Source organism: Streptomyces sp. NPDC031132 (genome assembly GCF_055570595.1).
This window is the reverse complement of sequence record NZ_JBVIGX010000010.1, coordinates 149,247-204,462: the sequence shown is the minus strand read 5'-3', so window position 1 is coordinate 204,462 and position 55,216 is coordinate 149,247. Positions and strand designations below refer to the sequence as shown.

The window sequence follows — 55,216 nt, the reverse complement described above, 5'->3', positions numbered from 1 at the left end:
CGCCCCCTGGTCGCAGGCGTCGTGATCCACGGCCCGTGGCTCCCGGTTTGGCTTCCTGGAGCCAAACCGGGGCCATTGGGTAACCTTCTGACCTGCATAGACGCTCTTCTCGGACCTCGTCCGAGAGCCTTAGGGCCCGCTTGAGGAACCGCTAAGCGGGCCTACAGAAAGAGGGCCGGAGCAGCCGTTTTCACCTGAGGAGGGCGGTCAGACCGGTCGGCGCGAGGGCCTGGGCGGCCAGGGTGTCGAGGGCGCGGACGGCCTCGGCCGCCGCCTCGGGGTCGGTCTCCGTGAGCCCGCTCGCCGCGAACTCGTCCTCGTCCAGCCGCAGGACCGCGGAGCCGTCCGCCGACACCCACAGGTCCAGGTCCAGGTCCTCGACGAGGATCTCGCCGTCCTGCACCACCGCCGGGCGCGTGACGTCGCAGTACCAGCCCTTGAGGACGCCCTCGCCCGTCCGCACCTCCTTGACCGCGTACCAGCGCGTCCGCCAGAAGTGCTCGGTGAACACGTCGCCCGGTTCGAAGCGCACGAAGCCGAAGTCCCGTACGCCGTCGGCCGCCCAGGGGGCGCGTACGGAGATCCGGTCGCCCGTGTCCGCGACCAGGGCGGCGGGGTAGCGGATCTTGGTGCGGCCCGCCTTGGTGAGGGCGACGGTCAGCCCGGTGCTGCTCATGACTGCTGGGGTCCCTTCAGTTGCTTCGCGTAGCGCGTCTCGGTCGCGCAGATCTCGTATCCGAACCACTTGTTGATGGCGAGCATCGGCTCGTTCCCGGTGTCGTTGCCCGTGAAGGCCTCCGTGCAGCCGGCGGTGCGGGCCCGGTGCAGGGAGTCGGTCTTGGCGAGCTTGGCCAGGCCGCGGCCGCGGAAGGCGCGCAGGGTGCCCGTCATCGCCGAGCCGTAGCGGGTGGCCCCGTCCGTCCGGGCGGCGCAGAACGCGGCCACGACCCCGTCGACCAGGACGACCGTGGTCAGCTCCTTGTCGAGGTCGGGGTGGCGCCAGACGGTGGCGAGCCAGTCCTCGTAGTCGTCCAGCTCCGCCGGCACGTCGCCCGGTTCGTCGCCGGAGGCCTCCGCGTCGGCCTCGTACAGCGGTCGCGGGTCGGCGGCGAAAGCGCTGCCGGGGCGCAGCTCGACCCCCGCGGGCAGCGCGTCCGGGTACGGAGGCAGGGCGGCGGAGGCCAGGTCCAGGCGCAGGAAGTGCGCGGAACGGCTCGGGCGGTATCCGCGCCGCTCGGCGAAAGCACGGGGGGCGGGCTCGTCCAACACCCAGGCGTACGTGCTCGCGGCGCCCTCCGCGGCCAGGTATTCCTCGGCCGTCCGCAGCAGGGCGGTGCCCGCGCCGCCGCCGCGGTGCGCGGGGTCGACGTACGCGTTGACGAACGACAGGCCGGGCTCCGGGCCGTCGTACGCGAGACCGGCCTCGGCGGTGCCGACGATGCGGCCGTCCGCGGTCTCGGCGACGAGGAGGCGATGGCGCTTGGCCGGAGCGGCGGAGGACAGCTCGAAGGCGACGCCGTCGGCGGTGGCGATCAGGAAGGGCAGTGAGGAGCGGCGCACCCGTACAACGGACTCCGCGTCCGAGGGGTCGCCCGGGCGGAGGTCGCGGATCGAAACGGTCATGCCGTCGACCGTAGGTGCGGGCAGGGGGCGGATGCCTCCGAATTTTCCCCGGAGATGGGGGAGAATCGCCGGGTGACCTCGACGAACCTGAAGATCCGGATCGACGGCGCGGCCGGCGCGGCCGCCCCGTACGAGCAGCTGCGCGCCCAGATCTCGGAGGCGGCGCGGGCGGGAGACCTGCCGGTCGGGTACAAGCTGCCCACGGTGCGCGGGCTCGCGGAGGAGCTGGGGCTGGCGGCGAACACGGTCGCGAAGGCCTACCGGGCGCTCGAGGGCGACGGGGTGATCGAGACCCGCGGCCGGAACGGGACCTTCATCGCGGCGGCCGGCGACGGGGCCGCCCGGGAGGCGGCCACCGCCGCGCAGGCCTACGCGGAGCGCGCGAAGCGGCTGGGCCTGACCTTCGACGAGGCCACGTCGGCCGCCCTCGACGCCCTGCGCGCCCGGTACGGAAACTAGCGACACCAAGCCCCCGTACGACCCTGCACGAGGGGGCCCTACAGGTACAGGCCCGCTTCCGAACCGTGCTGGCCCTGCGGCGGCAGCAGCGCCGAGGGGCCCGTGCCCCGGCGCAGCGCGAACAGTTCGGCCAGCGTGGCGCCCTCGCGCGGAACCCCCTCGTCCGTGCCCAGCCAGTCCACCGCCTCGCCGTGCGTCAGGCGGCCCACCTCGATCCGCGCCAGGCAGCGGCCCGGCCGGACCACCGCCGGGTGGAGCCGTTCCAGGTCCTCGTTCGTGGTGACGCCGACCAGCACGTTGCGGCCCTGCCCCAGCAAACCGTCCGTCAGGTTCAGCAGCCGCGACAGTGCCTGGCCGGCCGTGTGCCGGGCCTCGCCGCGGATCAGCTCGTCGCAGTCCTCCAGCAGGAGCAGCCGCCACCGGCCCTTCGCCGTGCCCTCGTCCTCGCCGATCGCGATGTCCATCAGGTAGCCGACGTCGTTGAACAGCCGCTCCGGGTCCAGGACGCAGTCCACCTGGCACCAGTCCCGCCACGACCGGGCCAGCGTCCGCAGCGCCGAGGTCTTGCCCGTCCCCGGCGGGCCGTGCAGCAGGAGCAGCCGCCCCGCGATGTCGTCCGGGGTCACCTTCATCAGCCGGTCCATCGCCCCGGCCACCGGCGCCGTGTAGTTGGGCCGCACCTCCGCCCAGGTCCCGGCCGCGATCTGGCGGGTCGTCCGGTACGGGCCGCGGCGCGGGGAGACGTACCAGAAGCCCATCGTGACGTTCTCCGGCTGCGGTTCTGGCTCGTCCTGCACCCCCTCCGTGGCCTCGCCGAGCACGCTGGAGGCGAGTTCGTCGCTGACCGCCGTCACCGTCACGTCCGCGCCCCGGCTCCAGCGCGAGACGAGCATCGTCCAGCCCTCGCCCTCCGCGAGGGTGGCGCTGCGGTCGGAGTCGCGGGCCGAGCGCAGCACGGTGGCCTCGGGCGGCAGCAGGGTCGCCTCCGCCTTCACCCGCTCGATCGTCACGCTGTGCGAGTACGGCTGCTCGCCGGACGCGAACCGGCCGAGGAACAGCGCGTCCACGACATCAGACGGTGAATCGCTGTCGTCGACGTTGAGCCGGATCGGCAGCGCGTCATGCGGGTTGGCTGGCATGGCGCCCATGATCCGGCACGAAGTGGCCGCGTGCACCCGTGTTTCGCTGGATCGGGTGCCCAAGTTCCCTCTTCAAACGCACCGGTGGTGAAGGTTCGGCTGGCAACTCTGCCCTGAACATTCTTGGCATGGACACTTCCAGCCATCCCCGGCTCCTTGTACCACGGACTCAGGAGTAACCCCCACAAGGAGCCGCACACATGAGCATGAAGATGTCGCGCTTCGCCGCCCTGACCTCCTCCCTGTTACTCGCCGCGGGCGCCGCCCTGTTCGGCGCGGGACAGGCGGCCGCCGCCACGGCCGATTTCGGTTACGTCGCCCTCGGCGACTCGTACTCCTCCGGCGTCGGCGCCGGCAACTACGACAGCGGGAGCGGCAACTGCAAGCGCACCTCCCGCGCCTACCCGGCCCTGTGGGCCGCCGCCCATTCCCCACAGACCTTCTCCTTCACCGCCTGCTCGGGCGCCCGTACGGGTGACGTCCTCTCCGGCCAGCTCGGCCCGCTGAACTCCGGCACCGACCTGGTCAGCATCACCATCGGTGGCAACGACGCCGGATTCTCCGACGTCATGACGACCTGTGTGCTCCAGTCGGAATCCACCTGCATCAACCGCGTCAACCAGGCCAAGGCGTACGTCGACTCCACCCTCCCCGGCCAGCTCGACCAGGTCTACACCGCCATCCACGGCCGGGCGCCCGGCGCGCACGTCGTCGTCCTCGGCTATCCCCGCTTCTACAAGCTGAACGGCACCTGCGCCACCGGACTCACGGAGGGCGAGCGCTCCGCCATCAACGGCGCGTCCGACTACCTGAACGCCGCCATCGCCAAACGCGCCGCCAACCACGGGTTCACCTTCGCCTCGGTCGCCGGCGCCTTCACCGGCCACGAGATCTGCTCCGGCGACGCGTGGCTGCACAGCGTCAACTGGCTCAACATCGGCGAGTCGTACCACCCCACCGCCGCCGGACAGTCCGGCGGCTACCTGCCCGTCCTCACCAACGCCGCCTGACCCGGAGGGCTACGAAGCCGCGGCTTCGGGCTCCGGAGCGGCCTCCGGGTCCGAGGCTTGCGGCTCCGAGGCCTCCGGCTCCGCGGCGTCGGGCGTCGCCGGTCCCGCCGGTACGGGCCCTGCCGACACCGGGGCCGGCGTACCGCTCGGACCGGGGGAGGGGGAGGGCCCGCCCGTCGGGGTCTCCCCCTCCTCGCACGTCACGGAGAAGTCCACCCACTCCGAGGCCGTCGGGTCCGGCCCGCGCACCTCCAGCCGGACCGCGTCGTCGAAGGTCGCGCTCGGGTAGTACGTGAGCTCGGTGTGGTCCAGCTGCCGGCTCCGGGGGCCGTCCGCCGCGTACGTGACGGACTGCCAGCCGGGGCCGGAGGTCACCCCGCTGCGCGTCGCCCAGCGGTACTCCAGCACGGCGGGCGTACGGTCCGCATCGACGGTCGCCGTGAAGGCGGGCGCCTGCTCGGCGGGCGGCGGGCAGGCCCCGCGGTAGTCCGTCCGTACGGCGCGCACCGACACGGCGAAGTGCGGCGCGGGCGTGGCCGACGGCGAAGCGGACGGCGACGGCGACGGCGTGGGGGACGCGGAGGGCGACCCCGATCCGGAGGCGCTCGCGGTCGCCGCGGCCGAGGTGGTCGCAGGCCCCGTCGGGCCGGTGCCGCTCCCGCCCGGCTCCTCGCGCTCCCTGAGCAGCAGCCACCCCAGGGCGACCACCGCCAGCAGCAGCACCACGATCCCGGCGATCAGCACCAGCCCGGCCCGCCCCTCGCGCGGCGCCCCGCGGCCCGCCGGGGCAGCGCCCGGCATAGGAGCGGGCATCGGCACCGGCATCGGCGGGGTGGGCCCCTCGGCCCGTCCCTGCGCGTCCGGTGCGCCGAGCCGTTGGTGCGCCGTGGCCGTCGGCGAGTCCGGACCCGACACCGCCCCGCCGGAGCCCCGCAGGATCCCGCCCGCCCCGATGATCCGCAGCATCCGGGCCGCCTCCGCCGCGGGCAGCCGCTCCGCCGGGTCCTTGCGCAGCAGCCCCTCCAGCACCGGCGTCAGCGGGCCGGCCCGGCGCGGCGGCGGCAGCTCCTCGTCCACCACCGCCCGCAGCGTGGACAACGGGGTGTCCTGCCGGAAGGGTGAGACCCCCTCGACGGCGGAGTACAGCATCACCCCGAGCGACCACAGGTCCGACGCGGGACCCGGATCGCGCCCCAGCGCCCGCTCCGGCGCGAGGAACTCGGGGGAACCCACCACCTCGCCCGTCATCGTGATCGACGACGAGCCCTCCAGGCTGGCGATCCCGAAGTCGCTCAGCACCATCCGTCCGTCGTTGGCGATCAGCACGTTGGAGGGCTTGACGTCCCGGTGCAGCACCCCCGCCTCGTGCGCGGCGCGCAGCGCGGCCAGCACCTGCTCGCCGAGGTGAGCTGCCCGCTGCGGGGTCAGCGGCCCCTCGGCCTCCAGTACGTCGGCCAGCGAGAGCCCGCGCACCAGCTCCATCACGATCCAGGGCCGGCCGTCGTCGGTGGCCACGTCGTAGACCGTGACGACCCCGCGATGCGAGACCCGGGCCGCCGCCCAGGCCTCGCGCTCGAGCCGCCGGTACATCCGCCCGATCTCGGCGCCGTCCAGCCCGGCCGGAGGCCGTACCTCCTTGACGGCCACCTCGCGGCCCAGGACCTCGTCGCGGGCCCGCCACACGATGCCCATGCCGCCCCGGCCCAGCAGGTCGAGCAGCCGGTACCGGCCCGAGATGACACGGCCGGCCGCGGATTCCCCGCCCGCCCCACCGATGTTGTCACTCACGCGAGCCCCCAGGTCTGTCCGTGTGTCGGCGGGCGATCACTCCAAGTTAGCGCAGTGCACGCGTTGCGGCCCCGGTCCGCGCGGGACTCGCGCACGGACCCTTCAAACGGCCTCCTCCCCTGCGGAGAGTGACGGTCGACTCCGCTGAGTAATCGTCAACTCCCCGTCGCCATAGGGGTAATTCACACCACCGGGATACCCGAGCACGACGCAGGGGCGATAGGGTTAACCTGCCCGGGCCGGGTGCCCTCGTACGGGTGGGGAGAGAACATGGAACAGATAGCAATGCGCAGCAGGCCGCCACGCGTGCCTGCCATCACCTGCGGCAGCAGCGCGACCAGCTCGCGCCTCGACCGCCACCTCTCTGTGCTGGGCGGTCCCGCCGTCCCGCACCGCGAGACGGCCGAGGCGACCCTGCTGATGCGCGAACTCACCTCGCGCGACCACACGCACCGCCTGCGGAGCCGGAGCGCGCGCGTCTCGCTCTTCGCGCCGCTGCGCCGTCTGCGTCGCACGCTCTTCGGCAGCCGCCGCTCGTAACAACCGTCCCCGACCCCTTCTGGTTTCGCCCCCCGGCCCTACGCAACCACACCATCCCGGCGCAGTGTCGTGATCTGTGCGCCCGTCATCCCCAGGGCGCGCAGCAGGGCCTCGGTGTGTTCGCCGAGCGCGGGCACCGCACCCATGTGCGGTGCCGCGCCTCCCGGCAGTCCGATCGGCGGCAGCAGTGCCCGCAGCGGACCGGCCGGTGACCCCACCTCCCGCCAGCGGTCCCGTGCCGCCAGCTGCGGATGTCCCGCGAGCTGGGCCACCGAGTTCAGCCGTGCGCAGGCGATGCCCGCCGCTTCCAGCCGCCCGATCGCCTCCTCCGCGCCCAGCCGGCCCAGCGCCTCGGCGACCACGGCGTCGGTCTTCTCCCGGCCCCGGGTGCGTGCAGCGTTCGTCGCGTACGCCGGATCATCGGCCAACTCGGGCCGCTCCAGCACCTGTTCGGCGAGCCGACGCCATTCGCGGTCGTTCTGCACGGACAGCAGCACCCGGTCCCCGTCCGCCGTCGGGTAGGCGTCGTACGGGGCGATGACGGCGTGCGCGAGGCCCGTGCGCACGGGCTGCTCCCCGCCGTGCATCGTGTGGTGCAGCGGATGGCCCATCCACTCGGCCAGCGCGTCGAGCATCGAGACCTCCACCCGGCCCCCGCGCCCGGTGGCCCCGCGGCGCAGCAGGGCCGCCAGGACCCCGGAGAAGGCGTACATGGCCGCAGCGATGTCCGCGGCCGGGATGCCCGCCTTGACGGGCTGCTCCGGGGTGCCGGTCACCGAGACCAGCCCCGCCTCGCACTGCACGAGCATGTCGTAGGCGCGCTTGTGGGCGTACGGGCCCTCGGCCCCGTACCCGGAGATGTCGACGGCGACCAGCCGCGGGTAGCGCGCGCACAGCGCGGCCGAGTCGAGCCCGAGCCGGGCGGCGGCGCCCTGGGCGAGGTTCTGGACGAAGACGTCGGCCCCGTCGAGCAGCCCGTGCAGGACCTCCCGGCCGCGCGGGTCCTTCAGGTCGAGCGCGATCGACTCCTTGCCGCGGTTTGCCCAGACGAAGTGCGAGGCCAGTCCCTGCGCGGCGGTGTCGTAGGCACGCGCGAAGTCGCCGCCGTCGGGCCGCTCGACCTTGATCACCCGGGCGCCGAGGTCGGCGAGCTGGCGGGTGGCGAAGGGGGCCGAGACGGCCTGTTCGACGGCGACGACGGTGACGCCGTCGAGGGGCAGGGGTTCCACGGGGCGGGGTTGCGTGGGACGGGAGTGCGCAGGGCGCTCGGGCGCGGGCGAGTCGGCTGTCATGACAGCCTGCCTACCGGTTGGGACCCCCGGCTGTCACCACACGGGCGGTCGACATCGCACGCTGTGCGTGGTTCGTCCGCCTGTGGCGCCCGTCTCAGTCCCGGCCGCCCGCGAACCTGCGGGTGGCCGGCGGAGCGAAGAGGACCAGCAGGAGCAGGGACCATGCGACGGCCCCCGCGACCGGGTGCGCCGCCGGCCAGGCGGCGCCCGCCGCGGCCTCGCCACCGGCGTTTCCGCACAGGGCGCGCACCGCCGTGGCGACGGCGCTGATCGGGTTCCACTCGGCGACCGTGCGCAGCCACCCGGGCAGTCCGGCGGTCGGCAGGTACGCGCTGGACAGCATCGGCAGGACGAAGGTGGCGCTGCCGAGCTGGCCCGCCGCCTCCTCGCTCCGGCTCAGCAGCCCGAGGTACGTCCCCACCCACGCGGTGGCGAAGCGGAACAGCAGCAGCACGCCGAGCGCCCCCAGCGCGCCCGGGAGTCCGTTCTCGATCCGCCAGCCCATCGCGAGCCCGACCAGCATCACCGGCACCATGGAGGCCGCCGTGGTCAGCAGGTCGGCGGCGGTCTGCCCCAGCGGCACGGCCGCGCGGCTCATCGGCAGGGTGCGGAAACGGTCCGTCACCCCGCGGTGGGCGTCCTGCGCGGCCGTGAACATGCCGGTCATCAGGCCGTTCGCGGCGGTGGCGGCGAGCAGCCCGGGCACCAGGAACTCCCGGTACTCGGAGCCCGGCATGGCGAGCGCGCTGCCGAAGACGTAGCCGAAGAAGAGCAGCATCGTGATCGGCATGGTCTGGGTGAGGATCAGCAGCGCGGGCGCGTGCCGGGCCTTCTGCAGCTGGCGGGTGAGGACGGCGCCGCCGTCCGACAGCAGGGTGCTCATGACGCGTGCTCCGTCTCTGCCGGCTGCGCCGGCTGTGCCGCCTGTGCCAGCGGGCTCCGGGTGAGGCGCAGGAAGACCTCGTCGAGGGTGGGCGGGCGCAGGCTCGCGTCGGTGACCGGGACCCCGGCGTGGTCGAGCGCGCGGATGATCCGGGGCAGGGTGAGCCCTTGGTCCAGGACGGTCGCCCCGGCGGTGAGGCGCTCCCGGTCGAGTACGGGCAGGCCGCCGGTCAGCTGGTCGAGTACGACGGCCGCGCCGGGCAGCGCCTCGGCCGCGGTGACGGTCACCTCGGCGTACGCGCCGATCCGGGACTTGAGTTCGGCCGGGCTGCCCGTGGCGACGGCCCGGCCGCGGTCGACGACCACGATGTCGTCGGCGAGGCGGTCGGCCTCCTCGAGGTACTGGGTGGTGAGCAGGACGGTCGTGCCCTCGTCGGCGAGCGCTCGAACCGCCGTCCAGATGTGCTCGCGGGCCGCCGGATCGAGGCCCGTGGTGGGCTCGTCGAGGAAGAGCACCCGGGGGCGGGTGATGAGCCCGGCCGCCAGGTCGAGGCGGCGGCGCATCCCGCCGGACCAGGTGGAGGCCACCCGGTCCGCGGCCTCGCCCAGGCCGAAGCGCTCCAGCAGCTCGTCGGCGCGGGCCCGCCCGGCCGTCCCGCGCACTCCGGCGAGGCGGGCGAAGAGCCGCAGGTTCTCCCGGCCCGTCAGATCCCCGTCGACCGAGGCGTACTGGCCGGTGACCCCGATGGCGCGGCGGACGGCGGCCGGTTCGCGCGTGACGTCGTGGCCGGCGACGAGGGCGCGGCCGCCGGTGGGCCGGGTCAGCGTGGTGAGGATCCGCACGGCGGTGGTCTTGCCCGCGCCGTTGGGCCCGAGGAGGCCGCAGACCGCGCCCTCCGGCACGGCCAGGTCGAGGCCGCGCAAGGCGTGGACCTCGCCGAAACGCTTCTCCAGAGCTTCACTAAGTACAGCGTACGTAGTTGTCATGCAGTGGACCCTACCTCACTGCGTACGCTGTACGTAACTAGGATGAGGGCGAGGTGATGAGTGATGGCAGCCAGCGGGCGACCCGCCCAACCCGAAGTGATCTGGGCCCGCCCGGGGCGCGCCGGCCGCGGACCCCGGCCCGCGCACACCCGCGAGTCGATCGCGGCCGAGGCCGTGCGGATCGCCGACGCGGAGGGGATCGAGGCCGTCTCCATGCGGCGCGTGGCCGCCGGGATCGGCGCCGGGACGATGTCCCTGTACAACTACGTGCCGCGCAAGGAGGACCTGTACGAGCTGATGGTCGACGCGGTGGGCGGGGAGTACGAGCTGACCCCGCCGACCGGGGACTGGCGGGCCGACCTGCTCGGGCTCGCCCGCCAGGCCCGGGAGCTGATGCACCGCCACCCGTGGCTGCCCCGGCTGCTGTCCCCGGTCTACGGCTTCAGCCCGAACGCCCTGCGCTACCTGGAGCACAGCCTGGCCTGCCTGGTCCCGCTGGAGGCCTCCGGTGCGGAGAAGCTGGAGCTCGTCGCGGCGGTCAACGGCACGGTGGCCACGTTCGTGGCGAGCGAGCTGGCCCTGGCCGAGCGGGCCCGGTCGCTGCCGTGGAGCGAGGCCGCGGAGGAGGGCGTACGGACGGCCTGGCTGGGCTCGAGGCTGGCGACCGGGCAGTACCCGCTGCTGGCGGGCGCGCTGACCGGCGGTCACCCGGTGACGGAGGCGACCTCCGACCTGGGGGCGGTCTTCGACCGCTCGGTGTCCCGGCTCCTGGGGGCCTGGGGGGCGGCGGAGGGCTGACGCGCGGCTCTGCGCGGGGCCGACCCCGGGCCCCCGGGCCCGAGGCAGGCCGCGTGGGCCGGGCGGCTCCGTCAGAGCAGGGCGAACTGGCCGCCCGGGCCCTCCTCGTGGTGGTCCAGGACCGAGGCCGGGCGGCGGGCCCAGCGCGGCGGTGGCAGCACGCCCGCAGCCGCCAGCTCGGCGGCCGGCAGCGGCGGCCCGGGGGTGAACGCGGCCCGCTCCGGGGCCAGATCGGCCAGCAGCGCCAGGGTGGTCACCAGCGCCAGCAGCTCCGAGGTCCAGGCCTGCGGCCACTCGGCCGGTCCGAGCGCGTCCAGCCCGTCGGCCTTCGGGTCCCGGTGGGCCGTCCGGGCGGCGAACCAGGCCTCCAGCACCCGCGTACCGCCCTGCACCTCGTACTCCCAGGCGCCCGGCGGCACGGGGGAGACCGTCCCGGCCCCGAGGCTCAGCGTCTCGGTCTCCGGGTCGTACGCGAGCCCCTCCGGCCAGGCCTGGACCGCGGAGCGGACGTACGGGCGCCGCCCGCCCGGCAGCCGGGGCGGCTCGGCGCCGGGCCCGCCGCGCAGCTGGACGGTGAGCAACCGCTGCCCCAGCTCCAGCCCGGCCCGCCAGCGCCCGGGATCGCCGGTCAGCGGGACCTCGTACCCCCGGGGCCCGGGGCGGCCCGCCGCGAGGATCCAGCACAGCACGTCCTGCGGGGTGACCCGGCCGCCGTAGCGCTCGCCCAGTAGCGACAGCAGGCCCGGCGCGACATTGGGCTCCGCCCCGCCGGGGCGCCGGTGCAGCGGGCGGATCCGGCCCAGGCGACCGGCCGGGAGGTGTGCGGTGACCAGCAGCTCAGGGGTCTCGACGGCGAAGAGCTGGTGCTCGTCCAGGACCCGCCACAGCTCCGGGCGGGCCATGTCGATGAGCCGCTGGTCGGGCAGCAGCCACTGCTCGTCGAAGGGATCGCGCAGCACCCGTACGGGGTCGGGGCAGGGCCCCGGCGCATCGGCGAAACGGGCGGTCGACGGCGAGCGCCGGCCGGGTAGCGCGGCCGCGCCGGTGGTGGGCGTACGGGCCCGGGTCGGGCGGAACAGCCGGTCCCGCTCGGTCCCTTCGGCGCCGGTCACGGCCGCCCAGCGGGCGCGCAGCGCCGCGGGGTCGGGGGCCGCCACCCAGGCCCGGCCCAGGCGCAGGCCGCCCACGGCCCAGGGCATCAGATCGTCCAGCAGCGGTACGTCTTCGCTCACCCGCCAGATGGTAGCGACGGCAGGCGGCCGCCGGGGGTGCGGGCGGGGGCACGACCGCGGCGCGGCCGGGCTGCATCCAGGCCGACGAGCTACGCTCCCTATATACGGATATGTTCCGATGTCGAGGAGGCGGTCATGAGTCAGTACGACGAGTACTCGACTCCGTCGCAGGCCGAGGGCGAGCGGCTCGACGAGGACATGGACGAGAAGGAGAAGATGCAGCACCACCACCCGCAGACGATGCGGACCACGCCCTCGCAGGCGGAGGGCGAGCGCGGCAAGGACGACGAGGAGAAGTAGCCCCTGCGGGTTGGCGGAGCCCGGCAGGGGTCAGGTGGCGTCGACGGTCACCGTGAACGAGAACCGGTCCCCCCGGTACCGGATCCGCGCCACGTCCACGACCCGGCCGTCCTCGTCGTACGTCACGCCCGTGTAGTGCAGGATCGGGCTGAGCAGCGGCACCTGGAGCAGCTCGGCCGTCTCCGGGTCGGCCAGTCGCGCCTCGACCGTGTCCGTGATCCGGCTGATCTTCACGCCCACCACGTCACGCAGCACCTTGGTCATCGGCCAGCGCGCCAGATCGGCCAGGTCCACCGCCTCGGCGACCTCCGGGCGGACCGCGTTCTCCACCCAGTTGGTCGGCTCGCCGCTCTCGCCGTCGTGGCGCAGCCGGCGGTACGTGACCACCTCGGCGGTGTCCGGGAAGTGCTCCAGCAGCTCCCCGGACACCGCCGTCCGCTCTTGGCCGAGGATCGTCGTACGGTCGCCCGACTGCTGCGCCACGATCGCGTCGACCGAACCCAGCAGCCGCACCGGCGCCCCGCGCCGCGCACCCGGCTCGATGAACGTGCCGCGCCGCCGGTGCCGGCTGATCAGCCCCTCGCCCTCCAGCTCCTTGAGCGCCTGGCGCATGGTCAGCACGCTCACCCCGTAGTGCTCGGCGAGCTGCTCCTCGGTGGGCAGGCGCAGCGAGGCGTCCGGGGTGCGCCCCAGTATCGAGGCGCGCAGCGACTGTGACACCTGGTACCAGAGCGGCAGCTTCCGGTTGAGTACCAGCGAGTCGGGGGCGAAGGCGGTCACGGGTGGTTCTCCGTACGGACGGGGCGTGGGGCGCTTAGCGATACTAGGCGCGGAAGTGGCGCTGGAGCCCCTGCCAGACGTCGTCGTATCCGCGCTGGAGGTGATCGGCGCCGGCCGCCTGGGTGGTGGCGGTGATCGGCCAGCGGGTCTCGAACATGAAGGCCAGACCGTCGTCGATCTTCTGCGGCTTCAGCTCGGCGGCGCTCGCCTTGTCGAAGGTCTCCCGGTCCGGTCCGTGCGCGGACATCATGTTGTGCAGCGAGCCGCCGCCGGGGACGAAGCCTTCTGCCTTGGCGTCGTAGGCGCCCTCGATCAGGCCCATGTACTCGCTCATGACGTTCCGGTGGAAGTACGGCGGGCGGAAGGTGTCCTCGCCGACCAGCCAGCGCGGGGCGAAGACGACGAAGTCCACGCCCGCCAGCCCCGGGGTGTCGGAGGGCGAGGTCAGCACGGTGAAGATCGACGGGTCGGGGTGGTCGTAGCTGATGGAGCCCAGGACGTTGAAGCGGCGCAGGTCGTACACGTACGGGGTGTGCGTGCCGTACCAGGCGACCACGTCGAGCGGGGAGTGGTCGTAGGTGGCGGCCCAGAGGTTGCCGCAGAACTTGTTGACCACCTCGGTCGGGCGCTCGCTGTCCTCGTACGCGGCGACCGGGGCCCGGAAGTCGCGTGCGGCGGCGAGGCCGTTGGCGCCGATCGGGCCCAGGTCCGGCAGCTCGAACGGGCGGCCGTAGTTCTCGCAGACGTACCCGCGGGCGTCGTCGTCCAGGAGCTCGACGCGGAAGCGCACGCCGCGCGGGATCAGGGCGACCTCACCGGGGCCGGCGCTGAGCAGGCCGAGCTCGGTGCGCAGCAGCAGGCCGCCGCGCTCGGGGACGATCAGCAGCTCGCCGTCGGAGTCGCTGAAGACCCGGTCGGTCATGGAGGCGTTGGCGGAGTACAGGTGGATGGCCATGCCGGTGCGCTGGGTGGCGTCGCCGTTGCCGCCGAGGGTCCACAGGCCCGCCAGGAAGTCGGTGCCGGGCGCCGGGTCGGGGAGCGGGTTCCAGCGGAGCCGGTTGGGGTCCGCCGGGGCCTCGGTGAAGGGCGCGGAGCGCAGGGCGCCGTTGTCGATCCGGGCGAAGGGCGGGTGGGCCGCCGAGGGGCGGATCCGGTAGAGCCAGGAGCGGCGGTTGTGGCCCCGTGGCTCGGTGAAGGCGCTGCCGCTGAGCTGCTCCGCGTACAGGCCGAGGGGGGCGCGCTGGGGCGAGTTGCGGCCGGGCGGCAGGGCGCCGGGGACGGCCTCCGAGCTGTGCTCGTTGCCGAAGCCGGTGAGGTACTCCAGTGCCTCCGCCGTCTTCCTGGCCTGCTCGGCCTGCTCGCTCATGGGTGCTCCCGCTCTGTGGCAGTCGAAGGAATCCTATGGTCGACAGTAGGATTCCGTGGCCCGCGCGTCAATGGCCCGCTGCGATTCGCGAGGTCGCAGGGGATCCAAAAAGATGAACATTGCTCTACTCTCACGCGCATGTCGTGGACCCGCAGGTTCCCTGCCGTGCCGGCGGCGCTCCTCGCCGCCCTCCTCGCTCTCCTGTCCCTCCTCGCCGCCGCGCCCGCCGCCAGCGCGCACGAGGAGCGCCCCGTGACCCTCCCGGACGGCTCCGGATCCGTGCCGCAGTACCGGAAGGCCGAGCCCGACCTGCTGGTCTGCAAGACCGACCGGGCCGCCTTCGAACGCCGGACGTCCGCCTTCCCCGAGGAGCTGAAGCAGCGCAACCTCGCCCTGTACGAGCGGTGCGAGAAGAGCGGCTACCGGCACCTCCAGGAAGCCGTCGACGCCGTGGACCGGCCCGGCATGAACATCGCGATCCTCCCCGGCCTGTACGAGGAGGAGCCCTCGCTTCCGAAACCCACGGGGGAGTGCGCCGCGCTCAAGGCTCCCAACTCCTCGCTCGGCTACCAGATCCTGACGTACGAGCAGCAGGTGCAGTGCCGGCACAACCAGAACCTCGTCGCGATCCTCGGCAAGACGGACCTGCAGATCGAAGGCACGGGCGCGTCACGCCTCGACGTCGTCATCGACGCCAAGTACCAGAAGCTCAACGCCATCCGCGCCGACAAGTCGAACGGCATCTACTTCCGCAACTTCACCGCGCAGCGCACCACGTTCAACTCGCTGTACGTGCTGGCGGGCGACGGGTTCGTCATCGACGACGTACTGACCCGGTGGAACGACGAGTACGGCTTCCTGACCTTCGCCAGCGACCACGGGCTCTACAAGAACTGCGAGTCGTACGGCAACGGCGACTCCGGCATCTACCCGGGCAGCGCCTCGAACATCAACGACGGGCGCGGCTACGACGTCCCGCGCTACTCCATCGAGATCACCGGCTGCCACAGCCATCACAACATGGTCGGCTACTCCGGCACGGCGGGCGACTCCGTCTGGGTCCATGACAACGAGTTCGACCAGAACATGGGCGGCGCCTCGATGGACAGCGCCTTCCCCGGGCACCCCGGACTCCCGCAGAACCACGCCAAGTTCGAGCGGAACCTGATCCACGACAACAACGCCGACTACTACGGGTACGTCGCCGACGGCACCTGCGCCAAGCCGCCGATCGAGCGGGGCTACGAGCAGGGGGTGGTCTGCCCGCAGATCTCCATGCCGCCGGGCACCGGCATCATCACCGCCGGCGGCAACTGGAACGTCTACGAGAACAACTGGGTGTACGGGCACCGGCGCGCGGCCTTCTTCCTCTCGGCCGTCCCGGCGTTCATCCGCGGCGAGGAGGAGTGGTCGAAGCAGGCGGACACCTCCCACCACAACCGCTACGCCGCCAACATCCTCGGCAAGGACAAGGCGGGGGCGTCCCGCCCCAACGGCATGGACGTGTGGTGGGACGGCCAGGGCCGCGCGAACTGCTGGCAGTCCGGACCCGACGGCTCCACCCCGGGCACGCTCCCGCACTGCGGCGACCGCCGCGGCGAAGTGTCGGGCGCCTCGGCCCGCCTGGTCGGCGAACCGGTGAAACTCGCCCAGCTGCTGGTCTGCGCCGACTACAGCGTGCAGGCGCGCAAGCTCCCGGCCGGCTGCGACTGGTACGGGGCGCGCGGCCTGGAGCGGGTGGAGACCCAGATCGCGCTGGCCGTGGCGGCGGTGCTGCTGCTCGTGGGCGGGGTGCTGTGGTGGCGCCGCCTGCGCGGGTCCCGCCTGGGCACGGCGGCCTCGCTGCTCGGCTTGGCCGGGCTGGCCCTGGACGTCGCCGGCTCCACGATGCCGCTCGTGGGCACCTTCGTACCGGCCCTGGCCCTGCTCCTGCTGGGCCTGTGGTGGACGGGCGCGGGCATCGCGCTGCGCCCCGGCCGCCCCTGGCTGGCGCGGCTGACCCTGCTGCTGGCGACCCTCACCCTGCTCGACGCCTTCGACAAGGCCGTCCTGATGATCCCCTGGATCCCCCTCGGCCCCTCCTGGCTCCGCGCCCTCCTCACGATCCCCTGGGTCCTCTGGGCCACCATCGCCGCCTCCCGCCCGGACCCCGCCCCGGCCCGCCCCGCGGGCCCCGCCGGCCCGGGCGGCGATCCGGCGGGCGACCGCGCCCCGGTCCCGGCGGGCCCGGAACCGGCCCTCCACACCGAAGCCTCCCCGGACGCGGCATGACGGCCCCAGGCCCAGGCCCAGGCTCCGTGCACCGAGCCCGTTGCGGCCGCGGCCCAGGCCCAGACGTCGGCCCCGGCCCAGGCCCCGGCCCCGGCCCCGGCCCAGGTGCCGGCCCCGGCCCAGGTGCCGGCCCCGGCCCAGACGTCGGCCCCGGCCCCGGCCCAGGCCCCGGCCCCGGCCCAGGCCCAGGCCCCGGCCCAGGTGCCGGCCCCGGCCCCGGCCCAGGCGCCGGCCCAGGCCCAGGTTCCGGCTCCGTGGGTCGAGCCCGTTGCGGCCCCGGCCGCAGGACGCCCCGGCCGCGTCCCGCCGCGGCCGTCGAGGGCTTCCGCCCGGCCGGCTCGAGCCCCGCCCCGGCCCGCCCCATCGGACCGGACCGGTCCGATCCGGCCCAGGAGGGAGGACGACACGATCGACTCCGCGAAGACGCCCTGCGCGCCCTTGTGGACCAGGTGGGCCGCCAGCAGCGCACCGACCTCGTCGCCGCGGAGCATGCGCCACCCGGTCGCCGAAGCGACGTCCGGGACGGCCACCGCGCAGCGGTCCGCGTCCGGGTCATTCGCGATCACGATGTCCGGCTCGGCGGCCCCGCCCAAGCGGGCCACCGGCTGCCCGGGCCGACGGGTCGGGGTCCCAGGACCGGGATCACCGAGGGAGGAGTGCAGTGAGCGACGACCGGACCGGAGATCCCCTCAGGTGCGACGGCTGCGGGGTGCCGCCCGCCTGGGCGCGGACCCGGCGGGGTGCCCGAACCGCAGCCCTGCTGACGCTGGTGCTCCTGCTCGTCGGCGGCGCGGCGACGGGCTGCGGCGGGCGGGCCACCACCCACCACAAGCCCGGTACCAGCCACGAGCAGGCCACCGGCAGCGTCGGCACCCTGCTCGACACCCAGGACCCCACCGGCCACCGGCTCCGCGAGGTCCCGGCCGAGGGCGCGCCGGAGGTGCAGCTCGCCGCCCGCCCCGACTCCGAGGACGGCTGGAACCTCCAGCTGACGGTGAAGAACTTCCGCTTCACCCCCGACAGCACCGGCGGCGCCGCCCTCCCGGGCGCCGGCCACGCGCACCTGGAGCTCGACGGCCGCAAACTGGCCCGGCTGTACGGCCCCTGGTTCCACCTGCCCGCCGCGCAGGTCCCCGACGGCGCGCACACCCTGACCGTCCGTCTCTACGCGGACGACCACACCGCCTGGGCCGTCGCCGGCAAGCCGATCGACGGCACCGCCCAGCTCACGGCCGCCGCCCCGGGCCAGGCCGGCCACAGCCATACGCCGCCGCCGTCGGCGCCGCCGTCGCCGGAAGCGCAGGCCGACCGCACCGTCACCCTCACCGTCCGGGACGGCAAGGTCACCCCCGCCCCCGGCCGCACCGAGCTGCGGCGCGGCGAACGCATCGCCCTGCGCGTCACCAGCGACCGCGCGGACACCCTGCACGTCCACGGCTACGACAAGGAACTCGCCCTGCCGGCAGGCCAGGAGGCCACCCTGGTCCTGACGGCCGACCGTACGGGCCTCTTCGAGGTCGAGACCCACGAGTCCCGCCTCGTCCTGGCCCAGCTCCTCGTCCGGTGACCCGGCCCGCGCCGACCCGGCCCGCCCCGACCCCGCCGGCACCCACCCCGAGCGGGACCCACCCGGCCCCGTTCCCCTTCCGCGGCGGGGAACAAGGCCGCGCGGGCGGCCCGCGGTGACCCCGGTCGGGCCGGGTCCCCTACCCGCCGCGGGCGGCGGTGGCGGGGGCCAGGGCGTGGTCCTTCACCCGGCCGATCCGCTCACCGTGCTCGCGCACGGGATCGGGTCCCGGCACGATCTTCCGATCTCTCCCTTCTACGCATTCGCCGGTGCCTTCGCCGCGCTGTTCGTCTCCTTCCTCGCGCTCGGTCTGCTCTGGTCCTCCTCCCGTTTCCGCGGCGACCGCTCAGGCCTCGCCCTGCCCGCCGCCGTCGAGCGGATCGCCGACGCGCCGGCCACCCGTACCGCCCTGCGCGGCCTCGGCCTCGCCGCCGCGCTCGCCGTCCTCCTCTCCCTCCTCCTCGGTCCCGACGACCCCGCGCACAACCCCGCCCCCGGCGCCGTCTACGTCCTCCTCTGGGTCGGACTCGTCCCCGCCTCCCTCCTCCTCGGCCCCGTCTGGCGCCTGCTCAACCCGCTCCGTACCCTGTACCGCCTGCTGCCCCGCGCGCGGCGTCAGGCACATGCATCCGCGCCCCTCCCCGCCCGGCTCGGCCAATGGCCCGCCGCCGCCGGGCTGTTCGGCTTCACCTGGCTCGAACTCGCCGCTCCGGATCCCGCATCCACCACCACCCTCCTGACCGCCCTCTCCGTCTACACCGCCGCCCACCTCGCCCTCGCCGCCCGCTTCGGAGAGCGCTGGTTCGCCCACGCGGACGCCTTCGAGGTGTACTCCGCCCTCCTGGCCCGGCTCTCTCCCCTCGGCCGCCGCAGCGACGGCCGCCTGGTACTCCGTAACCCCTTCCACGGACTCGACGCGACACCCGAGCGGCCCGGACTCGTCGCCACCGTCTGCGTCCTGCTCGGCTCCACCGCCTACGACGGCTGCTCCGACAACCCGTCCTGGATCAACACCCTCCAGACCTCCCCCCTCGGCCGCACCCCCACGGCCACACTCGGACTGCTCGCCGCCATCGCCCTCGTCGCCACCCTGTACTGCCTCTGCGCGGCGGCCACCCGCCTCGTCTGCGGCCCGCACCCGGGCCCGCTGACCGCCTTCGCGCACTCACTCGTACCGATCGCACTCGGCTATCTCGTCGCCCACTACTTCTCCCTCCTGGTAACCGAAGGACCACGCACAGTAAGCATGGCACTCGGCGCTGACAACGCCCCAGAACCCTTGCCACCACTGGGTCCCGGCGCTCTCGCCGCCCTCCAGGTCGTCGCCGTCGTCACCGGCCACGTGCTCGGCGTGATCGCGGCCCACGACCGCTCCGTACGCCTCTTCCCGCCCGCCAGGGCCGTCGCGGGCCAGCTGCCGCTGCTCGCCCTCATGATCACTTACACGATCGGAGGGATCGGGCTCCTGCTGAACTGAGACTGCCGGTGTATCGAGAAGCCAGGAGCGGCATGATGGACCCCGTGCCCCCCGCCCACCCCCTGCGCCGTACGCCGATCCAGCAGCGCAGCGCCGACCGGCTCGCCCGGATCCTCGACGCCTGCGCCGAACTCCTGGACGAGACCGGGTACGAGAACCTCAGCACCCGGGCCGTCGCCCTGCGCGCCGGCGTGCCCATCGGCTCCGTCTACCGCTTCTTCGGCAACAAGCGCGCCATGGCCATCGCCCTCGCGCACCGGAACCTGGACCGGTACACCGAAGGCATCGCGGACCGACTCGCCGAACTTCCGGCCGGTGACTGGCGGCCCGTCGTGGACGCCGTGCTGGACGAGTACCTCGCCATGAAGCGCACCGTCCCCGGTTTCGCACTCGTCGATTTCGGCGTGCCCGCCCCTCCCGCGGAAGGCCCGGCCGCCGACCCCAACCGGCTGGTCGCCGTCCGCCTCACCGAACTCCTCGGCGCCCATCTCGGCCTGACCCCGGACGCCACCCTGGAACGGGCGGTCCTGGTCGCCGTCGAGGCCACGGACGCGCTGACGAAGCTGGCCTTCCGGGCGGACCCGGCGGGCGACCCCGGCATCGTGGCCGAGACCCGGACGATGATGCACGCGTACCTCGCCCACGCACTGGACTGACCCGCGCCCGCGTCCGTCCGGCGTCCGCCGTTCCGGCGCCCGCGTCCGTCCGGCGTCCGCCGTTCCGGCGCCCGCGTCCGTCCGGCGTCCGCCGTTCCGGCGCCCGCGTCCGTCCGGCGTCCGCCGTTCCGGCGCCCGCGTGGAACTCCGTCCCGCCCGCCCGGGGCGCACCCCTCCCCACCGTGCGTACCGGTCGGTATGCTCGGCGGTGCCCGTGTGTCCGTGCCGCAGTCCGCCGTCTCTGGAGGGCCCATGCCCCGCACCGCCCTGCGCATCTGCCCCCTCTGCGAAGCCACCTGCGGCCTCACCCTCACCATCGAGGGCACCGCCGTCACAAGCGCCCGCGGGGACCGCGAAGACGTCTTCAGCCGCGGCTTCATCTGCCCCAAGGGCGCGGCCTTCGGCGCGCTCGACGCCGACCCCGACCGTCTGCGCGCCCCCCTCGTCCGCCGCGACGGGCGGCTCCATGAGGCCACGTGGGAGGAGGCGTACGAGGCCATCGCCGCCGCGGTCCCGGCCCTCGTGCAGGAGTACGGAGCCCAGTCCGTCGGCGTGGTCCTCGGCAACCCGAACGTGCACACCATGGCGGGCGCCCTCTACCCGCCGCTCCTGCTCAAGGCCCTCGGCACCCGCAACCTCTTCACCGCCAGCACCCTCGACCAGATGCCCAAGCACGTCTCCAGCGGGCTCCTCTTCGGCGACCCCTTCGCCATCCCGGTCCCCGACCTCGACCGCACCGACTTCCTGCTGCTCCTCGGTGCCAACCCCGTCGAGTCCAACGGCTCCCTGTGCACCGCCCCCGACTTCCCCGGCCGGCTCAAGGCGCTGCGCGCCCGGGGCGGCACCCTGGTCGTCGTCGACCCGCGCCGCACCCGCACGGCCAAGCTCGCCGACCGGCACCTCGCGCCGCGCCCCGGCAGCGACGCCCTGCTGCTGGCCGCCCTCGCGCACACCCTCCTCGCGGAGAAACTCGCCGCCCCCGGCGCGCTGGAGGAACAGACCGACGGACTCGGGGAACTCGCCGAGGCGCTCGGTAGTTTCACTCCTGAGGCCGTGGCCCCCGCCTGCGACCTCACGGCCGCCGAGATCCGCGACCTCGCCCGCGAGCTCGCGGCCGCGCCCACCGCCGCCGTCTACGGGCGGATCGGCAGCTGCACCGTCGAGTACGGCACACTCGCCAGCTGGCTCGTCGACGTACTGAACATCCTCACCGGCAACCTCGACCGGCCCGGGGGAGTCCTCTTCCCGCTCCCGGCCGCCGGCCAGCGGCCGCGCCCCGCCGGGCCCGGCAAGGGCTTCACCCTCGGCCGCTGGCGCAGCCGGGTCAGCGGTCACCCCGAGGCCAAGGCCGAACTGCCCATCGCCGCCCTGGCCGAGGAGATCGAGACGCCGGGGGAGGGGCGGATCCGTGCCCTGGTCGCGATCGCCGCCAACCCGGTGCTGTCCGCCCCCGACGGACGGCGCCTCGACGCGGCCCTGGCCGGGCTCGACTTCATGGTGAGCATCGATCCCTACCTCAACGAGACCTCCCGCCACGCCCACGTCGTGCTGCCTCCGCCGCCGCCCTCGCAGAGCGCGCACCACGACTTCGCCTTCAACGGGTTCGCCATCCACAACCAGGCGCGCTACACCCGCCCTGCCGTCCCGCTCGAAGCAGGCCGGCTCGACGAGTGCGAGATCCATGCCCGCCTCGTCCTGGCCGTCTCCGGCATGCACGGCTCCGCCGAACCGAGCGCCGTCGACGACATGGTCATCCACGGCGCCCTCGCCAAGGAGACCGCCGACCCGCGCTCCCCGCTGCACGGGCAGGACCCGGCGCGCCTGGCCGGCCTGCTCACCGGGGAGAGCGGTCCCGAGCGGCGGCTCGACCTGATGCTCCGACTCGGGCCGTACGGCGACCAGTTCGGCGCCGGCTCCGCCCCGGACGCGGGAGCAGGCGCAGGCGCGGGCTCAGGGCTCAGCCTGGAGCGGCTGCTCGCGCACCCGCACGGCATCGACCTGGGCCCGCTGCGGCCCCGGCTCCCGGGCGTGCTGAGGACGCGCAGCGGCAGGATCGAGCTGCTCCCGGACCCGATCGCGGCCGAGCTCCCCAGGCTGCGCGCGGCGCTCGCCGACCGCCCCGCCGCCCTGGTGCTCGTGGGCCGCCGCCACCTGCGGTCCAACAACAGCTGGTTGCACAACGTCCCGGCCCTCACCGGAGGTTCCAACCGCTGCACCCTCCAGGTACATCCGGAGGACGCCGGCCGGCTCGGCCTCACGGCGGGCGGCCTGGCCCGGATCACCGCCGAGGGCGGCAGCCTGGAGGTTCCCGTCGAGGTCACCGACGCCGTCCGCACCGGCGTGGTGAGCCTGCCGCACGGCTGGGGCCACGACCGCGACGGGGCCCGGCTCTCGGTCGCCTCCGCCGCGCCCGGCGCCAACGTCAACCAGCTCCTCGACGGCTCCCGGCTCGACCCGCTGTCCGGCACGGCGGTGCTCAACGGTTTTCCCGTCGAACTGACACCCCTGCCCTGAGCTGGGGTTTTGCTCGTATTGCTCACGCGTCGACGTCTTGTTGGCGTAAGGAGGAGGCACCTACGTTCCCTGCATGCTGACCTTCCTCGGCTTCGCCATGATCGCCACCTTCCTGGTCCTGATCATGATGAAGAAAATGTCGCCCATCGCGGCGCTCGTCCTCATCCCCGCGCTGTTCTGCGTGTTCGCAGGAAAGGGCGCCCACCTCGGCGACTACGTCATCGACGGAGTCGGCAAACTCGCGCCGACCGCCGCGATGCTGATGTTCGCCATCGTCTACTTCGGCGTGATGATCGACGTCGGCCTGTTCGACCCGATCGTGCGCGGCATCCTGCGCTTCTGCAAGGCGGACCCGGTACGGATCGTGGTCGGCACGGCGGTCCTCGCCGCGATCGTCTCGCTCGACGGTGACGGCTCGACCACCTTCATGATCACCGTCTCGGCCATGTACCCGCTCTACAAGCGGCTCGGCCTCAGCCTGGTCGTCATGACGGGCGTCGCCGCCACCGCCAACGGCGTCATGAACACCCTGCCCTGGGGCGGCCCCACGGCCCGCGCCGCCACCGCCCTCAAGCTCGACGCCTCCGACGTCTTCGTCCCGATGATCCCGGCCCTCGCGGTCGGCCTGCTGTGCGTGTTCGTCCTCGCCTACGTCCTCGGGCTCAAGGAGCGCCGCCGGGTCGGCATGCTCGTCCTCCCCGGCGACGCGGAGCCCGCCGAGGAGCGGCTGCTCGTCGCGGCCACCGCGTCCGCCGAGGCCGGGACCGCGGCCCCGGCTAAGCCGTCCGCCACCTCCGCCGCCTCCGCCGCCGCCTCCGTCACCGCCACCTCCGGTGGTGCGGGCGCCGGGTCCGGTGCCGACTCCGGCCCGGAGCCCGACTCCGCCGCGCCTTCCGGCTCCGCCGCTCCGGAGGACGGCTTCCAGGGCCTCGATCCCCGCCGAGCGACCCTCCGCCCGCGCCTCTACTGGTTCAACGCCGGCCTCACCGTCGCCCTCCTCACCGCGATGATCATGGAGCTGCTGCCCATCCCGGTGCTCTTCCTCCTCGGCGCCGCCCTCGCCCTCACCGTCAACTTCCCGCACATGCCCGACCAGAAGGCCCGCATCGCCGCCCACGCCGACAACGTCCTCAACGTCGCCGGAATGGTCTTCGCCGCCGCCGTCTTCACCGGCGTCCTCAGCGGCACCGGCATGGTCAAGCACATGGCCGACTGGCTCGTCGGCGCCATCCCCGAGGGCATGGGCCCGCACATGGCCCTGGTCACCGGCCTGCTCAGCCTGCCGCTCACCTACTTCATGTCCAACGACGGCTTCTACTTCGGCGTCCTGCCGGTCCTGGCCGAGGCCGGCGCCGCGCACGGCGTCTCTCCGCTCGAGATCGCCCGCGCCTCCCTGGTCGGCCAGGCCCTGCACATGTCCAGCCCGCTGGTTCCCGCCGTCTACGTCCTCGTCGGCATGGCCAAGGTCGAGTTCGGCGACCACACCCGGTTCACCGTGAAGTGGGCGGTCCTCACCTCCCTCGTCGTCCTCGGGGCAGGGATGCTTTTCGGCATCATCTGACCCCGGACACCCCTGGCGCGCCGAAAACTACCGACGCTAGTTTGTAGGGTGGTCGAACGAGATCCGGTCTCTACGCGCTCGTGCGTGCTCGGGAGGAAAGCCATGAAGGCCCACGACGGGATGTACATCGACGGCGCATGGCGGCCCGCCGCCGGACGCGACCGGATCGAGGTGGTCAACCCGGCCGATGAGCAGGTCATCGGCGGGGTGCCGGCCGGCAACGCCGACGACGTGGACGCGGCCGTACGCGCGGCACGTGCCGCGTTCCCCGGCTGGGCGGCCACGGCTCCGGCCGAGCGGGCCGCCCTGATCGCGGCGCTGCGCGACGTGCTGATCGCCCGCAAGAGCGAGTTCGCCGAGATCATCACCGCCGAACTCGGCTCCCCGCGGGGCTTCTCGGAGATGGTCCACGTGGGCGCGCCGATCGCCGTGTCCTCCTCGTTCGCCGAGCTGGGGGCCTCGTACGCCTTCGAGGAGCGGATCGGCAACTCCACCGTTCTGCTGGAGCCGGTCGGTGTCGTCGGCGCCATCACGCCCTGGAACTACCCGCTGCACCAGATCGTTGCCAAGGTGGCGCCCGCTCTCGCCGCCGGCTGCACCCTCGTCCTCAAGCCGGCCGAGGACACCCCGCTGACCGCACAGCTCTTCGCCGAAGCCGTGCACGAGGCGGGCATCCCGGCGGGAGTGTTCAACCTGGTGACCGGGACCGGCCCGGTCGCCGGCCAGGCGCTGGCCGCGCACGAAGGGGTCGACCTCGTCTCCTTCACCGGCTCCACCGCGGTCGGCAAGCAGATCGGCGCCACGGCCGGCGCCGCCGTCAAGCGCGTCGCCCTCGAGCTCGGCGGGAAATCGGCCAATGTCATCCTGCCCGGGGCCGACCTCGCCAAGGCCGTCGCGACGGGCGTGGGCCACGTCATGAACAACTCCGGCCAGAGCTGCAACGCGCTCACGCGGATGCTCGTCCACCGCGACCAGTACGAGGAGGCCGTCGCGCTCGCGGCCGCCGCCGTCGCCTCGTACCCCTCCGGCGACCCCTGCGACCCGGGCACCCGCCTCGGCCCGGTCGTCAATGCCAAGCAGCGCGACCGCGTGCGCGGATACATCGCCAAGGGGGTCGAGGAGGGCGCGCGCCTCGTCGCCGGCGGCCCCGACGCGCCGCACGAGCAGGGGTACTTCATCGCCCCGACCGTGTTCGCCGACGTGACGCCCGAGATGACGATCGCGCAGGAGGAGATCTTCGGCCCGGTGCTGTCGATCCTCCCGTACGAGGACCAGGACGAGGCCCTGCGCATCGCCAACGGCACCGTGTACGGGCTGGGCGGCGCGGTGTGGGCGGCGGACGAGGAGACCGCCGTCGCCTTCGCCCGGCGCATGGACACGGGCCAGGTGGACATCAACGGCGGCCGCTTCAACCCGCTCGCGCCCTTCGGCGGCTACAAGCAGTCCGGCGTCGGCCGCGAGCTCGGCCCGCACGGTCTGGCCGAGTACCTCCAGACCAAGTCCTTGCAGTTCTGAGCAGCCCCGCAGTTCTGATCAGCCCTGCAGTCCTGAGCCCCGAGAGACGGAATCGACCATGGTCCGCGCCGCCATCCTGCCCGCCGTCGGAGCCCCGCTGGAGATACGGGAGGTGGTCCTGCCCGATCCCGGCCCCGGTCAGGTCCGGGTGCGGCTCGCCGCAGCCGGTGTCTGCCACTCCGATCTCTCCCTCACCGACGGCACCATGAGGGTGCCCGTCCCCGCCGTCCTCGGCCACGAGGGCTCGGGCACGGTCCTCGCCGTCGGCGCGGGCGTCACGCACGTCGCCCCCGGCGACGGCGTGGTGCTCAACTGGTCCCCGTCCTGCGGGGAGTGCCACCACTGCTCGATCGGCGAGGTCTGGCTCTGCGCCAACGCCCTCACCGGGGTCGGGGCGGTCTACGCCCACGACGCCGAGGGCACGCCGCTGCACCCCGGGCTGAACGTGGCCGCGTTCGCCGAGGAGACGGTCGTCGCGGCCAACTGCGTGCTGCCCGCGCCCGCCGGGATCCCGCTCGCCGAGGCCGCCCTGCTCGGCTGCGCGGTGCTCACCGGCTACGGCGCCGTCCACAACAGCGCCCGGGTCCGCCCCGGCGAGTCCGTCGCCGTCTTCGGCGTCGGCGGCGTAGGCCTCGCCGCCCTCCAGGCCGCGCGGATCGCCGAAGCGGGCCCGATCGTCGCCGTCGACGTGTCCCCGGCCAAGGAGGAGCTGGCCCGCGCGGCCGGGGCCACCGACTTCGTGCTCGCCTCCGACACCACCGCCAAGCAGATCCGGGCCCTCACCGGCGGCCAGGGCGCGGACGTCGCCGTCGAGTGCGTCGGCCGGGCGGCCTCCATCCGCGGAGCCTGGGACTCCACCCGCCGCGGCGGCCGCACCACGGTCGTCGGCATCGGCGGCAAGGAGCAGCAGGTCTCCTTCCACGCCCTGGAGATCTTCCACTTCGCCCGCACCCTCACCGGCTGTGTCTACGGGAACAGCGACCCCGCCCGCGACCTCCCGGTGATCGCGGACCACGTCCGAGCGGGTCGCCTGGACCTCGGGTCCCTGGTCACCGACCGCATCACCCTCGACGGCATCCCGGCCGCCTTCGACGCGATGCTCGCCGGCAAGGGCGGCCGCTCGCTGGTCGTCTTCCAGCCGTAGGACACAGCGGAGCCCAGGACACAGCGGAGCCCAGGACACCGCGGAGCTGCGCCGTGGAGCGCTCACCCGCCCTCCTTCGGGAGGGCGGGGTTTCGCGGCCGCCGGAGCCGTTCCCCCTTCTGGCAGCCCGGGGCGTACTCCCGCAGCTCGTCCTCGTCCATGGTCCTGCCCCTTGTCCGGTGGCCGGTCCTCGGTGGATCCGGCGATGGGGCAACAGTCGCGCCGGGCGCTCACCGCACGCTCACCGGCTCACCGGCTCACCAACTACGGCCGTTCAGGCCTTGGGCAGCGCCTCGTACTGGAGGGCCAGCCCGTCCAGCAAAGCGGCCAGGCCCGTCTCGAACGCGCCCTCGTCCACCTCGCGCTGGCGCTCGGCCAGCAGATGGGCCTGGCCCAGGTGGGGGTAGTCCGACGGGTCGTACGCCGCCTCGTCGTCCACGAAACCCCGGGCGAAGGAGCCCACCGCCGAGCCCAGGATGAAGTACCGCATCAGCGCGCCGATCCGGGTCGCCTGCGCCGGAGGCCACCCTGCGGCCGTCATCGCGCCGAACACCGCGTCCGCCAGCCGCAGTCCGGCCGGGCGCCGGCCCGGGCCGCGCGCCAGCACCGGCACGATGTTCGGATGGTCGGACAGTGCGTCCCGATACGAGTGCGCCCAGTCGTGCAGGGAGGCCCGCCAGTCCCGGCCCGCCCCCGGCTCGAACATCGACAAGTCGACCCGCGCGCTCACCGCGTCCGCGACCGCGTCCAGGATCTCGTCCTTGGTGCGGAAGTGGTTGTAGAGGGAGGGCCCGCTGACCCCCAGCGCGGCCGCCAGCCGGCGCGTCGACACCGCCTCCAGCCCCTCCGCGTCCACCAGCGCACCCGCCGCCTCCACGATGCGGTCTCGACTGAGGAGGGGCTTGCGCGGTCTGGCCATGCGCCACATAGTAGGGCCTGCCCGCCATAAACTACCGGTGCTAGTTAACGCGCACCGGTCCCCGCCGCCACACCCGGAGGTGCCCGGTGAACCTGGAGCTGAGCGAGGAGCAGGAGGCCGTTCGCCGGCTCGCCCGCGCGTTCACCGAGCGCGAGATCGTCCCGTACGCCGCCGAGTGGGACCGCGCCGAGAGCGTGGACCGGGCCATCGTGAAGAAGCTCGGCGACCTCGGCTTCCTCGGTCTGACCGTCCCCGAGGAATACGGCGGGTCTGGTGGCGACCACCTCGCCTACGTCCTCGTCACCGAGGAGCTCGGCCGCGGTGACTCGGCCGTGCGCGGCATCGTCTCCGTCTCCCTCGGCCTGGTCGCCAAGACGATCGCCGCCTGGGGGAGCGAGGAGCAGAAGCGCGCCTGGCTGCCCCGCCTCTGCTCCGGCGACGCGCTCGGCTGCTTCGGCCTGACCGAGCCCGGCACCGGCTCCGACGCCGGCAGCCTCACCACCCGCGCCGTGCGCGAGGGGGACGCGTACGTCATCAGCGGCAGCAAGATGTTCATCACCAACGGCACCTGGGCCGACGTGGTCCTCCTCTTCGCCCGCACCGGCGAAGAGCCCGGCCACCGCGGGGTCTCCGCGTTCCTCGTCCCCACCGACACCCCCGGCCTGACCCGCCGCGAGATACACGGCAAGCTCGGCCTGCGCGGCCAGGCCACCGCCGAACTCGCCCTCGACGGCGTCCGCGTCCCCGCCTCCGCGATGCTCGGCCCCGAGGGCAAGGGCTTCTCCGTGGCGATGTCTGCGCTCGCCAAGGGCCGGATGTCGGTCGCCGCCGGGTGCGTCGGCATCGCGCAGGCGGCGCTGGACGCGGCCGTCGCGTACGCCGCCCAGCGCGAGCAGTTCGGCAAGCCGATCGCCCACCACCAGCTGGTCCAGGAGCTCATCGCCGACATCTCGGTCGACGTGGACGCGGCCCGGCTGCTGACCTGGCGGGTCGCCGATCTCGTCGACCGCGGGCAGCCCTTCGCCACCGAGTCCTCCACCGCCAAGCTGTTCGCCTCCGAGGCCGCCGTACGCGCCGCGAGCAACGCCCTCCAGGTGCACGGCGGTTACGGCTACATCGACGAGTACCCGGCGGGCAAGCTGCTGCGGGACGCCCGCGTGATGACCCTGTACGAGGGCACCAGTCAGATCCAGAAGCTGCTCATAGGCCGCGCCCGCACCGGGGTCTCCGCCTTCTGAGTACGCATCTGAGTACGTGTGCGGAGGCGGCCCCTATCACGCCGTCCGATGCTGGGTCCATGAACGAGACACCGGTCAAGCAGCGCAACTCGACGGCGTACTACGGCCAGGCCGTCGCGTCCTTCGGCATCGCGATCTGCGCCGTGGCCCTGGGGATCTACCACCTCCAGGTGGACGGCTGGGTCCGCGCCTTCCTCGGCATCGCCGTCCTCTACCTCACCACCTCGGCCTTCACCCTCGCCAAGGTGATCCGCGACCGCCAGGAGCTCACCCAGATCGTCAGCCGGGTCGACCAGGCCCGGATGGAGAAGATCATGGCCGACTACGACCCCTTCCAGCCGAAGGCCTGAGCGCGGGCCGCTCTGTCGCCGAAGTCCGCTAAGCGCTTGCTCACCCTCCGGTAGGGTGTTCCTTCCACAGGACGAAGAGGGTGAGCGAGCGATGGACAGCGCGGAGGAGACGACCGGCGGCTACCGGCCGTGGTCGGAGGTCACCCCCGACGCCGCGCGGCGGCTGCTCGTCGCCGCCGTCGAAGCGTTCGCGGAGCGCGGGTACCACGCCACCACCACGCGTGACATCGCAGGGCGGGCCGGGATGAGTCCGGCCGCGCTGTACATCCACTACAAGACCAAGGAAGAGCTGCTCCACCGGATCAGCCGCATCGGCCACGACAAGGCGCTCGAGATCCTGGAGACCGCCGCTTCCGGCGCGGGCTCGGCGGCCGAAAGGCTCGACGCCGCCGTACGGTCCTTCGTGCTGTGGCACGCCGCGCACCACACCACCGCGCGGGTGGTCCAGTACGAGCTCGATGCTCTCGCTCCGGAGCACCGCTCCGAGATCGTGGCGCTGCGCCGGCAGAGCGATGCCGCCGTACGTCGCATCCTCGCCGACGGGGTCGCCGCGGGGGAGTTCGACGTCCCGGACGTCCCCGGCACCACCCTCGCCGTCCTGTCCCTGTGCATCGACGTGGCCCGCTGGTTCAGCGCGGCCGGCCGCCGTACGCCCGACGAGGTCGGCGCGCTCTACGCCGACCTCGTCCTGCGCATGGTGGGCGCGGCCCCTGACGGTCCCGCCCCGGCAACGCCTCAGAAGTAGTAGCGGGACACCGACTCCGCCACGCACACCGGCTTGTCGCCGTCCTCGCGCTCGACCGTGACCGTCGCCGCGACCTGGACGCCGCCGCCCGCCTCCGTGACCTCCGTGATCACGGCGGTGGCGCGCAGCCGCGAGCCGACCGGCACCGGCGCCGGGAAACGCACCTTGTTCGTGCCGTAGTTGATGCCCATCTTCATGCCCTCGACCCGCATCACCTGCGGCACCAGGCTCGGCAGCAGCGACAGGGTGAGGTAGCCGTGGGCGATGGTGGAGCCGAAGGGACCGCCCGCGGCCCGCTCCGGGTCCACGTGGATCCACTGGTGGTCACCGGTGGCATCGGCGAACAGGTCGATCCGCTTCTGGTCCACTTCCAGCCACCCGCTCGGGCCGAGCGGTTCCCCGATCCCTGCGTGCAGCTCCTCGGCGGACGTGAAGATCCTCGGCTCGGCCATGCCTCTCCCTCTCCCTGGCGAATAAGCGCTTGCTCAGCGCTGCTCAGCATGCTGGGGCCGCATGTATCTGTCAACGACACGTCTGTCAACGAATGTCGGCCCGGCCGACTACCCTCGGCGTCGTGCCGCAGATTCCCGAGAAAGTCCACGAGCTCACCGTCGGCCAGCTGTCCGCCCGCAGCGGCGCCGCCGTCTCCGCGCTGCACTTCTACGAGACCAAGGGCCTGATCAGCAGCCGTCGCACCGCCGGCAACCAGCGCCGCTACAGCCGCGACGCACTGCGCCGGGTGGCCTTCGTACGAGCCGCCCAGCGCGTCGGCATCCCGCTCGCCGCCATCCGCGACGCACTGGCCCAGCTGCCCGAGGAGCGCACCCCCAACCGTGAGGACTGGGCCCGGCTCTCGGAGGCCTGGAGCGCCGAGCTCGACCAGCGGATCACCCGGCTGTTGCGCCTGCGCGACCACTTGACCGACTGCATCGGCTGCGGCTGTCTTTCACTGAAGAACTGCGCCCTGTCCAACGCGGACGACAAGTTCGGCGACCAGCTCACCGGCTCCAGGCTGTAGCGGCGGTCTCCCCACCGAGCGCATCGAGGGCCGCCGCCACCAGCTCGGCATTCGAACGCGCCGGCCGCCCGTCCGGCAGGTGCAGTACGTCGCCCACGCCGATCCGCGCGCCCGCACCGCACCGCGCGGCCAGCCGCAGCACCGGCCAGGCGGCGGCCTCCCGCCCGAACAGCAGCAGCGGCACGGGCGGCAGCCACCGAAGCCCCGCCACCAGTGCCGGATCGGCCGCCGCCAGCTCCACCGCCAGCCGGATCCGCGCAGGGTCACGTACCGGCCAGGCCAGGAACCGCGCGAGCGCCCCCGACTCGACCACCCCCGACTCCGACTCGACCGCCCCCGGCCCGGCGCCCTCCCCGCCCAGCGGAACCACCGCGTCCACCGCCACGCCCCGCGCCAGCAGGGCCTCGGCCAGCTCCTCGGCCCCCGGCTCCGCGAAATGCACCACCACCCGGTCCGGCAGCACCGTCCACGACCGGACCCGTTCCAGCCGCCCCGCCGGATCAGGCTCGGCCGCGATGCCCGCCGACACCGAAAGCGGTACGGAGACCCCCGCGCCCCGCACCGCCTCCAGCAGAGGCCCGACGACCCGGGGCGAGAGGCTCTCCCGGCCGCACGGGGTCCGCGGATGGACCAGCACCTCCCCGGCCCCGGCGGCGACCGCTCCCAGGGCCGAATCCACCACGTCCGGCGGGGACAGGGGCACGGCGCCGCCGTCGGCGGCAGTGCGCCCGCCGTTCAGCGAAACCGACGCCGACGCCGACGCCGACGCCGACCCCGACCCCGACCCCGGCGCCGAGGCCAACCCCGACCCCGGCGCCGAGGCCAACCCCGACCCCGTCACCCGAAGCCCCGCAGGGTCATGCCGCCCCCGCCGAAGCCGGATCCGTGGCCGAGTCCGCCAGCGCCGGCCTCGGCACGACGATCCCGCAGCCGACGCACACCGGCCCGTCCCAGGCCCACGCCCCCTCCCAGTTGCCGTGCCCCGCGCGGGGCCCCCGTCTCTGCCCCGGCACGTGCGCGGGCCAGCGCAGCTCCTGTTCCCCGCAGACCGGGCACCCCGTCCCCGGCTCCGACTCCAGCGCCGCGACCAGCCGCCGCAGCACCTCGCCCAGCGTCCCGTCCGGCCGCACCCCCGGATCGGCGCACCGCACCACCGCGTCCCCGCTGCCGCCCCACGCCCACTCCGGGCGGCGCAGCCCGTGGTACTTCTCCCGCCGGCGCCGCTCCGCGAACTGGCGCTCGTACTCCAGCCAGACCGCCCGCGCCTCCTCGAGCTCCTCCAACGCCGCGACCAGTCGCTGCGGATCGGCCGCCCGGTCCTCGGGAGCGATCCCGTGCCGGTCGCACAGATGCCACCACGTCGCCCGGTGCCCGTACGGAGCGAACCGCTCCAGGCAGCGGCGCAGCGAATGGCGCCGCAGGGCACGGTCATTGCGTGCGTCCCGCACCTGGTACGCCAGACTTCGGAATCCCGCCATCACACCTTCACCTCCGTCGCGCCCACGCCCGCACCGGGGGGCGTCGTACTACGTCGAACGACGACGCACCGTGAGATGTGCCCAACATGCCCGGTCAGGTGCGGGCGCATGCGGGGGCGGTCGAGGCGTGCGGGTGGCACATGGCCGGAACTCAGCGCCCCATGCGCCCCGCAGCAACCACGAGCCGGGCCAGCTCCTCGTGGCAGATGTCGCTGTGCGCCCCCGAGGGCGGACCGCCGCGCCGCACCACGGACCCGGTGTCCACACTGACGCAACCGGCCTCCGGGACCCCCGCGCGCAGGGCCGCGTCGAGGCTGATCCGCGGAGCACCCGGCACTGCCTGCACCCCGTCGTGCCCGATCGCGCCCCACCGCTCGTCGAAGCCGAGCAGACCGGCCGAATCCCCTGCCATCCGGGAGGCCAGCGGATAGAAGACCTTGAGGGCCGAATCGTACGCGGAGTGGCAGGCGAGCACCGGGCCGTCGACCCTGCGCTGCATCCCGCGCAGCGCCCCGCCGCTGCGGTTGTCGTGGGGGAGCCGGTCGGCGAAGGCGTAGTGGGAGAAGGCCCCTTGGAACAGGGTCGCGGATTTCACGTACCGGGCCCCGTCCGGCACCGCCCGCAGCGAGAAGGACACCACCCGGGCCCCGAAGCTGTGGCCGATCAGATGGATCCGCAGGGCCGGGCGGTGGCCCGCCAGTTCGGCCAGCACCGGGCCGAGGCCGCGCTCGCCGACGACCCCGGCCCGCTTCTTCATCTGGTAGTACGTGGCCTGTCGCAGCAGCTCCTTGGCGCCGCTCCACAGCGAGCGCAGCCCGCCGCCGAGGGAGAAGCCGGGTTCGGTGGCGCCCCCGGGCAGGGCGCCCGCCTCGATGAGCCCTTCGGTGAAGGCCCGGCACACCTCCAGTACGTCGTACGTGAAGATGGCGGGCACGTCCCGCACGGCCGGGACGGCGACGGCCGTCACGCCTGCGACACCCGCGGTACCCGCGACAGCCACGGCACCCGCGTCGAAAGCCTCCGCCGGATCGGCTGCGTCCACCGCATCCACACCCGCCAGCTCCCGTATCAGCGCGCCGAACTCGGTGAACGCGGCCGCCGACTCCGGCCGGTCCTCCAGCAGTTCGGCGACCCGGTCCAGCTCCGCCGTCCGCCCCGGCCAGAACTCCCCGAGCGCCCGCAGCGTGGCGGGGTCCAGCGCCGTACCGTGGCTCGGCTCGGCGAGCGCGGCGTGGGGGTCGAAGTCCGGTATCGGCTCGTCCGAGAACCGGATCGAGGGCCATACGACACCCACGTACCCCAGCCGCACCCCCGGCCCCACCAGCCCCGGGAAGGGGGCGTAGAAGCGGTCGAAGAGCCGGGTCGACGTCGACCGGTCGCTGTTCCAGCCGTGCGCGAAGACCAGCAGATCGGTGGCCTCCAGCGCCGCCACCGCGTCCTGCGTGCTCCGGTCCACGTCCCCGTCGGAGTCGAAGGTCAGCTCCGCGTACGGACCGACCCCGATCCCGCCGCTCGACGCCCTTGCATCCGACATGAGGTCCCCCTCCGCGCCGTCTCACCGGTGCCGTCCAGCATCCTGCTGCTGCCCTTACCCGGCCAGACCCCTGTCGCCCACGGATTGACGCGGATTGACGCGGATTCACGGATACAGCAGGTACCGCCCCCGCACCGCCGCGAACCGCTCCAGCCCCGCCGCCCAGTCGGCCGCGATCTCCTCGACCCCGGCCCCCGCGTCCACCATCTTCCGAACCCGGTCCGAGCCGGTCAGCTGGTCGATCCAGTGGTCGGTGCGCCACGCGAAACCGCTCCACGTCCGCTTCGCGGTCACCAGCAGCCCGATCCCGGCCCGTACCGGATCGAAGGCCGCCCGGTCGTGCACGATCAGCCGGACCCCGCCGCACACCTTCCCGGCGTGCTTGGAGAAGGTCGGAGTGAAGTAGGCCTCCCGGAACCACACCCCGGGCAGCCCCAGCGCCTGCGCCGCCTCCGCCCACCGCCGGTCCACGCCCTCCGCGCCGACCACCTCGAACGGCGTGGTCGTCCCGCGCCCCTCCGACAGGTTGGTGCCCTCGAACAGGCAGGTGCCGGCGTACGCGAGGGCCGTGTCCGGCGTCGGCACGTTCGGGCTCGGCGGCACCCAGGGCAGCCCGGTCGCCCCGAAGAAGGAGTCCCGCCGCCAGCCGGTCATCCGCACCGTGCTCAGCCTGACCGGCTGCGCGGCCAGGAACTCCCCGTTGAACAGCAGGGCCAGCTCGGCCACCGTCATCCCGTGGGCGAGCGCGATCGGCTCCCGGCCGACGCCGCTCGCGTACGCGCGCTCCAGCACGGGGCCGGCGGCCCGCCGGCCGCCCACCGGGTTCGGCCGGTCCAGTACGACCACCGCCTTGCCGGCCAGTGCGGCCGCGCGCATGCAGTCGTACAGCGTCCAGATGTAGGTGTAGAAGCGCGCCCCGACGTCCTGGATGTCGAAGACGACCGTGTCGATCCCGGCCGCCGTGAACACGTCCGCGAGCTTCTGCCCGCTCTTGCCGTACGTGTCGTACACCGGCAGCCCGGTGGCCGGATCACGCCCGGCCGCCTCCGAGTCGCCCGCCTGCGCCGTCCCGCGGAACCCGTGTTCCGGACCGAACACCGCCACCAGGTCCACCCGGGCGTCCGCGTGCAGTACGTCGACCAGGTGGCGGGCGTCGGCGGTGATCCCGGTGGGGTTGGTGACCACGCCGACCCGCTGCCCGGCGAGCACCGCGTAGCCGTCCGCGGCGAGCTGCTCGAAGCCCGTGCGCACCCGGTCGGTGGCTCCCGCCGCCGGGTCCGGTGGCCGTACGGGCGCCGCGCCCGCCGCCCCGAGAGTCCCCAAGGCCCCCGTCGTCCCCGCCAGCCCCAGCAGCCCCCGTCGTGACAGCGTCATCCGGCCACGCTAGGGGTCGACCCCCTTCCACCCCGACATACCGACCGGTTAGTCTGCCGGGCATCCGGCCATGAAAGGTGATCCCCGTGAGCGCGTACCAGGACCAGCGAGTCGTCGTCACCGGCGCGGGCGGCGGCATCGGCGCCGCCCTCGCCCACCGCTTCGCCGCCGAGGGGGCCACGGTCGTGGTCAACGACCTCGACGCCGCCAGGGCCGCCGCCGTGGCGGGCGAGATCGGCGCCCGGGCGATCGCGGTCCCGGGCGATGCCTCGGCCGTCGTGGCGCAGGCCCGCGAGGCCCTCGGCGGACGGGTGGACGTCTACTGCGCGAACGCCGGACTCGCCTCGGGCGGCGACGCGTTCGCCGACGAGGCCGTGTGGGAGGCGGCCTGGGACACCAACGTCATGGCGCACGTCCGCGCCGCCCGGGCGCTGCTGCCCGACTGGCTGGAGCGCGGGAGCGGGCGCTTCGTGTCCACCGTCTCGGCCGCAGGGCTGCTGACCATGATCGGGGCGGCGCCGTACAGTGTCACCAAGCACGGTGCGCTCGCCTTCGCGGAGTGGCTCTCGCTGACCTACCGCCACCGCGGGGTGCAGGTCCATGCCATCTGCCCGCAGGGGGTCCGCACCGACATGCTGACGGCCGCGGGCTCGGCGGGCGAACTCGTCCTCGCGCCGACCGCGATCGAGCCGGAAGCGGTTGCGGACGCACTGTTCGACGGCATGGAGAAGGGCCGGTTCTTGATCCTCCCGCACCCCGAGGTCGCGGACTACTACGCCGCGCGCGCCACCGAACCCGACCGCTGGCTCGGCAGCATGAACTACCTCCAGCAGAAGTGGGAGACCAGGTGACCCGGCCCTCCGGCTATGCCGCCAAGCCCTGGCTCGGGCTGCTCAGCCCGGCCCAGCGCGCCCCCGTCTCCCCGTCGCCCAGCGTGCTGCACGCCTTCCGCGACGCCGTCGCCCGGGCCCCGGAGCGCACCGCGCTGGCCTACTTCGACGGCCGCATCGGCTACGCGGAGACCGACGCGCTCTCCGACTCCGTCGCCGGCCACCTCGCGGTGCGCGGCATCCGCCGCGGGGACCGCGTCGCCGTCATGCTGCAGAACACCCCGCACTTCGTGCTCGCCGTCCTGGCCGCCTGGAAGGCCGGGGCGGTGGTCGTCCCGCTCAACCCCATGTACAAATCAGGCGAGATCGGGCACATCCTGCGCGACTCGGGGGCTTCCGCGCTGATCTGTGACGGCCGCGCGTGGACGGCGTACGTGGCCGAGGCCGTCCGCGGCACGGCCGTACGGGTGGCCCTGACCGCCTCGGACCGGGACTTCCAGACCCGCAACGACCCGCGCGTCTTCGCCCCGGCGCAGCCGGCCTCCGCCACCGCGCCGGCCTCCGCCACCGCGCCGGCCCCGACCGCGCCGGGCGCTGCCCCGGCGTCGGCAGGCGTCGTCGGATGGGTCCCGCAGCCACGGCGGCCACAGGCCGGACCCTCCGAGGCCGCGCCCCTGCAGCCCGGACCCGGCCCCGAAACCGCCGGCCCCGGCGTCCCGGCCCCGGCCGGCGCAGTGGTCCCGGCCGACCTCACCGCCGTGGCCCGCCAGGGCCACCCCGCCCCGCCCGACCCCGGCCTCACCGCCGCCGACACCGCGCTCATCAGCTACACCTCCGGCACCAGCGGCACCCCCAAGGGCGCCATGAACCCGCACGGCGCGCTCACCCACAACGCCGTCCGGCAGGTCACCGGGCACCCGCTCCCCGAGGGCGCCGCGTACTTCGCCCTCGCGCCCCTGTTCCACATCACCGGCATGGTCTGCGAGCTCGGCGCGTGCTTCGCCAACGCCGGCACCCTCGTCCTCGCCCACCGCTTCGACGCCGGCGTCGTCCTCGACGCCTTCCTCGAGCACCGCCCCGCCTACACCGTCGGCCCGGCCACCGCCTTCATGGCCCTCGCCGCCCACCCCGAGGCCACCCCGGACCACTTCGCCTCGTTCCGGGTGATCTCCTCCGGCGGCGCCCCGCTCCCGCCCGCCCTCGTCGAACGCCTCCGCGCGTCCTTCGGCTTCTACCTGCGCAACGGCTACGGCCTCACCGAGTGCACCGCCCCCTGCGCCTCCGTGCCCGTGCACCTCGAAGCCCCGGTGGACCCCGCCTCCGGCACCCTTTCCGTGGGCCTGCCCGGCGCCGACACGCTCGTACGGATCCTGGACGAGCACGGCGGCGAGGTGCCCTTCGGCGAGACCGGCGAGATAGCCGTCCGCGGCCCCCAGGTCGTCCCCGGCTACTGGGGGCTGCCGGCGGACACCGCCAAGGCCTTCCCGGACGGGGAACTGCGCACCGGCGACGTCGGGTTCATGGACGCGGACGGCTGGCTCTACGTCGTCGACCGCAAGAAGGACATGATCAACGCCTCAGGGTTCAAGGTCTGGCCCCGCGAGGTCGAGGACGTGCTCTACACCCACCCCGCCGTGCGCGAGGCGGCCGTGGTCGGCGTCCCGGACCCGTACCGCGGCGAGAGCGTGAAGGCCTACGTGAGCCTGCGCCCCGGCACATCGGCTCAGCCGGAGGAGCTGTCCGCGTACTGCGCCGCCCGCATCGCCGCCTACAAATACCCGCGGCAAGTCGAGATCCTGCCTGTCCTGCCGAAGACGACGAGTGGCAAGATCCTGCGACGGGAACTGCGCGACCGCGGCTGAAAACAGTCGTACGGTCGTACAGCCGGTCGTACGGCTGGTCCGTACGGCCCGTCGTACGGACCAGAGATCAGGGAAGGGAAGGTCAGCGATGGCTGCCAGGACCACGGAGCCCGAAGGCACGCACGAAGCCCCGGTGCCGCAGCGGCTGCTGGCCGTCGCCACCCGGCTGTTCGCCGAGCGCGGTTACGACCGCACCTCCGTACAGGAGATCGTCGAGGCGGCCGGGGTCACCAAGGGTGCGCTCTACCACTACTTCGGATCCAAGGACGATCTGCTGCACGAGGTGTACGCGCGGATGCTGCGCCTCCAGCAGCAGCGCCTGGACGCGGTGGCCGATTCCGATGCCCCGGTCGAGGAGCGGCTGCGCGCCGCGGCCGCCGACGTGGTGGTCACCACCATCGAGAACCTCGACGACGCGGCGATCTTCTTCCGGTCGATGCACCAGCTCAGCCCGGAGAAGTTCAAGCAGGTGCGGGCGGAGCGCCGGCGCTACCACGAGCGCTTCCGGGCGCTGGTCGAGGAAGGCCAGCGCACCGGAGTGTTCTCCACCGCAACGCCCGCGGACCTGGTGGTGGACTACCACTTCGGCTCCGTCCACCACCTGTCCACCTGGTACCGCACGGACGGCCCGCTCACGCCGCAGCAGGTCGCCGATCACCTCGCCGACCTGCTGCTGCGCGCGCTGCGACCGTAGGAGGACGGTCAGTGCGTCCGGTCTCCCGTTACGGGGCGACCTTCAGCAGCTTGTTCGCCGTGCCCGGCGACGGGTTGCTCACCGCGCCCGCCGTGGCCGCGCCCGTCAGCGCCGCGGCCGTCTGCGCCGGGGTCGAGGACGGGTGGGCGGCCAGGTAGACCGCCGCGGCGCCCACCACGTGCGGGGTGGCCATGGAAGTGCCGGAGATGGTCTTCGTGCCGGTGTCGCTGTCGTTCCAGGCGGACGTGATGTCCGAACCCGGTGCGTACAGGTCCACCACGGAGCCGAAGTTGGAGAACGAGGACTGCTGGTCGTCGATGGTGCTCGACGCCACGGTGATCGCCTCCGGAACCCGCGCGGGGGAGCCCTTGCCGGCGTCGGCCGACTCGTTGCCCGCCGCCACGGCGAAGGTGACGCCCGAGGCGATGGCCCGGCGCACCGCCTCGTCCAGCGCCTCGTCCGCGCCGCCGCCCAGGCTCATGTTGGCCACCGAGGGCCCCGAGTGGTGCTGGGTGACCCAGTCGATGCCGGCGACGACCTGCTCGGTGGTGCCGGAGCCGTTGTCGTCCAGCACCCGCACCGCGACCAGCTTCGCCTTCTTGGCGACGCCGTGCGCGGTCCCCGCTATGGTGCCCGCCACGTGCGTGCCGTGGCCGTTTCCGTCGTCGGCGCTGTCGTCGTTGTCCACCGCGTCGAAGCCGGACGTCGCGCGGCCGCCGAAGTCCTTGTGCGTCGTGCGTATGCCGGTGTCGATGACGTACGCCGTCACGCCCTCGCCGGCCCCGTCGGGATAGCTGTACTTCTTGTCGCCCGCCTTGGCCGTCTGGTCGATCCGGTCCAGACCCCATGAAGGCGGGTTGTCCTGAGTGGCGTTGATGGTGAACTTCTTGTTCTGCACGACCTTTCCGACCGCCGGGTCCGCGGCGAGCCGCTTGGCCTCGGTCTCGCTCAGGCCCGCGGCCGAGAAGCCGTTGACCCCGGAGCTGTAGGAGCGCTTCAGCTCGCCGCCGTACTTCTTGGCCAGCTGTTCCTTGTTCGCGGATGCGTCGAGTATGACGACGTAGCTTCCGCTGATCGCGCCGGGCGCGCCCAGTCCGTAGACCGTGCCCTCGGCCGGTGCCGCCGCCCCCGCGAAGGGGGTGGCGAACAGGGTCACGGCGGCCGCTGTGGCGGCTCCCGCGCCGACTGCTGCGTACCGGAAACCGCGCGAACGCTTGTGAGTTGCCATCTGGAGGGTTCTCCTCATGTTGACGTGTGGGGCGTCAAACCTTCTGGAGAACCCTGATCCGATTGACAGGCGCAAATCAAGAACGCCTCGGCGTGGCGGGGTTGTTCAACAAGGTTTCTTAAAAGGCCTCCCGCATCGCCTTCACTTCGCACATGGGTTCATGCGAACTCCCGCACGATTCCCACACGTTCACGGGCGACCCGCGTACTTCTTCAACTCCCGGTGCGCCAGCGAACGCTGGTGCACCTCGTCCGGTCCGTCCGCCAGCCGCAGCGTCCGCGCCGCCGCCCACAGTTCGGCGAGCGGGAAGTCCTGGCTCACCCCGCCCGCGCCGTGCAACTGCACAGCGTCGTCCAGGATCCGCACCACCGCCCGCGGGGTCGCGATCTTGATGGCCTGGATCTCGGTGTGCGCACCCCGGTTGCCGACCGTGTCCATCAGCCAGGCCGTCTTCAGGACCAGCAGGCGCAGCTGCTCCACCGTGACCCGGGCATCCGCGATCCAGTTCTGCACGACGCCCTGCGCGGCCAGCTCCTTGCCGAAGGCCGTACGGCCCACCGCGCGCCGGCACATCAGCTCGATGGCCCGCTCCGCCATGCCGATCAGCCGCATGCAGTGGTGGATCCGGCCCGGGCCGAGCCTGGCCTGGGCGATCGCGAAGCCGGAGCCCTCCTCGCCGATCAGGTTCGCGGCCGGCACCCGGGCCCCGTCGAAGACCACCTCGGCGTGGCCGCCGTGGTCGTGGTCCTCGTACCCGTAGACCGTCATCGCCCGGCGCACCTCGACGCCCGGGGTGTCCCGCGGGACCAGGATCATCGACTGCTGGCGGCGCGGATCGGCGCCTTCCGGGTCCGTCTTGCCCATGACGATGAAGATCTTGCAGTCCGGGTTCATGGCCCCGGAGATGAACCACTTGCGACCGGTGACCGTGTACTCGTCGGCCCCGCCACCACTCGCCGAACGCTCGATCCGGGTCTCGATGTTCGTCGCGTCCGAGGAAGCCACGTCGGGCTCCGTCATCGCGAAGGCGGACCGGATCTCGCCGGCCAGCAGCGGCTCGAGCCACTGCTTCTTCTGCTCCTCGTTGCCGAACTGCGCGAGCAGCTCCATGTTCCCGGTGTCCGGGGCCGCGCAGTTGGTGGCCATCGGCGCCAGGTGCGGGCTGCGGCCGGTGATCTCGGCGAGGGGGGCGTACTGCAGGTTGGTCAGCCCGGCGCCGTGCGAGGCATCCGGAAGGCCGTGCTGGTCCACGAAGAAGAGGTTCCACAGGCCCTGACGGCGTGCCTCGGCCTTCAGTTCACCGAAGACGGCCGGGGTGTCCCAGGGCGAGGCCAGTCGCGCGCGCTGCTCGGCGGCGACGGGCTCCGCCGGGTACACGTACTCGTCCATGAACGCGAAGAGCCGTGCGCGGAGTTCCTCGGTCCGGGCGTCGAATGCGAAGTCCATGGTGTGTCTCAGCCTTCCTGGAGGGTGGTCAGACCGTGCTCGATGAAGACCGGGACCAGCTCGCCGATCCGGTCGAAGCCCGCGCCCACCGTCTGCCCGAGCGTGTAGCGGTAGTGGATGCCCTCGAGGATCACCGCGAGCTTGAACCAGGCGAAGGCCGTGTACCAGGCGATCGCACCGGTGTCCCGGCCGGAGCGGGCGGCGTACCGCTCGATCAGCTCGGCCGGCGCCGGATGGCCGGGCGCCCCGCTCGTCGTGCTGACCGGGGAGTCGCTGAGCCCCAGGTCCGAGCTGTACATCACCAGCAGCCCGAGGTCGGTCAGCGGATCGCCGAGCGTGGACATCTCCCAGTCGAGCACCGCCCTGATCGTGTCGTCCGGACCGCCGATCAGCACGTTGTCCAGCCGGAAGTCGCCGTGCACGACGGTCGGGGCGGGGGAGTCGGGCAGGGCGCGGCCGAGCGCGCCGTGCAGCTCGTCGATGCCCGCGAGCTCGCGCCCCCGGGAGGCCGCGAGCTGCTTGCCCCAGCGGCGCAGCTGCCGGTCGAGGAAGCCCTCGGGCCGGCCGAAGTCGCCCAGGCCCACCGCCTCCGGGTCCACCGCGTGCAGGTCGACCAGCGTGTCGACGAGGCCCAGGACCGCCCGGCGGGTGCGCTCGGGGCCGATCGCGGCCAGCTGCCCGGCCGTCCGGTACGGCACCCCGTCCACGTACTCCATGACGTAGAACGGCGCTCCGAGGACCGACTCGTCCTCGCACAGCAGCAGCGGCTCGGGCACCGGCACGGCCGTACCGTGCAGCGCCCGGATCACCCGGTGCTCGCGCCGCATGTCGTGCGCCGTCGCCAGGACGTGGCCGAGCGGCGGGCGGCGCACCACCCAGCGGGCGGTCCCGTCGGTGATCTCGTACGTGAGGTTCGAGCGGCCGCCTTCGATCAGCCGGCCGCGCAGCTCCCCGGACACGAGCCCCGGCCGCTCCCGGTCGAGATGACCGCGCAGCCGCTCCAGATCGAGGCCGCGGGGGCCGGCTGAAGCGGACGCTGACGCTGAGGTCATGGTGCGCACCTCCGTGCGGAGTGGACGAGGACGAGACGAACGAGAGACATCATGCCGACCAGTCGGTATGTCGTCCAGTGTGCAGCGTCCACGAGTACGGGCCGGAGGGATCCTCCGGCCCGTACGGGTGGCTCACGCGTGGCAGAGGATCGGCGTCCCGCCGTTCATCACCGTCATGTCCTGGAGCACCGCCAGTATGTTCAGCGGCGCCCCTTCCGGCTCGCCGGCCAGCTCCGCGTACGCCCGGTGCAGGTTCGCCACCAGCCGCTCGCTCTCCCGCCACGCCCCGAACTCGCCGAGCTCGGCCTCGCGCGCCACCTCCAGCGGGGTCAGCCCCTTCGCCCTGCCCTCCCGGGCGAGTTCGGCCACGTACTGCAGATACCGCTCGGTGGCCTCGTACGCGGACGGGTCCGTCAGCGGCCCGTGGCCCGGTACGACGGTCTCCGCGCCGAGCGAGCGCAGCAGCTCCAGCGCCCGCAGCGAACCGGCCAGCGAGCCCATCGCCAGGAAGGGCGTGCCCTCGGCGAAGACCAGGTCGCCGGTGAAGACGGTCCGCTGCCGGGGCAGCCACACGATCGAGTCCCCGGTGGTGTGCGCGACGCCCGGGTGGACGACCTGGACCTCCGTCTCGCCGAGGTGGAAGGTCATCCGGTCGCTGTACGTGAGGTCCGGCGCGGTGATCTCGATCGCGCCGAAGTCGGTCGCCGGCCAGATCATCTCCAGCTGGTGCCCGGCGGCGAGCTGCTCGGTGCGCGCGTTGTCGTGCCCGAGGACCAGGGCCTCGGGGGCGAAGACGCCGTTGCCGTACGTGTGGTCGCCGTGGTGGTGGGTGTTGACCACCGTGCGCGGCAACGGCACACCGGCCGCCACGACCGCCTCGCGCAGGGCCAGCGCCCGCCGCTCGGTGGCCGCGGTGTCGATGAGCAGGGTCCGGCCGCCGTCGCTCACGAAGCCGGCGTTGTTGAGGCACCAGCCGCCGTCCGGCTGGACGTAGGCGTACACCCCGCCCGCGGGCTGGACGAGGTACGGATCTTCGGCGGTCATCTGCTCTCCCCGGGTCGCTCTGACAAGCGGTCAGCATCCTGCCAGTCGCGGCGGCCTCGGGGGAGGGCGGGGGCCCGCCGGTACGGCCGTTTCGGCGGCCGTACCGGCGTTCCGTCAGTGGTCGTCGTAGTGCCCGTCGTGCTCGGCGTGCCGGTGCCCGTCGTGCACGTAGTCCACGTGATCGCCGTGCTGCACGGCGTCGTGCCCGCAGGCCGGCCCGTGGGCGTGGTCGTGGGCCTCGTGTGCGGTGTGCCCCGCGGGCTCGCATTCGTCCCAGTGCCCGGAATGCTCGCGGTGCAGATGGCCGTCGTGCGCGTAGTCGACGTGGTCGCCGTGGGACACCTCGGTGTGGCCGCAGGCGGGGCCGTGGATGTGCTCGTGGGTGGCGTGTTCCCGGTGCAGGGTCGTCATGCCGCCGAGGCTAATGCGAAACGCCCCTTATCGCCCGTTGTGTCCCAAGCGACGCGGACAAGCCGGATCATCCGATCAGCCGCTCAGAAGATGACCGCCACCGCGAAGACCGACAGCGCCACCGTGCACGCCACCGCCGCCAGCGCCGACCGCGGTGCGAGCCCCGGCGGCCGGGCCGCCGCCAGCTGCCGCATCCGCACGTGCGCGACCCCCAGGAACGCCAGCCAGATCAGCGCGATCACCGCCGCCCCGACCACCTCCACCGGCGAGCCCGACCCGCGCAGCGCCTGCCGCAGCGCCAGCACCGCCGTCACCGAGCACGCCAGCGTCGTACGCCGCCACGCGAGCCGGGTCCGCTCGGGCTGCAGGCCCGCGTCGCGCCCCGCCGCACCGGAGGACGTCACTGCCCGCCCGTCCAGCCCAGCAGCACCACCAGCACCATCGACACCGCGACCAGGCCCACCCCCAGGCTCAACACCACCGGGAACCGGGACAGCGGCAGGTCCTCGCCCCGCCGCATCGCCCGCTCGCACTTCACCCAGTGGTTCACCGCCCGCAGCGCGCAGGCCGCACCCACCACGAGCAGCGCGAGGGACATCCCGACCCGCACGCCCCAGCGCAGGTCCGGCAGGAACTGGTCCACCGCGAAACCGCCGCCCACCAGCGCGAGGGCGGTCCGGATCCAGGCCAGGAAGGTCCGCTCGTTGGCCAGCGAGAAGCGGTAGTCGGGAGTCTCGCCCTCGTCCCTCACCCGCTGCGGCGCGAACCAGAGGCGCACGTCCTTGACGAAGTCGATCACCTGATCAATCTACTGGCCGGACTCCCGGTGCGCGCGCAGTCGCCGGTACGCCTCCAGCCCGTCCGGCACCCACTCCCACCCGCCGTCCGCGACCCGCTCCGCCAGCTCCTCCTCGGAGAGCCACGCGTGCCAGGCGACCTCCGTCTCCTGCGGCCGCACCGGCAGATCACAGCGCACCTCGTGCACGTACGACCACCAGGCGCCGCCCGGACCCTCGTACAGGAACTTGAACAGCGGCACCGGCTGCGCCAGCCCCTGCACGCCCAGCTCCTCCTCGGCCTCCCGCAGGGCGGCCTGCGCGTAGCTCTCGCCGGCGCCCACCACCCCGCCCACGAACATGTCGTGGGCGGAGGGGAAGACCAGCTTCGAGGCCGTCCGCCGGTGCACGAAGATCCGCCCCCGCGCATCCCTGGCCTGTACGAACACACACCGGTGGAGCAGCCCGCCCGCGTACACCTCGCCCCGCGGCGCCTGCCCCGTCACCCGGTCGTCCCGGTCCACCACGTCCAGTACTTCGTCAGCAGCACTCACACGGCTCATCCAACCACCGCTGTTGACTGGTTACCGCTCCGTAGCCAAGGATCTGCCCCACCATCGACCGGAGGACGGGTTCGCCATGACGTGCGACGCAGACGTGATCGTGATCGGGGCCGGGCTCGCGGGCCTGGCGGCCACCGCCGAGCTCGTCGACGCGGGCCGCAAGGTCATCCTGCTCGACCAGGAACCCGAGCAGTCGATCGGCGGTCAGGCGCACTGGTCCTTCGGCGGGCTGTTCTTCGTCGACTCGCCCGAACAGCGGCGGATGCGGATCAAGGACAGCCACGAACTCGCCCTCCAGGACTGGCAGGGCACCGCCGGCTTCGACCGCGAGGAGGACGCCTGGCCGCGCCGCTGGGCCGAGGCGTACGTCGACTTCGCGGCCGGCGAGAAGCGGCCCTGGCTGCACGCCCAGGGCGTGCGCTTCTTCCCGGTGGTCGGCTGGGCCGAACGCGGCGGCTACGACGCGAACGGCCACGGCAACTCCGTCCCCCGCTTCCACATCACCTGGGGCACCGGCCCCGGCCTGGTCGAACCCTTCGAGCGGCGGGTCCGCGCCGGAGTGGCCCGCGGCATGGTCCAGTTCCGGTTCCGCCACCGGGTCACCGGGCTCGCCCGGACGGCCGGCGCCCTCGACACCGTCACGGGCGAGATCCTGGAGCCCTCCGACGCCGTACGGGGCACCGCGAGCGGCCGCGAGAGCACCGGGGCCTTCTCCCTGCGGGCCCAGGCGGTGATCGTGACCAGCGGCGGGATCGGCGGCAACCACGACCTCGTGCGCGAGCAGTGGCCGGCCCGGCTCGGCACCCCGCCGCAGCGGATGCTCTCCGGGGTCCCGGCGCACGTGGACGGCCTGATGCTGGGCATCGCCGAGGAGGCCGGCGCCAGCCACATCAACAAGGACCGGATGTGGCACTACACCGAGGGCATCGAGAACTGGAGCCCGATCTGGGCCAAGCACGGCATCCGCATCCTGCCCGGCCCGTCCTCGCTCTGGCTGGACGCCACCGGCAAGCGGCTGCCCGTACCGCTCTTCCCGGGCTTCGACACCCTCGGCACCCTCGACCACATCATGAAGACCGGCCACGACCACACCTGGTTCGTCCTCAACGAGCGCATCATCGGCAAGGAGTTCGCCCTCTCCGGCTCCGAGCAGAACCCCGACCTCACCGGCAGGTCGGTCCGCGACGTCGTCAACCGCGCGCGGCTTGCCGTCCCCGGCCCGGTCCGGGCCTTCATGGACCACGGCGCGGACTTCGTCGTCGAACGCGACCTCGGCGCGCTGGTGCGCGGCATGAACGCGGTCACCAAGGAGGACCTGCTCGACGAGGAGACCGTCCGCCGGGAGATCGTGGCGCGCGACCGGGAGATCGCCAACCCGTTCACCAAGGACCTCCAGGTCACGGCCATCCACGGCGCCCGCAAGTACCTCGGCGACAAGCTGATCCGCACCGCCGCCCCGCACCGGATCCTGGACCCGAAGGCGGGCCCGCTGATCGCCGTACGGCTCTCCATCCTGACCCGCAAGTCCCTGGGCGGGCTGGAGACCGACCTGTCCTCCCGGGTCCTCACCGCAACCGGCGATCCGCTGCCGGGCCTGTACGCGGCCGGCGAGGCAGCCGGCTTCGGCGGCGGCGGGGTCCACGGCTACCGCGCCCTGGAGGGCACCTTCCTCGGCGGCTGCCTCTTCTCGGGCCGCGCGGCCGGTCGCGCCGCAGCCAGGGCGGTGGGCTGAGGCGGTGGGCTGGGGCCGACACCGGCCCGGGACTCGGCCGCGGCCCGGGCCGCGGCTCCCGCTGGACGGGCGCGGGCGGACGTGCGGGTGCCGGTGGCGTGCTCGAGCGTCGGAAGGGGGAGGGGGACTGCCCCGCGAGCCGGCCGCCACCGGAGTGCCCGCTGCGCGCCGCCCCCGCCCGTGGTCCGGCGCACCCGCGGATCGCGTGACCGACCGAGAGAGCAGAGGGATCCGCATGGGTCCGTCGGCCCGTATCCCCAGCATCCTGGCCGGCCTGGTCCTCGCCGTCGGCGGCGCCTTCATCGCCGCCCCGGCCGCCACCGCCGCCCCCTCCGGCATCCAGGACTGCGAGCAGTACATCGTGCAGCACGGCAAGCAGGTCACGGACGCCGCCGGGCAGGCCTGTTAGGAGGGCACGGTCGGCAACCAGACCAGCTGCGCCGCGACCTGCAGGAGGCCGGTATGTCCGCGAGCGTTGCGGACGGGGCCTGCCGCGCGGCCCGCTAGGACGACACCCCCCAGGGCTGTCAGGGCCGTCAGGGCGTCTGCAGGCGTTCGACGACCCGGAAGCGTTCCGCGACGACCATCGTGTCGTCGGCCACCGTGAACTCCGGGTCGCCGAGCACCTCGCGGATCTCCGGCCCGTTCCAGAACCGCTCGTGGGAAACGCGCCATTCGGCCACGGACGCGTACCCCTCGCCCTCGTCCAGGGCGTGCCGCAGGTCCACCTCCGCGAGCGGCAGAACGCGTACGTCCGTCACTTCCAGGACGGCCACCGGACGTTCCGCGGAGTCCATGACCGCCCTCCGCCCGCCCACCGCCGGCAGGGGTTCGCCCGTGACCTCGTATTCGGTCAGCAATCCGGTCGTCGAGGTCTTCGCGCCGCTCAGCACCGCTGCCACCAGGCTGTCGCGCAGCGGCCCGGGGAAGGCGAACAGGGCCGGCGGGAGATCGTCGTACGTCGTCATGGGCCCACCCTACGGCCAGGCCCGCGGCCGTCGCGAACACGTTGTTCCGCCCCAACTAGGGTCATGTACATACCAGTTGAAACGCGCCACGCAGTGGACTGGACCTTGACGCGGAGCTGTGCCTACCGCTTTGCTGTGCGTGATCATCCAGCCAACCGTCCGCCCGCGCCCGTGCCCTGGAGGGAATCCCGCGGATGTCCCCGCCTCCGCCGCCCCTCGGCCGCGCCCGCAAGCGGGACGCCCAGCTCTTCGACCCGGCCCTCTGCGACACCGAGCTGGTCGACGTACGCGCCCAGTTCAGCCAGGGCCGCTGGGCCAAGGCCCGCTCCCTCCTCGTCGGCACCGGCGACGACTGGGACCGCCGCGGCCACCGCGTCGTCGTACTCGCCGAAACCCCGGCGGCCACCGCCTGGGCCCGCGAATGGCTGCTCGCCGAACCCGACAGCGCCGACGCCGCCACCCTGCTCGCCTGCGCCGCCGTCTTCACGGCGCTGCGCCGCAAGGGCACGCCCGAGGCCGCCGAACAGGCCTGCCGCCGGGCCGCCGCCCTGCTCCCGGCCGACCCCACCCCCTGGCTGGGGCTGCTCATGCTCTCCCGCGCCTTCGGCACCGAGGAGGAGTTCAGCCGCCACTTCGACCAGGTCCGCGCCCGCCACCGCGAGCACCACCACGCCCACCACCTGATGGTCGCCAGGCTGGCCGAGCACACCCCCGGCGCCGGCCACGACCCGCTCCACGAGGTCTACGACTTCGCCGCCTGGGCCGCCGAGGAGTCCCCGGCCGACTCCCCGCTCGCCGTCCTCCCGGTCATCGCCCACGCCGAGCGCTACCGCGTGCTCGCCGCCACCGAGGGCCGCACCCCCGACGGGGCCGCCGCCCACTGGTCGAACCGCCGCGCCCGCCAGGTGCTGCGCTCCGCCTTCGACTGGTGGCTCGAATGGGAACGCGAGGACCACCCCCGCAACCGGGTCGACCTCAACTTCCTGGCCCACGCCAAGCTCTGCGAGGGCCGCCCGGCCGAGGCCGCCGCCCTCTTCCACCGCATCGGCAGCCACGCCACGCCCGCCCCCTGGTCCTATCCGGACCTCGACCCGCACAAGGCCTTCCTCGCCGCCCGCAGCGCCGCACTCGGCACGGCCTGACGCGCACCCCGCTCGACCGCACCCCGCTCGACCGCACCCCGCTCGACCGAACGCTGCTCCACCGCACCGCACCCCGCTCCGCTCGACCCTCCCCCGAAAGGACACCCCGCCATGGCGACGGGCAGATCCACCACGCTCAGCACCGCGCCCGAGATCCGCACCTACAAGGGCCAGGACCGCGCGCTGCGCGCCGACCGCCTCGGCACGGCCGGCCTGCTGCTCTCCGTACTGGCCGCCAGCGCACCCCTGATGGTGGTCGCCGGCGTGATGCCCACCACCTTCGGCGTCATGGGCGTCGTCGGCCAGCCGCTGCTGTTCGTGATCCTCGGCATCGTCCTCGCGCTCTTCAGCATCGGCTACGCCGAGATGAGCCGGCACGTCCACAACGCCGGCGCCTTCTACGCCTACATCGCCCGCGGCCTCGGCCCCACCGCGGGCGCCGGCGCCTCGCTCGTCGCCCTCGTCGCGTACAGCGCCATGCAGGTCGGCGTCTACGGGATCCTCGGCTTCGAGATCTCCGGCCTGTTCGCCACCTACCTCCAGATCAACGTCGCCTGGTGGATACCGGCCCTGGCCGCCGTCGCCGTCACCGGCGCGCTCGGCTGGCTCAAGATCGACCTCAACGCCCGCGTCCTCGGGGTCCTCCTCCTGATCGAGTGCGCCCTCGTCGTCGTCTTCGACGTCGCCGCCCTCGGTGACCCCGGTCCCGAAGGCCTCTCGCTGCACGCCTTCAACCCCGAGACCCTCACCGGCGCCGGACTCGGCACCGCCCTCTGCTTCTGCATCGCCGCCTTCGTCGGCTTCGAGCAGTCCCCGGTCTACGCCGAGGAGACCAGCAAGCCCCACATCGTCGTCTCCCGCGTGATGTTCCTCGCCGTCGGCTTCGTCGCCCTCTTCTTCGCGTTCAGCGCCTGGGCCCTCACCGTCGCCACCGGCCCCTCCGAGGTCGTCAAGACCTCCGCCGAAGCCGGTCCCGGCCTGCTCTTCCAGCTCACCGAGGGGCGCCTCGGCGCCACCTTCACCGACGTCCTGCACGTCCTCTTCGTGACCGGCATGTTCGCGGCCATGCTCAGCTTCCACAACGTGGTCGCCCGCTACGCCTTCGCCATGGGCCGCGAGGGCCTGCTCCCGGCCGCCTTCGGCCGGACCAGCGCGGGCACCGGCGCCCCCGCCACCGGATCCCTCCTGCAGACCGTCATCTCCACCCTCGTCGTCCTCGCCTTCGCCCTCACCGACGACAAGCCCGCCGGCGACCCCACCGCGCCCGTCCTGCACCTGTTCACCTGGATGGGCAGCGTCGGCGCCCTCGGCGTGACCCTTCTCATGGCCGCCGCCTCCTTCGCCGTCATCGCCTTCTTCGTCCGCCGCGGCACCGCCGGCGCCCAGGTCTGGCGGCTCGTCGCGGCCGGCGCCGCCGGAGTCGCCCTGCTCGGCATCGCCGGGTACACGGTGAAGGACTTCGGCGTCCTGGTCGGCGCCGAGGAGGGCTCCGCGCTCAGCTGGCTCCTGCCCGGGATCATCGGCGCCGCCGTCGTGGGCGGGCTGCTGTACGGGGTCGTCCTGCAGCGCAGCCGCCCCGAGGTGCACGCCCGTATCGGCCTGGGGAACGAGGCCTTCCGCCTCGACCAGGCCGCGGAGGCCGCCCCCCGCGACTGACCCCCACCGCCTCGCTTTCGAGCTCGTACGAAGCCCCCGGCACCTGTTTCCATGGTCGCCGGGGGCTTCTGCGCGAGGAGGACGGGTTTTGGCCGTGGCCCGGCCTCATGGTCTCCTGTGTCGACAAAACCATCCGACCTCGCACAGGTGACACCACCCAGCTCCCCTGCGCGGCGGCCCGGACCTGCCTGTCCCACCCACGAAGGCGAAGCCCTACATGAGTGACCGCACCTTGACCGAGGCCCCGGCCCCGGCGTCCTCCCGCCACGTCGACGCCGGTGACGAGGGCTACAGCAAGGACCTCAAGTCCCGCCACATCAACATGATCGCGATCGGCGGGGCGATAGGCACCGGCCTGTTCCTCGGCGCCGGCGGCCGGCTCGCCAACGCGGGCCCCTCCCTCGCGATCGCCTACGCGGTGTGCGGCATCTTCGCCTTCTTCGTCGTCCGAGCCCTGGGCGAGCTCGTGCTCTACCGGCCCTCCTCCGGCGCGTTCGTCTCGTACGCGCGCGAGTTCATGGGGGAGAAGGGCGCCTACACGGCCGGCTGGCTGTACTTCCTGAACTGGTCCACCACCACCGTGGCCGACATCACGGCCGCCGCGACCTACGCGCACTTCTGGTCCATGTTCACCAGCGTCCCGCAGTGGGTCCTCGCCCTGATCGCCCTCGCCGTGGTCCTCACCGCGAACCTGATCTCGGTGAAGTACTTCGGCGAGATGGAGTTCTGGTTCTCCCTCGTCAAGGTCGCCGCTCTGGCGATCTTCCTGGTCGTCGCGATCTACCTCGTCGCCACCAGCCACGACATCGGCGGCCACACCCCGGGCCTGTCCACCATCACCGACAACGGCGGCATCTTCCCGTCCGGGGTCCTGCCGATGCTCCTGGTGGTCCAGGGCGTCGTCTTCGCGTACGCCTCCGTCGAGCTGTGCGGCGTCGCCGCGGGCGAGACCGAGAACCCCGAGAAGATCATGCCGAAGGCGATCAACTCGATCATGTGGCGCGTCGGCCTCTTCTACGTCGGCTCCGTCGTCCTGCTCGCGATGCTGCTGCCGTACACCGCGTACTCGAGCGAACAGAGCCCCTTCGTCACCGTCTTCGACAAGCTCGGCATCCCCGGCACCGCCGGCATCATGAACCTGGTCGTCCTGACCGCGGCGCTCTCCAGCCTGAACTCCGGCCTCTACTCCACCGGCCGCATCCTGCGCTCGATGGCCGTGTCCGGCTCCGCGCCGAAGTTCACCGGCCTCATGAACAAGGGCAAGGTCCCCTACGGCGGTGTCCTGTTCACCGCCGCCTTCGGCCTCGCCGGCGTCGGCCTGAACGCCTGGATGCCGAAGGACGCCTTCGAGCTCGTCCTGAACTTCGCCTCGCTGGGCATCCTCGGCACCTGGGCGATGGTCATGATCTGCTCGCTGTTCTTCTGGCGCCGCGCGCAGGAGGGCAGCCTCCAGCGCCCGTCCTACCGCCTGCCCTGGGCCCCGTACACGCAGATCGTCACGCTGGTGTTCCTGCTCACCGTGCTGGTCCTGATGTGGTGCGACGGCGGCGTCGGCCGCACCACGGTCCTGTGCGTCCCCGTCATCGGGGCCGCGCTCGTCGGCGGCTGGTTCCTGGTCCGCCGCCGCGTGGCGGAGATCGCCGCGAACCGCTGACGGCGCACGGCCGACCGTGAACGAAGAAGGACCCCGCCCGAGGCGGGGTCCTTCTCGTCGTCACGAGACCTGTCGCGACGGTCAGGCCTTCTTGACCACGCCGGACTTCAGCTGCATGGCACCGAAGCCCTCGATCCGGCAGTCGATGTCGTGGCCGTCCACACCGTCGACGAGCCGGATGTTGCGCACCTTCGTGCCCGCCTTGATGCCGGACGGGCTGCCCTTGACCTTGAGCGCCTTGACCACGGTCACGCTGTCACCGTCCCTCAGCACGTTGCCGACGGCGTCCTTGACGACCCGCTCCCCGGAACCGGGCCCGTCCTGCGCGCCGCCCTCGGCGGGAACCCATTCGTGGCCGCACTCGGGGCACACCACCAGGGCGTTCATCTCATACGTGTACTCACAGGAGCATTTCGGGCAAGGGGGAAGGTTCTCGATCACGCCTTCAGGGTAGCCCGCCCGGGAACGGGCCGGAGGAACGCAGGGAACGCCGCAAAACGCGAAGAACCCCACCGAAGTGGGGTTCTCGCTCTGTGTGTCCGAGGGGGGACTTGAACCCCCACGCCCGATAAAGGGCACTAGCACCTCAAGCTAGCGCGTCTGCCATTCCGCCACCCGGACAAGGTGTCTGTCTCGCGTCCCTTGCGGGCCGTTCCGACGTGGAAAACATTACCAAACATTCCGGGGCCCTCGATCACACCCCCCGACGGCCGGGGATCGCCCTTGGGGAGAGCCGTCCCACGCGCGAGGATGGGAGGCAGTCGGCACCGATCAGTGGGAGGAAGCAGCGTGAGCGAGTCGAGCGCGGGCAGGACCGTCTCCGGCGAGGACGAGGTCGTCGACCTCTGCCGGGACCTCATCCGGATCGACACCAGCAACTACGGGGACCACTCCGGACCCGGCGAGCGCAAGGCGGCCGAGTGGGTCGCGGAGAAGCTCGCCGAGGTCGGGCTGGAGCCGCAGATCTTCGAATCCCACAAGGGGCGCGCCTCGACCGTCGCGCGCATCGAGGGGGAGGACCCGTCGAGGCCGGCGCTGCTGATCCACGGCCACACGGACGTCGTGCCGGCGAACGCCGCCGACTGGACGTACGACCCCTTCGCGGGCGAGATCGCCGACGGCTGCGTGTGGGGCCGCGGCGCCGTCGACATGAAGGACATGGACGCGATGACGCTGGCCGTCGTACGCGACCGGCTGCGCAGCGGCCGCAAGCCCCCGCGGGACATCGTGCTGGCCTTCCTCGCCGACGAGGAGGCGGGCGGCCTGTACGGCGCCCGGCACCTCGTGGACAAGCACCCCGGGCTGTTCGAGGGGGTCACCGAGGCGATCGGCGAGGTCGGCGGCTTCTCGTTCACCGTCAACGAGAACCTGCGGCTGTACCTGGTGGAGACCGCCCAGAAGGGCATGCACTGGATGCGGCTCACGGTGGACGGCACCGCGGGACACGGCTCGATGACGAACAACGACAACGCCATCACGGAGCTGTGCGAGGCCGTGGGCCGCCTCGGCCGCCACCAGTGGCCGGTCAGGGTCACCAAGACCGTACGGTCCTTCCTGGACGAGCTCTCCGACGCGCTCGGCACCCCGCTCGACCCCGACGACATGGACGCGACCCTGGCCAAGCTCGGCGGCATCGCCAAGATGGTCGGCGCGACGCTGCGCAACTCGGCCGCCCCGACCATGCTCGGCGCCGGCTACAAGGTGAACGTCATCCCCGGCCAGGCCACCGCGCACGTCGACGGCCGCTTCCTGCCCGGCTACGAGGACGAGTTCTTCGCCGACCTCGACCGGATCCTCGGCCCGCGCGTCAAGCGCGAGGACGTGCACGGGGACAAGGCCCTCGAGACGGACTTCGACGGGAAGCTCGTCGACGCCATGCAGGGCGCCCTCAAGGCCGAGGACCCGATCGCGCGGGCGGTCCCGTACATGCTGTCGGGCGGTACGGACGCCAAGTCCTTCGACGACCTCGGCATCCGCTGCTTCGGCTTCGCCCCGCTGCAGCTGCCGCCGGAGCTGGACTTCGCCGGGATGTTCCACGGGGTGGACGAGCGGGTGCCGGTGGACGGGCTGAAGTTCGGCGTGCGCGTGCTCGACCGATTCATCGACAACTGCTGAAAATCGGGAACGTGTGCGTTTTCCACTGAGAAGAGTGAATGCGCTCATACGCTCGTAGCCCTGGTGATCCCTCCTCGTTACAGGTGGTGCGGTCCGCGGCTGGGACCGCATTGCCAACTAGGAGGAACAATGTTCAAGAAGGTTGTCGCCGCTGCGGCTGCCACCGGTGGTCTGGTTCTCGCGGGTGCGGGCCTGGCCCACGCCGACGCGGAGGCCCAGGGCGCGGCCATCGGGTCCCCCGGTGTCCTGTCCGGCAACGTCGTCCAGGTCCCGGTCCACGTGCCCGTGAACGTCTGCGGTAACACCGTCAACGTCATCGGCCTGCTGAACCCGGCCTTCGGCAACACCTGCGTCAACGCCTGACGCGTCTGAAGTCTTGGGCCCCGGAGCGCATTCCAGCGCTCCGGGGCCGCCGGGGTTCCGGGCCCGGCTGTTCGTCCACAGCAAGGGGACGACGACCAACGCAACACAAAATCCCGACCACCC

General features: G+C 73.1%; 53 protein-coding genes, 1 tRNA gene and 1 pseudogene. 27 read left to right on the top strand and 28 right to left on the bottom strand.

Going from position 1 to position 55,216, the window contains the following annotated elements; all coding sequences use genetic code 11:
- Positions 1-190 precede the first annotated feature (190 nt).
- Positions 191-676: a ribonuclease FAU-1 family protein gene (locus tag ACZ49B_RS17950; protein WP_468306606.1), complete on the bottom strand. Its 486-nt coding sequence runs from the start codon at positions 674-676 to the stop codon at positions 191-193.
- Positions 673-1,623, bottom strand: coding sequence for a GNAT family N-acetyltransferase (locus ACZ49B_RS17945; RefSeq protein ID WP_468306603.1), 951 nt, complete (start codon positions 1,621-1,623; stop codon positions 673-675). Before ACZ49B_RS17945 ends, ACZ49B_RS17950 begins: the two co-directional genes overlap by 4 nt.
- Before the next feature lie 72 nt (positions 1,624-1,695).
- On the opposite strand from ACZ49B_RS17945, the gene ACZ49B_RS17940 reads away from it, so the two are divergent.
- Positions 1,696-2,082 (top strand): GntR family transcriptional regulator, encoded by a 387-nt coding sequence (locus ACZ49B_RS17940; protein WP_468306600.1) that lies wholly within the window; start codon positions 1,696-1,698, stop codon positions 2,080-2,082.
- 38 nt (positions 2,083-2,120) lie between these two features.
- On the opposite strand, the gene ACZ49B_RS17935 is transcribed toward ACZ49B_RS17940, so the two are convergent.
- Positions 2,121-3,221: a DUF5925 domain-containing protein gene (locus ACZ49B_RS17935; protein ID WP_468306597.1), complete on the bottom strand. Its 1,101-nt coding sequence runs from the start codon at positions 3,219-3,221 to the stop codon at positions 2,121-2,123.
- Positions 3,222-3,427: 206 nt separating this feature from the next.
- On the opposite strand from ACZ49B_RS17935, the gene ACZ49B_RS17930 reads away from it, so the two are divergent.
- The gene (locus ACZ49B_RS17930) at positions 3,428-4,231 is read left to right on the top strand and encodes an SGNH/GDSL hydrolase family protein (RefSeq protein WP_468306755.1); all 804 of its coding nucleotides are present in this window, start codon (positions 3,428-3,430) and stop codon (positions 4,229-4,231) included.
- 9 nt (positions 4,232-4,240) lie between these two features.
- Here the strand turns inward: ACZ49B_RS17930 and ACZ49B_RS17925 are convergent, their stop codons facing one another.
- Complete coding sequence (locus ACZ49B_RS17925) at positions 4,241-5,923, bottom strand: serine/threonine-protein kinase (protein WP_468306753.1); 1,683 nt, start codon at positions 5,921-5,923, stop codon at positions 4,241-4,243.
- Positions 5,924-6,289: 366 nt separating this feature from the next.
- On the opposite strand from ACZ49B_RS17925, the gene ACZ49B_RS17920 reads away from it, so the two are divergent.
- The gene (locus ACZ49B_RS17920; protein WP_030723188.1) at positions 6,290-6,559 is read left to right on the top strand and encodes a hypothetical protein; all 270 of its coding nucleotides are present in this window, start codon (positions 6,290-6,292) and stop codon (positions 6,557-6,559) included.
- Between the two features lie 38 nt (positions 6,560-6,597).
- On the opposite strand, the gene ACZ49B_RS17915 is transcribed toward ACZ49B_RS17920, so the two are convergent.
- The 3 genes from ACZ49B_RS17915 to ACZ49B_RS17905 form a co-directional block, all read right to left on the bottom strand.
- Complete coding sequence (locus tag ACZ49B_RS17915; protein WP_468306751.1) at positions 6,598-7,779, bottom strand: CaiB/BaiF CoA transferase family protein; 1,182 nt, start codon at positions 7,777-7,779, stop codon at positions 6,598-6,600.
- 166 nt (positions 7,780-7,945) lie between these two features.
- Entirely contained in the window at positions 7,946-8,734 is a 789-nt protein-coding gene (locus ACZ49B_RS17910; protein ID WP_468306594.1) for an ABC transporter permease, read from the bottom strand.
- The gene (locus ACZ49B_RS17905; RefSeq protein WP_468306591.1) at positions 8,731-9,720 is read right to left on the bottom strand and encodes an ATP-binding cassette domain-containing protein; all 990 of its coding nucleotides are present in this window, start codon (positions 9,718-9,720) and stop codon (positions 8,731-8,733) included. Before ACZ49B_RS17905 ends, ACZ49B_RS17910 begins: the two co-directional genes overlap by 4 nt.
- Before the next feature lie 63 nt (positions 9,721-9,783).
- On the opposite strand from ACZ49B_RS17905, the gene ACZ49B_RS17900 reads away from it, so the two are divergent.
- Positions 9,784-10,518 carry a TetR/AcrR family transcriptional regulator gene (locus ACZ49B_RS17900; protein ID WP_468306589.1) on the top strand — a complete coding sequence of 245 codons (735 nt, stop codon included), beginning with the start codon at positions 9,784-9,786 and terminating at the stop codon, positions 10,516-10,518.
- A gap of 71 nt (positions 10,519-10,589) precedes the next feature.
- On the opposite strand, the gene ACZ49B_RS17895 is transcribed toward ACZ49B_RS17900, so the two are convergent.
- Entirely contained in the window at positions 10,590-11,717 is a 1,128-nt protein-coding gene (locus tag ACZ49B_RS17895) for a type ISP restriction/modification enzyme (protein WP_468306748.1), read from the bottom strand.
- A gap of 168 nt (positions 11,718-11,885) precedes the next feature.
- Between ACZ49B_RS17895 and ACZ49B_RS17890 the strand changes: the two genes are divergently transcribed.
- Entirely contained in the window at positions 11,886-12,050 is a 165-nt protein-coding gene (locus tag ACZ49B_RS17890) for a hypothetical protein (RefSeq protein WP_468306586.1), read from the top strand.
- A gap of 30 nt (positions 12,051-12,080) precedes the next feature.
- Here ACZ49B_RS17890 and ACZ49B_RS17885 read toward each other — a convergent pair whose 3' ends face one another.
- Positions 12,081-12,830 carry a GntR family transcriptional regulator gene (locus tag ACZ49B_RS17885; protein WP_468306583.1) on the bottom strand — a complete coding sequence of 250 codons (750 nt, stop codon included), beginning with the start codon at positions 12,828-12,830 and terminating at the stop codon, positions 12,081-12,083.
- A 43-nt stretch (positions 12,831-12,873) separates the two neighbouring features.
- The gene (gene hmgA / locus ACZ49B_RS17880; protein WP_468306580.1) at positions 12,874-14,196 is read right to left on the bottom strand and encodes a homogentisate 1,2-dioxygenase; all 1,323 of its coding nucleotides are present in this window, start codon (positions 14,194-14,196) and stop codon (positions 12,874-12,876) included.
- A 138-nt stretch (positions 14,197-14,334) separates the two neighbouring features.
- On the opposite strand from hmgA, the gene ACZ49B_RS17875 reads away from it, so the two are divergent.
- Positions 14,335-16,467 carry a right-handed parallel beta-helix repeat-containing protein gene (locus ACZ49B_RS17875; protein ID WP_468306578.1) on the top strand — a complete coding sequence of 711 codons (2,133 nt, stop codon included), beginning with the start codon at positions 14,335-14,337 and terminating at the stop codon, positions 16,465-16,467.
- A gap of 380 nt (positions 16,468-16,847) precedes the next feature.
- On the opposite strand, the pseudogene ACZ49B_RS17870 reads toward ACZ49B_RS17875, so the two are convergent.
- A pseudogene (locus tag ACZ49B_RS17870) lies at positions 16,848-17,048 on the bottom strand (phospho-sugar mutase); the annotation flags it as partial.
- A 128-nt stretch (positions 17,049-17,176) separates the two neighbouring features.
- Between ACZ49B_RS17870 and ACZ49B_RS17865 the strand changes: the two are divergent.
- From ACZ49B_RS17865 to ACZ49B_RS17835, 7 genes are all read left to right on the top strand, one after another.
- On the top strand, positions 17,177-18,034 hold the full coding sequence (locus ACZ49B_RS17865; RefSeq protein WP_468306747.1) for a cupredoxin domain-containing protein: 858 nt from the start codon (positions 17,177-17,179) through the stop codon (positions 18,032-18,034).
- Between the two features lie 175 nt (positions 18,035-18,209).
- A complete protein-coding gene (locus ACZ49B_RS17860) occupies positions 18,210-19,511 on the top strand; it encodes a hypothetical protein (RefSeq protein WP_468306575.1) in 1,302 nt (433 codons plus the stop codon).
- Between the two features lie 35 nt (positions 19,512-19,546).
- Positions 19,547-20,167, top strand: a complete 621-nt coding sequence (locus tag ACZ49B_RS17855) for a TetR/AcrR family transcriptional regulator (RefSeq protein ID WP_468306745.1) — start codon at positions 19,547-19,549, stop codon at positions 20,165-20,167.
- Positions 20,168-20,419: 252 nt separating this feature from the next.
- Entirely contained in the window at positions 20,420-22,681 is a 2,262-nt protein-coding gene (locus ACZ49B_RS17850; protein ID WP_468306572.1) for a molybdopterin-dependent oxidoreductase, read from the top strand.
- 73 nt (positions 22,682-22,754) lie between these two features.
- The gene (locus ACZ49B_RS17845; RefSeq protein WP_468306569.1) at positions 22,755-24,242 is read left to right on the top strand and encodes a CitMHS family transporter; all 1,488 of its coding nucleotides are present in this window, start codon (positions 22,755-22,757) and stop codon (positions 24,240-24,242) included.
- 102 nt (positions 24,243-24,344) lie between these two features.
- Complete coding sequence (locus ACZ49B_RS17840) at positions 24,345-25,757, top strand: aldehyde dehydrogenase family protein (protein WP_468306566.1); 1,413 nt, start codon at positions 24,345-24,347, stop codon at positions 25,755-25,757.
- 58 nt (positions 25,758-25,815) lie between these two features.
- Positions 25,816-26,901, top strand: a complete 1,086-nt coding sequence (locus ACZ49B_RS17835) for a Zn-dependent alcohol dehydrogenase (protein WP_468306563.1) — start codon at positions 25,816-25,818, stop codon at positions 26,899-26,901.
- A 274-nt stretch (positions 26,902-27,175) separates the two neighbouring features.
- Here the strand turns inward: ACZ49B_RS17835 and ACZ49B_RS17830 are convergent, their stop codons facing one another.
- Entirely contained in the window at positions 27,176-27,820 is a 645-nt protein-coding gene (locus ACZ49B_RS17830; RefSeq protein WP_468306561.1) for a TetR/AcrR family transcriptional regulator, read from the bottom strand.
- 86 nt (positions 27,821-27,906) lie between these two features.
- Between ACZ49B_RS17830 and ACZ49B_RS17825 the strand changes: the two genes are divergently transcribed.
- The 3 genes from ACZ49B_RS17825 (at position 27,907) to ACZ49B_RS17815 (ending at position 30,153) form a co-directional block, all read left to right on the top strand.
- The gene (locus ACZ49B_RS17825; RefSeq protein WP_468306559.1) at positions 27,907-29,058 is read left to right on the top strand and encodes an acyl-CoA dehydrogenase family protein; all 1,152 of its coding nucleotides are present in this window, start codon (positions 27,907-27,909) and stop codon (positions 29,056-29,058) included.
- A 59-nt stretch (positions 29,059-29,117) separates the two neighbouring features.
- Positions 29,118-29,408: a YiaA/YiaB family inner membrane protein gene (locus ACZ49B_RS17820; RefSeq protein ID WP_468306556.1), complete on the top strand. Its 291-nt coding sequence runs from the start codon at positions 29,118-29,120 to the stop codon at positions 29,406-29,408.
- Positions 29,409-29,499: 91 nt separating this feature from the next.
- The gene (locus tag ACZ49B_RS17815; protein ID WP_468306553.1) at positions 29,500-30,153 is read left to right on the top strand and encodes a TetR/AcrR family transcriptional regulator; all 654 of its coding nucleotides are present in this window, start codon (positions 29,500-29,502) and stop codon (positions 30,151-30,153) included.
- Here ACZ49B_RS17815 and ACZ49B_RS17810 read toward each other — a convergent pair.
- Entirely contained in the window at positions 30,144-30,605 is a 462-nt protein-coding gene (locus ACZ49B_RS17810) for a MaoC family dehydratase (RefSeq protein WP_468306551.1), read from the bottom strand. The genes ACZ49B_RS17815 and ACZ49B_RS17810 overlap by 10 nt on opposite strands.
- Positions 30,606-30,727: 122 nt before the next feature.
- Here ACZ49B_RS17810 and soxR point away from each other — a divergent pair, with 122 nt between their 5' ends.
- On the top strand, positions 30,728-31,171 hold the full coding sequence (gene soxR, locus ACZ49B_RS17805) for a redox-sensitive transcriptional activator SoxR (protein WP_468306548.1): 444 nt from the start codon (positions 30,728-30,730) through the stop codon (positions 31,169-31,171).
- Here soxR and ACZ49B_RS17800 read toward each other — a convergent pair.
- From ACZ49B_RS17800 to ACZ49B_RS17785, 4 genes are all read right to left on the bottom strand, one after another.
- Positions 31,152-31,973 (bottom strand): 3-keto-5-aminohexanoate cleavage protein, encoded by an 822-nt coding sequence (locus ACZ49B_RS17800; protein ID WP_468306546.1) that lies wholly within the window; start codon positions 31,971-31,973, stop codon positions 31,152-31,154. The two genes, soxR and ACZ49B_RS17800, sit on opposite strands and share 20 nt — an antisense overlap.
- A 55-nt stretch (positions 31,974-32,028) precedes the next feature.
- Positions 32,029-32,649 (bottom strand): hypothetical protein, encoded by a 621-nt coding sequence (locus ACZ49B_RS17795; protein WP_468306544.1) that lies wholly within the window; start codon positions 32,647-32,649, stop codon positions 32,029-32,031.
- 151 nt (positions 32,650-32,800) lie between these two features.
- Entirely contained in the window at positions 32,801-34,183 is a 1,383-nt protein-coding gene (locus ACZ49B_RS17790; protein ID WP_468306542.1) for a serine-threonine protein kinase, read from the bottom strand.
- Between the two features lie 105 nt (positions 34,184-34,288).
- Positions 34,289-35,557: an exo-beta-N-acetylmuramidase NamZ family protein gene (locus ACZ49B_RS17785; RefSeq protein ID WP_468306539.1), complete on the bottom strand. Its 1,269-nt coding sequence runs from the start codon at positions 35,555-35,557 to the stop codon at positions 34,289-34,291.
- A 77-nt stretch (positions 35,558-35,634) separates the two neighbouring features.
- On the opposite strand from ACZ49B_RS17785, the gene ACZ49B_RS17780 reads away from it, so the two are divergent.
- The 3 genes from ACZ49B_RS17780 (at position 35,635) to ACZ49B_RS17770 (ending at position 38,943) form a co-directional block, all read left to right on the top strand.
- Positions 35,635-36,408 (top strand): SDR family oxidoreductase, encoded by a 774-nt coding sequence (locus ACZ49B_RS17780; RefSeq protein WP_468306537.1) that lies wholly within the window; start codon positions 35,635-35,637, stop codon positions 36,406-36,408.
- A complete protein-coding gene (locus ACZ49B_RS17775) occupies positions 36,405-38,249 on the top strand; it encodes an AMP-binding protein (RefSeq protein WP_468306534.1) in 1,845 nt (614 codons plus the stop codon). Before ACZ49B_RS17780 ends, ACZ49B_RS17775 begins: the two co-directional genes overlap by 4 nt.
- 88 nt (positions 38,250-38,337) lie before the next feature.
- Positions 38,338-38,943, top strand: coding sequence for a TetR/AcrR family transcriptional regulator (locus ACZ49B_RS17770; protein ID WP_030294262.1), 606 nt, complete (start codon positions 38,338-38,340; stop codon positions 38,941-38,943).
- Positions 38,944-38,971: 28 nt separating this feature from the next.
- On the opposite strand, the gene ACZ49B_RS17765 is transcribed toward ACZ49B_RS17770, so the two are convergent.
- The 8 genes from ACZ49B_RS17765 to ACZ49B_RS17730 all read right to left on the bottom strand — a co-directional run bounded on the left by ACZ49B_RS17765 (position 38,972) and on the right by ACZ49B_RS17730 (position 45,454).
- Positions 38,972-40,171 carry a S8 family peptidase gene (locus ACZ49B_RS17765; protein ID WP_468306531.1) on the bottom strand — a complete coding sequence of 400 codons (1,200 nt, stop codon included), beginning with the start codon at positions 40,169-40,171 and terminating at the stop codon, positions 38,972-38,974.
- Between the two features lie 189 nt (positions 40,172-40,360).
- Positions 40,361-41,617 carry an acyl-CoA dehydrogenase family protein gene (locus tag ACZ49B_RS17760; RefSeq protein ID WP_468306529.1) on the bottom strand — a complete coding sequence of 419 codons (1,257 nt, stop codon included), beginning with the start codon at positions 41,615-41,617 and terminating at the stop codon, positions 40,361-40,363.
- An 8-nt stretch (positions 41,618-41,625) separates the two neighbouring features.
- Entirely contained in the window at positions 41,626-42,669 is a 1,044-nt protein-coding gene (locus ACZ49B_RS17755; RefSeq protein WP_468306526.1) for a phosphotransferase family protein, read from the bottom strand.
- Positions 42,670-42,801: 132 nt separating this feature from the next.
- Entirely contained in the window at positions 42,802-43,713 is a 912-nt protein-coding gene (locus ACZ49B_RS17750) for an MBL fold metallo-hydrolase (protein ID WP_468306523.1), read from the bottom strand.
- Between the two features lie 114 nt (positions 43,714-43,827).
- The gene (locus ACZ49B_RS17745; protein WP_468306520.1) at positions 43,828-44,124 is read right to left on the bottom strand and encodes a hypothetical protein; all 297 of its coding nucleotides are present in this window, start codon (positions 44,122-44,124) and stop codon (positions 43,828-43,830) included.
- An 83-nt stretch (positions 44,125-44,207) separates the two neighbouring features.
- Complete coding sequence (locus tag ACZ49B_RS17740; protein WP_468306518.1) at positions 44,208-44,528, bottom strand: DUF202 domain-containing protein; 321 nt, start codon at positions 44,526-44,528, stop codon at positions 44,208-44,210.
- A complete protein-coding gene (locus tag ACZ49B_RS17735; protein WP_468306516.1) occupies positions 44,525-44,923 on the bottom strand; it encodes a YidH family protein in 399 nt (132 codons plus the stop codon). Before ACZ49B_RS17735 ends, ACZ49B_RS17740 begins: the two co-directional genes overlap by 4 nt.
- A 9-nt stretch (positions 44,924-44,932) precedes the next feature.
- Positions 44,933-45,454, bottom strand: a complete 522-nt coding sequence (locus tag ACZ49B_RS17730) for an NUDIX hydrolase (RefSeq protein ID WP_468306513.1) — start codon at positions 45,452-45,454, stop codon at positions 44,933-44,935.
- Between the two features lie 85 nt (positions 45,455-45,539).
- Here ACZ49B_RS17730 and ACZ49B_RS17725 point away from each other — a divergent pair, with 85 nt between their 5' ends.
- A complete protein-coding gene (locus ACZ49B_RS17725; RefSeq protein ID WP_468306510.1) occupies positions 45,540-47,195 on the top strand; it encodes an FAD-binding dehydrogenase in 1,656 nt (551 codons plus the stop codon).
- A 205-nt stretch (positions 47,196-47,400) separates the two neighbouring features.
- Complete coding sequence (locus ACZ49B_RS17720) at positions 47,401-47,604, top strand: hypothetical protein (protein WP_468306508.1); 204 nt, start codon at positions 47,401-47,403, stop codon at positions 47,602-47,604.
- 127 nt (positions 47,605-47,731) lie between these two features.
- On the opposite strand, the gene ACZ49B_RS17715 is transcribed toward ACZ49B_RS17720, so the two are convergent.
- Positions 47,732-48,163, bottom strand: coding sequence for an ASCH domain-containing protein (locus ACZ49B_RS17715; RefSeq protein WP_468306505.1), 432 nt, complete (start codon positions 48,161-48,163; stop codon positions 47,732-47,734).
- 194 nt (positions 48,164-48,357) lie between these two features.
- On the opposite strand from ACZ49B_RS17715, the gene ACZ49B_RS17710 reads away from it, so the two are divergent.
- The 3 genes from ACZ49B_RS17710 to ACZ49B_RS17700 all read left to right on the top strand — a co-directional run bounded on the left by ACZ49B_RS17710 (position 48,358) and on the right by ACZ49B_RS17700 (position 52,615).
- Complete coding sequence (locus ACZ49B_RS17710) at positions 48,358-49,305, top strand: hypothetical protein (protein WP_468306503.1); 948 nt, start codon at positions 48,358-48,360, stop codon at positions 49,303-49,305.
- Between the two features lie 111 nt (positions 49,306-49,416).
- Positions 49,417-50,961 (top strand): APC family permease, encoded by a 1,545-nt coding sequence (locus tag ACZ49B_RS17705; RefSeq protein ID WP_468306500.1) that lies wholly within the window; start codon positions 49,417-49,419, stop codon positions 50,959-50,961.
- Positions 50,962-51,178: 217 nt separating this feature from the next.
- A complete protein-coding gene (locus tag ACZ49B_RS17700; RefSeq protein WP_468306497.1) occupies positions 51,179-52,615 on the top strand; it encodes an amino acid permease in 1,437 nt (478 codons plus the stop codon).
- Between the two features lie 81 nt (positions 52,616-52,696).
- Here the strand turns inward: ACZ49B_RS17700 and ACZ49B_RS17695 are convergent, their stop codons facing one another.
- A complete protein-coding gene (locus tag ACZ49B_RS17695; protein WP_468306495.1) occupies positions 52,697-53,056 on the bottom strand; it encodes a zinc ribbon domain-containing protein YjdM in 360 nt (119 codons plus the stop codon).
- Between the two features lie 95 nt (positions 53,057-53,151).
- A tRNA-Leu gene (locus ACZ49B_RS17690) sits at positions 53,152-53,236 on the bottom strand.
- Between the two features lie 168 nt (positions 53,237-53,404).
- On the opposite strand from ACZ49B_RS17690, the gene ACZ49B_RS17685 reads away from it, so the two are divergent.
- Together ACZ49B_RS17685 and chpH are read left to right on the top strand one after the other, a co-directional pair.
- Complete coding sequence (locus tag ACZ49B_RS17685; protein WP_468306492.1) at positions 53,405-54,730, top strand: M20/M25/M40 family metallo-hydrolase; 1,326 nt, start codon at positions 53,405-53,407, stop codon at positions 54,728-54,730.
- Positions 54,731-54,859: 129 nt separating this feature from the next.
- Positions 54,860-55,093 carry a chaplin ChpH gene (chpH, locus tag ACZ49B_RS17680; protein ID WP_468306490.1) on the top strand — a complete coding sequence of 78 codons (234 nt, stop codon included), beginning with the start codon at positions 54,860-54,862 and terminating at the stop codon, positions 55,091-55,093.
- Positions 55,094-55,216 lie beyond the last annotated feature (123 nt).

Bases quoted from the DNA above. Each gene is read 5' to 3' on its own strand.
- ACZ49B_RS17950 (WP_468306606.1), bottom strand. From the start codon at position 676: ATGAGCAGCACCGGGCTGACCGTCGCCCTCACCAAGGCGGGCCGCACC.
- ACZ49B_RS17945 (WP_468306603.1), bottom strand. From the start codon at position 1,623: ATGACCGTTTCGATCCGCGACCTCCGCCCGGGCGACCCCTCGGACGCG.
- ACZ49B_RS17935 (WP_468306597.1), bottom strand. From the start codon at position 3,221: ATGCCAGCCAACCCGCATGACGCGCTGCCGATCCGGCTCAACGTCGAC.
- ACZ49B_RS17930 (WP_468306755.1), top strand. From the start codon at position 3,428: ATGAAGATGTCGCGCTTCGCCGCCCTGACCTCCTCCCTGTTACTCGCC.
- ACZ49B_RS17925 (WP_468306753.1), bottom strand. From the start codon at position 5,923: ATGGGCATCGTGTGGCGGGCCCGCGACGAGGTCCTGGGCCGCGAGGTG.
- ACZ49B_RS17920 (WP_030723188.1), top strand. From the start codon at position 6,290: ATGGAACAGATAGCAATGCGCAGCAGGCCGCCACGCGTGCCTGCCATC.
- ACZ49B_RS17910 (WP_468306594.1), bottom strand. From the start codon at position 8,734: ATGAGCACCCTGCTGTCGGACGGCGGCGCCGTCCTCACCCGCCAGCTG.
- ACZ49B_RS17905 (WP_468306591.1), bottom strand. From the start codon at position 9,720: ATGACAACTACGTACGCTGTACTTAGTGAAGCTCTGGAGAAGCGTTTC.
- ACZ49B_RS17900 (WP_468306589.1), top strand. From the start codon at position 9,784: ATGGCAGCCAGCGGGCGACCCGCCCAACCCGAAGTGATCTGGGCCCGC.
- ACZ49B_RS17895 (WP_468306748.1), bottom strand. From the start codon at position 11,717: ATGCCCTGGGCCGTGGGCGGCCTGCGCCTGGGCCGGGCCTGGGTGGCG.
- ACZ49B_RS17890 (WP_468306586.1), top strand. From the start codon at position 11,886: ATGAGTCAGTACGACGAGTACTCGACTCCGTCGCAGGCCGAGGGCGAG.
- hmgA (WP_468306580.1), bottom strand. From the start codon at position 14,196: ATGAGCGAGCAGGCCGAGCAGGCCAGGAAGACGGCGGAGGCACTGGAG.
- ACZ49B_RS17875 (WP_468306578.1), top strand. From the start codon at position 14,335: ATGTCGTGGACCCGCAGGTTCCCTGCCGTGCCGGCGGCGCTCCTCGCC.
- ACZ49B_RS17855 (WP_468306745.1), top strand. From the start codon at position 19,547: ATGGACCCCGTGCCCCCCGCCCACCCCCTGCGCCGTACGCCGATCCAG.
- ACZ49B_RS17850 (WP_468306572.1), top strand. From the start codon at position 20,420: ATGCCCCGCACCGCCCTGCGCATCTGCCCCCTCTGCGAAGCCACCTGC.
- ACZ49B_RS17845 (WP_468306569.1), top strand. From the start codon at position 22,755: ATGCTGACCTTCCTCGGCTTCGCCATGATCGCCACCTTCCTGGTCCTG.
- ACZ49B_RS17840 (WP_468306566.1), top strand. From the start codon at position 24,345: ATGAAGGCCCACGACGGGATGTACATCGACGGCGCATGGCGGCCCGCC.
- ACZ49B_RS17835 (WP_468306563.1), top strand. From the start codon at position 25,816: ATGGTCCGCGCCGCCATCCTGCCCGCCGTCGGAGCCCCGCTGGAGATA.
- ACZ49B_RS17830 (WP_468306561.1), bottom strand. From the start codon at position 27,820: ATGGCCAGACCGCGCAAGCCCCTCCTCAGTCGAGACCGCATCGTGGAG.
- ACZ49B_RS17820 (WP_468306556.1), top strand. From the start codon at position 29,118: ATGAACGAGACACCGGTCAAGCAGCGCAACTCGACGGCGTACTACGGC.
- ACZ49B_RS17815 (WP_468306553.1), top strand. From the start codon at position 29,500: ATGGACAGCGCGGAGGAGACGACCGGCGGCTACCGGCCGTGGTCGGAG.
- ACZ49B_RS17810 (WP_468306551.1), bottom strand. From the start codon at position 30,605: ATGGCCGAGCCGAGGATCTTCACGTCCGCCGAGGAGCTGCACGCAGGG.
- ACZ49B_RS17795 (WP_468306544.1), bottom strand. From the start codon at position 32,649: ATGGCGGGATTCCGAAGTCTGGCGTACCAGGTGCGGGACGCACGCAAT.
- ACZ49B_RS17790 (WP_468306542.1), bottom strand. From the start codon at position 34,183: ATGTCGGATGCAAGGGCGTCGAGCGGCGGGATCGGGGTCGGTCCGTAC.
- ACZ49B_RS17785 (WP_468306539.1), bottom strand. From the start codon at position 35,557: ATGACGCTGTCACGACGGGGGCTGCTGGGGCTGGCGGGGACGACGGGG.
- ACZ49B_RS17770 (WP_030294262.1), top strand. From the start codon at position 38,338: ATGGCTGCCAGGACCACGGAGCCCGAAGGCACGCACGAAGCCCCGGTG.
- ACZ49B_RS17765 (WP_468306531.1), bottom strand. From the start codon at position 40,171: ATGGCAACTCACAAGCGTTCGCGCGGTTTCCGGTACGCAGCAGTCGGC.
- ACZ49B_RS17760 (WP_468306529.1), bottom strand. From the start codon at position 41,617: ATGGACTTCGCATTCGACGCCCGGACCGAGGAACTCCGCGCACGGCTC.
- ACZ49B_RS17755 (WP_468306526.1), bottom strand. From the start codon at position 42,669: ATGACCTCAGCGTCAGCGTCCGCTTCAGCCGGCCCCCGCGGCCTCGAT.
- ACZ49B_RS17750 (WP_468306523.1), bottom strand. From the start codon at position 43,713: ATGACCGCCGAAGATCCGTACCTCGTCCAGCCCGCGGGCGGGGTGTAC.
- ACZ49B_RS17745 (WP_468306520.1), bottom strand. From the start codon at position 44,124: ATGACGACCCTGCACCGGGAACACGCCACCCACGAGCACATCCACGGC.
- ACZ49B_RS17725 (WP_468306510.1), top strand. From the start codon at position 45,540: ATGACGTGCGACGCAGACGTGATCGTGATCGGGGCCGGGCTCGCGGGC.
- ACZ49B_RS17715 (WP_468306505.1), bottom strand. From the start codon at position 48,163: ATGACGACGTACGACGATCTCCCGCCGGCCCTGTTCGCCTTCCCCGGG.
- ACZ49B_RS17710 (WP_468306503.1), top strand. From the start codon at position 48,358: ATGTCCCCGCCTCCGCCGCCCCTCGGCCGCGCCCGCAAGCGGGACGCC.
- ACZ49B_RS17705 (WP_468306500.1), top strand. From the start codon at position 49,417: ATGGCGACGGGCAGATCCACCACGCTCAGCACCGCGCCCGAGATCCGC.
- ACZ49B_RS17700 (WP_468306497.1), top strand. From the start codon at position 51,179: ATGAGTGACCGCACCTTGACCGAGGCCCCGGCCCCGGCGTCCTCCCGC.
- chpH (WP_468306490.1), top strand. From the start codon at position 54,860: ATGTTCAAGAAGGTTGTCGCCGCTGCGGCTGCCACCGGTGGTCTGGTT.